At 43.0% G+C, this 57,403-nt stretch carries 63 protein-coding genes and 1 riboswitch (2 of these 64 cut by a window edge); of the genes, 47 read left to right on the plus strand and 16 right to left on the minus strand.

Features of this window, described 5'->3' with window-relative positions; all coding sequences use genetic code 11:
- The 10 genes from GDZ68_RS05040 to GDZ68_RS05085 form a co-directional block, all read left to right on the plus strand.
- Positions 1–86, plus strand: the end of a protein-coding gene (locus tag GDZ68_RS05040) for a methionine ABC transporter ATP-binding protein (RefSeq protein WP_153721250.1). The gene continues 937 nt to the left of window position 1, outside the view; the window shows 86 of its 1,023 coding nt (coding positions 938–1,023); the start codon falls outside the window, past its left edge; the stop codon is at positions 84–86.
- Positions 79–747 (plus strand): methionine ABC transporter permease, encoded by a 669-nt coding sequence (locus tag GDZ68_RS05045; protein WP_153721169.1) that lies wholly within the window; start codon positions 79–81, stop codon positions 745–747. Before GDZ68_RS05040 ends, GDZ68_RS05045 begins: the two co-directional genes overlap by 8 nt.
- Positions 748–812: 65 nt before the next feature.
- Positions 813–1,673 carry a MetQ/NlpA family ABC transporter substrate-binding protein gene (locus GDZ68_RS05050; RefSeq protein ID WP_153721170.1) on the plus strand — a complete coding sequence of 287 codons (861 nt, stop codon included), beginning with the start codon at positions 813–815 and terminating at the stop codon, positions 1,671–1,673.
- Positions 1,674–1,829: 156 nt separating this feature from the next.
- Positions 1,830–3,011 carry a dicarboxylate/amino acid:cation symporter gene (locus GDZ68_RS05055; protein WP_153721171.1) on the plus strand — a complete coding sequence of 394 codons (1,182 nt, stop codon included), beginning with the start codon at positions 1,830–1,832 and terminating at the stop codon, positions 3,009–3,011.
- Positions 3,012–3,276: 265 nt separating this feature from the next.
- Positions 3,277–4,056, plus strand: coding sequence for a Fe-S cluster assembly ATPase SufC (sufC, locus tag GDZ68_RS05060; protein WP_153721172.1), 780 nt, complete (start codon positions 3,277–3,279; stop codon positions 4,054–4,056).
- A gap of 18 nt (positions 4,057–4,074) precedes the next feature.
- The gene (gene sufD / locus GDZ68_RS05065; protein ID WP_153721173.1) at positions 4,075–5,382 is read left to right on the plus strand and encodes a Fe-S cluster assembly protein SufD; all 1,308 of its coding nucleotides are present in this window, start codon (positions 4,075–4,077) and stop codon (positions 5,380–5,382) included.
- Positions 5,382–6,611, plus strand: coding sequence for a cysteine desulfurase (locus tag GDZ68_RS05070; protein WP_153721174.1), 1,230 nt, complete (start codon positions 5,382–5,384; stop codon positions 6,609–6,611). The genes sufD and GDZ68_RS05070 overlap by 1 nt, the downstream gene beginning before the upstream one ends.
- On the plus strand, positions 6,601–7,038 hold the full coding sequence (gene sufU / locus GDZ68_RS05075; protein WP_153721175.1) for a Fe-S cluster assembly sulfur transfer protein SufU: 438 nt from the start codon (positions 6,601–6,603) through the stop codon (positions 7,036–7,038). Before GDZ68_RS05070 ends, sufU begins: the two co-directional genes overlap by 11 nt.
- A gap of 43 nt (positions 7,039–7,081) precedes the next feature.
- Entirely contained in the window at positions 7,082–8,479 is a 1,398-nt protein-coding gene (sufB, locus tag GDZ68_RS05080; protein WP_153721176.1) for a Fe-S cluster assembly protein SufB, read from the plus strand.
- A gap of 552 nt (positions 8,480–9,031) precedes the next feature.
- Positions 9,032–10,984 carry an FRG domain-containing protein gene (locus GDZ68_RS05085; protein ID WP_153721177.1) on the plus strand — a complete coding sequence of 651 codons (1,953 nt, stop codon included), beginning with the start codon at positions 9,032–9,034 and terminating at the stop codon, positions 10,982–10,984.
- 321 nt (positions 10,985–11,305) lie between these two features.
- Here the strand turns inward: GDZ68_RS05085 and GDZ68_RS05090 are convergent, their stop codons facing one another.
- On the minus strand, positions 11,306–11,728 hold the full coding sequence (locus GDZ68_RS05090) for a hotdog fold thioesterase (protein ID WP_194841062.1): 423 nt from the start codon (positions 11,726–11,728) through the stop codon (positions 11,306–11,308).
- Positions 11,729–11,896: 168 nt separating this feature from the next.
- Between GDZ68_RS05090 and GDZ68_RS05095 the strand changes: the two genes are divergently transcribed.
- The 3 genes from GDZ68_RS05095 to GDZ68_RS05105 all read left to right on the plus strand — a co-directional run bounded on the left by GDZ68_RS05095 (position 11,897) and on the right by GDZ68_RS05105 (position 15,103).
- Complete coding sequence (locus GDZ68_RS05095) at positions 11,897–12,361, plus strand: MarR family winged helix-turn-helix transcriptional regulator (protein WP_153721178.1); 465 nt, start codon at positions 11,897–11,899, stop codon at positions 12,359–12,361.
- A gap of 213 nt (positions 12,362–12,574) precedes the next feature.
- Entirely contained in the window at positions 12,575–13,555 is a 981-nt protein-coding gene (locus GDZ68_RS05100; RefSeq protein ID WP_153721179.1) for an NAD(P)H-dependent flavin oxidoreductase, read from the plus strand.
- A 15-nt stretch (positions 13,556–13,570) separates the two neighbouring features.
- Positions 13,571–15,103, plus strand: coding sequence for an AMP-binding protein (locus GDZ68_RS05105; RefSeq protein ID WP_153721180.1), 1,533 nt, complete (start codon positions 13,571–13,573; stop codon positions 15,101–15,103).
- A gap of 47 nt (positions 15,104–15,150) precedes the next feature.
- Here the strand turns inward: GDZ68_RS05105 and GDZ68_RS05110 are convergent, their stop codons facing one another.
- Both GDZ68_RS05110 and GDZ68_RS05115 read right to left on the minus strand, forming a co-directional pair.
- Positions 15,151–16,710: a flotillin family protein gene (locus GDZ68_RS05110; protein ID WP_153721181.1), complete on the minus strand. Its 1,560-nt coding sequence runs from the start codon at positions 16,708–16,710 to the stop codon at positions 15,151–15,153.
- A gap of 19 nt (positions 16,711–16,729) precedes the next feature.
- Entirely contained in the window at positions 16,730–17,263 is a 534-nt protein-coding gene (locus GDZ68_RS05115; protein ID WP_153721182.1) for a hypothetical protein, read from the minus strand.
- A 1,230-nt stretch (positions 17,264–18,493) separates the two neighbouring features.
- Here GDZ68_RS05115 and ureA point away from each other — a divergent pair.
- From ureA to GDZ68_RS05245, 26 genes are all read left to right on the plus strand, one after another.
- Positions 18,494–18,796, plus strand: coding sequence for an urease subunit gamma (ureA, locus tag GDZ68_RS05120; RefSeq protein WP_153721183.1), 303 nt, complete (start codon positions 18,494–18,496; stop codon positions 18,794–18,796).
- Positions 18,797–18,811: 15 nt separating this feature from the next.
- Positions 18,812–19,192: an urease subunit beta gene (ureB, locus tag GDZ68_RS05125; protein WP_153721184.1), complete on the plus strand. Its 381-nt coding sequence runs from the start codon at positions 18,812–18,814 to the stop codon at positions 19,190–19,192.
- Positions 19,176–20,891 (plus strand): urease subunit alpha, encoded by a 1,716-nt coding sequence (gene ureC, locus GDZ68_RS05130; protein WP_153721185.1) that lies wholly within the window; start codon positions 19,176–19,178, stop codon positions 20,889–20,891. The genes ureB and ureC overlap by 17 nt, the downstream gene beginning before the upstream one ends.
- Positions 20,892–20,933: 42 nt before the next feature.
- Positions 20,934–21,380 (plus strand): urease accessory protein UreE, encoded by a 447-nt coding sequence (locus tag GDZ68_RS05135; RefSeq protein WP_153721186.1) that lies wholly within the window; start codon positions 20,934–20,936, stop codon positions 21,378–21,380.
- Positions 21,322–22,062 (plus strand): urease accessory protein UreF, encoded by a 741-nt coding sequence (locus GDZ68_RS05140; protein ID WP_228551014.1) that lies wholly within the window; start codon positions 21,322–21,324, stop codon positions 22,060–22,062. Before GDZ68_RS05135 ends, GDZ68_RS05140 begins: the two co-directional genes overlap by 59 nt.
- 18 nt (positions 22,063–22,080) lie before the next feature.
- Positions 22,081–22,704: an urease accessory protein UreG gene (ureG, locus tag GDZ68_RS05145; protein WP_153721187.1), complete on the plus strand. Its 624-nt coding sequence runs from the start codon at positions 22,081–22,083 to the stop codon at positions 22,702–22,704.
- 49 nt (positions 22,705–22,753) lie between these two features.
- The gene (locus GDZ68_RS05150; RefSeq protein ID WP_228551015.1) at positions 22,754–23,506 is read left to right on the plus strand and encodes an urease accessory protein UreD; all 753 of its coding nucleotides are present in this window, start codon (positions 22,754–22,756) and stop codon (positions 23,504–23,506) included.
- 37 nt (positions 23,507–23,543) lie between these two features.
- Complete coding sequence (locus tag GDZ68_RS05155; protein WP_153721188.1) at positions 23,544–25,124, plus strand: ABC transporter substrate-binding protein; 1,581 nt, start codon at positions 23,544–23,546, stop codon at positions 25,122–25,124.
- Positions 25,114–26,079, plus strand: a complete 966-nt coding sequence (locus GDZ68_RS05160) for an ABC transporter permease (protein ID WP_153721189.1) — start codon at positions 25,114–25,116, stop codon at positions 26,077–26,079. Before GDZ68_RS05155 ends, GDZ68_RS05160 begins: the two co-directional genes overlap by 11 nt.
- A gap of 173 nt (positions 26,080–26,252) precedes the next feature.
- On the plus strand, positions 26,253–26,876 hold the full coding sequence (locus GDZ68_RS05165; RefSeq protein ID WP_228551016.1) for an ABC transporter permease: 624 nt from the start codon (positions 26,253–26,255) through the stop codon (positions 26,874–26,876).
- Positions 26,877–26,881: 5 nt separating this feature from the next.
- Entirely contained in the window at positions 26,882–27,643 is a 762-nt protein-coding gene (locus GDZ68_RS05170) for an ATP-binding cassette domain-containing protein (RefSeq protein ID WP_153721190.1), read from the plus strand.
- 3 nt (positions 27,644–27,646) lie between these two features.
- Positions 27,647–28,315, plus strand: coding sequence for an ABC transporter ATP-binding protein (locus GDZ68_RS05175; RefSeq protein WP_153721191.1), 669 nt, complete (start codon positions 27,647–27,649; stop codon positions 28,313–28,315).
- 126 nt (positions 28,316–28,441) lie between these two features.
- Entirely contained in the window at positions 28,442–28,678 is a 237-nt protein-coding gene (locus tag GDZ68_RS05180) for a glutaredoxin family protein (RefSeq protein WP_153721192.1), read from the plus strand.
- Positions 28,675–28,827 carry a hypothetical protein gene (locus tag GDZ68_RS05185; RefSeq protein ID WP_153721193.1) on the plus strand — a complete coding sequence of 51 codons (153 nt, stop codon included), beginning with the start codon at positions 28,675–28,677 and terminating at the stop codon, positions 28,825–28,827. The genes GDZ68_RS05180 and GDZ68_RS05185 overlap by 4 nt, the downstream gene beginning before the upstream one ends.
- Before the next feature lie 17 nt (positions 28,828–28,844).
- Complete coding sequence (locus GDZ68_RS05190) at positions 28,845–29,198, plus strand: rhodanese-like domain-containing protein (protein ID WP_153721194.1); 354 nt, start codon at positions 28,845–28,847, stop codon at positions 29,196–29,198.
- Positions 29,199–29,384: 186 nt separating this feature from the next.
- Positions 29,385–30,245 carry a DUF72 domain-containing protein gene (locus GDZ68_RS05195; protein ID WP_153721195.1) on the plus strand — a complete coding sequence of 287 codons (861 nt, stop codon included), beginning with the start codon at positions 29,385–29,387 and terminating at the stop codon, positions 30,243–30,245.
- Between the two features lie 3 nt (positions 30,246–30,248).
- Complete coding sequence (locus GDZ68_RS05200; protein ID WP_153721196.1) at positions 30,249–31,073, plus strand: sulfite exporter TauE/SafE family protein; 825 nt, start codon at positions 30,249–30,251, stop codon at positions 31,071–31,073.
- A gap of 5 nt (positions 31,074–31,078) precedes the next feature.
- Positions 31,079–32,455, plus strand: coding sequence for a bifunctional metallophosphatase/5'-nucleotidase (locus tag GDZ68_RS05205; protein WP_194841068.1), 1,377 nt, complete (start codon positions 31,079–31,081; stop codon positions 32,453–32,455).
- A 50-nt stretch (positions 32,456–32,505) separates the two neighbouring features.
- On the plus strand, positions 32,506–33,273 hold the full coding sequence (yunB, locus tag GDZ68_RS05210; RefSeq protein WP_153721198.1) for a sporulation protein YunB: 768 nt from the start codon (positions 32,506–32,508) through the stop codon (positions 33,271–33,273).
- A gap of 55 nt (positions 33,274–33,328) precedes the next feature.
- A riboswitch (Lysine riboswitch) is annotated at positions 33,329–33,502 on the plus strand.
- A gap of 156 nt (positions 33,503–33,658) precedes the next feature.
- On the plus strand, positions 33,659–35,227 hold the full coding sequence (locus tag GDZ68_RS05215; protein ID WP_153721199.1) for a Na+/H+ antiporter NhaC family protein: 1,569 nt from the start codon (positions 33,659–33,661) through the stop codon (positions 35,225–35,227).
- A gap of 167 nt (positions 35,228–35,394) precedes the next feature.
- A complete protein-coding gene (locus GDZ68_RS05220; RefSeq protein ID WP_153721200.1) occupies positions 35,395–36,915 on the plus strand; it encodes a sodium-dependent transporter in 1,521 nt (506 codons plus the stop codon).
- A complete protein-coding gene (locus tag GDZ68_RS05225; protein ID WP_228551017.1) occupies positions 36,916–37,053 on the plus strand; it encodes a MetS family NSS transporter small subunit in 138 nt (45 codons plus the stop codon).
- Positions 37,054–37,206: 153 nt separating this feature from the next.
- Positions 37,207–38,157: a lipoyl synthase gene (gene lipA / locus GDZ68_RS05230; protein WP_194841063.1), complete on the plus strand. Its 951-nt coding sequence runs from the start codon at positions 37,207–37,209 to the stop codon at positions 38,155–38,157.
- Between the two features lie 19 nt (positions 38,158–38,176).
- On the plus strand, positions 38,177–38,494 hold the full coding sequence (locus GDZ68_RS05235; RefSeq protein WP_153721257.1) for a YutD family protein: 318 nt from the start codon (positions 38,177–38,179) through the stop codon (positions 38,492–38,494).
- A gap of 98 nt (positions 38,495–38,592) precedes the next feature.
- Complete coding sequence (locus GDZ68_RS05240) at positions 38,593–39,039, plus strand: DUF86 domain-containing protein (RefSeq protein WP_153721201.1); 447 nt, start codon at positions 38,593–38,595, stop codon at positions 39,037–39,039.
- A 5-nt stretch (positions 39,040–39,044) separates the two neighbouring features.
- Positions 39,045–39,812, plus strand: coding sequence for a TIGR01457 family HAD-type hydrolase (locus GDZ68_RS05245; RefSeq protein ID WP_330583158.1), 768 nt, complete (start codon positions 39,045–39,047; stop codon positions 39,810–39,812).
- A gap of 33 nt (positions 39,813–39,845) precedes the next feature.
- Here GDZ68_RS05245 and GDZ68_RS05250 read toward each other — a convergent pair whose 3' ends face one another.
- Positions 39,846–40,082, minus strand: coding sequence for a YuzB family protein (locus GDZ68_RS05250; RefSeq protein WP_153721203.1), 237 nt, complete (start codon positions 40,080–40,082; stop codon positions 39,846–39,848).
- A gap of 140 nt (positions 40,083–40,222) precedes the next feature.
- Between GDZ68_RS05250 and GDZ68_RS05255 the strand changes: the two genes are divergently transcribed.
- A complete protein-coding gene (locus tag GDZ68_RS05255; RefSeq protein ID WP_153721204.1) occupies positions 40,223–41,290 on the plus strand; it encodes an NAD(P)/FAD-dependent oxidoreductase in 1,068 nt (355 codons plus the stop codon).
- 159 nt (positions 41,291–41,449) lie between these two features.
- On the opposite strand, the gene GDZ68_RS05260 is transcribed toward GDZ68_RS05255, so the two are convergent.
- Complete coding sequence (locus GDZ68_RS05260) at positions 41,450–41,776, minus strand: YuzD family protein (RefSeq protein ID WP_153721205.1); 327 nt, start codon at positions 41,774–41,776, stop codon at positions 41,450–41,452.
- An 83-nt stretch (positions 41,777–41,859) separates the two neighbouring features.
- Between GDZ68_RS05260 and GDZ68_RS05265 the strand changes: the two genes are divergently transcribed.
- Positions 41,860–42,099 carry a NifU family protein gene (locus GDZ68_RS05265; RefSeq protein ID WP_009498020.1) on the plus strand — a complete coding sequence of 80 codons (240 nt, stop codon included), beginning with the start codon at positions 41,860–41,862 and terminating at the stop codon, positions 42,097–42,099.
- A gap of 50 nt (positions 42,100–42,149) precedes the next feature.
- Here the strand turns inward: GDZ68_RS05265 and GDZ68_RS05270 are convergent, their stop codons facing one another.
- Complete coding sequence (locus GDZ68_RS05270; protein WP_228551018.1) at positions 42,150–42,851, minus strand: DUF2225 domain-containing protein; 702 nt, start codon at positions 42,849–42,851, stop codon at positions 42,150–42,152.
- A 128-nt stretch (positions 42,852–42,979) separates the two neighbouring features.
- Between GDZ68_RS05270 and GDZ68_RS05275 the strand changes: the two genes are divergently transcribed.
- The 3 genes from GDZ68_RS05275 to GDZ68_RS05285 all read left to right on the plus strand — a co-directional run bounded on the left by GDZ68_RS05275 (position 42,980) and on the right by GDZ68_RS05285 (position 45,396).
- A complete protein-coding gene (locus tag GDZ68_RS05275; protein WP_153721207.1) occupies positions 42,980–43,345 on the plus strand; it encodes a HesB/IscA family protein in 366 nt (121 codons plus the stop codon).
- Positions 43,346–43,575: 230 nt separating this feature from the next.
- On the plus strand, positions 43,576–44,790 hold the full coding sequence (locus GDZ68_RS05280) for an NAD(P)/FAD-dependent oxidoreductase (protein ID WP_153721208.1): 1,215 nt from the start codon (positions 43,576–43,578) through the stop codon (positions 44,788–44,790).
- Positions 44,791–45,069: 279 nt separating this feature from the next.
- The gene (locus GDZ68_RS05285) at positions 45,070–45,396 is read left to right on the plus strand and encodes a YuiB family protein (protein ID WP_153721209.1); all 327 of its coding nucleotides are present in this window, start codon (positions 45,070–45,072) and stop codon (positions 45,394–45,396) included.
- A 65-nt stretch (positions 45,397–45,461) separates the two neighbouring features.
- Here GDZ68_RS05285 and GDZ68_RS05290 read toward each other — a convergent pair whose 3' ends face one another.
- Positions 45,462–45,938 carry a divergent PAP2 family protein gene (locus tag GDZ68_RS05290; RefSeq protein ID WP_153721210.1) on the minus strand — a complete coding sequence of 159 codons (477 nt, stop codon included), beginning with the start codon at positions 45,936–45,938 and terminating at the stop codon, positions 45,462–45,464.
- A 154-nt stretch (positions 45,939–46,092) separates the two neighbouring features.
- Here GDZ68_RS05290 and GDZ68_RS05295 point away from each other — a divergent pair, with 154 nt between their 5' ends.
- Both GDZ68_RS05295 and GDZ68_RS05300 read left to right on the plus strand, forming a co-directional pair.
- On the plus strand, positions 46,093–47,601 hold the full coding sequence (locus GDZ68_RS05295; RefSeq protein WP_194841064.1) for a leucyl aminopeptidase: 1,509 nt from the start codon (positions 46,093–46,095) through the stop codon (positions 47,599–47,601).
- A gap of 71 nt (positions 47,602–47,672) precedes the next feature.
- Positions 47,673–47,915 carry a hypothetical protein gene (locus GDZ68_RS05300; protein WP_153721211.1) on the plus strand — a complete coding sequence of 81 codons (243 nt, stop codon included), beginning with the start codon at positions 47,673–47,675 and terminating at the stop codon, positions 47,913–47,915.
- Between the two features lie 20 nt (positions 47,916–47,935).
- Here the strand turns inward: GDZ68_RS05300 and mnhG are convergent, their stop codons facing one another.
- From mnhG to GDZ68_RS05335, 7 genes are read right to left on the minus strand one after another with little or no spacing between them, the layout of a single operon-like run.
- Positions 47,936–48,316 carry a monovalent cation/H(+) antiporter subunit G gene (mnhG, locus tag GDZ68_RS05305; protein ID WP_153721212.1) on the minus strand — a complete coding sequence of 127 codons (381 nt, stop codon included), beginning with the start codon at positions 48,314–48,316 and terminating at the stop codon, positions 47,936–47,938.
- Positions 48,300–48,581, minus strand: coding sequence for a Na(+)/H(+) antiporter subunit F1 (locus GDZ68_RS05310; protein ID WP_153721213.1), 282 nt, complete (start codon positions 48,579–48,581; stop codon positions 48,300–48,302). The genes mnhG and GDZ68_RS05310 overlap by 17 nt, the downstream gene beginning before the upstream one ends.
- Positions 48,578–49,060: a Na+/H+ antiporter subunit E gene (locus tag GDZ68_RS05315; protein WP_153721214.1), complete on the minus strand. Its 483-nt coding sequence runs from the start codon at positions 49,058–49,060 to the stop codon at positions 48,578–48,580. Before GDZ68_RS05315 ends, GDZ68_RS05310 begins: the two co-directional genes overlap by 4 nt.
- Before the next feature lie 6 nt (positions 49,061–49,066).
- The gene (locus GDZ68_RS05320) at positions 49,067–50,557 is read right to left on the minus strand and encodes a Na+/H+ antiporter subunit D (RefSeq protein ID WP_153721215.1); all 1,491 of its coding nucleotides are present in this window, start codon (positions 50,555–50,557) and stop codon (positions 49,067–49,069) included.
- Complete coding sequence (locus tag GDZ68_RS05325) at positions 50,550–50,891, minus strand: Na(+)/H(+) antiporter subunit C (RefSeq protein WP_153721216.1); 342 nt, start codon at positions 50,889–50,891, stop codon at positions 50,550–50,552. Before GDZ68_RS05325 ends, GDZ68_RS05320 begins: the two co-directional genes overlap by 8 nt.
- Positions 50,891–51,313 carry a Na(+)/H(+) antiporter subunit B gene (locus tag GDZ68_RS05330; protein WP_153721217.1) on the minus strand — a complete coding sequence of 141 codons (423 nt, stop codon included), beginning with the start codon at positions 51,311–51,313 and terminating at the stop codon, positions 50,891–50,893. The genes GDZ68_RS05325 and GDZ68_RS05330 overlap by 1 nt, the downstream gene beginning before the upstream one ends.
- Complete coding sequence (locus GDZ68_RS05335; RefSeq protein WP_153721218.1) at positions 51,300–53,708, minus strand: Na+/H+ antiporter subunit A; 2,409 nt, start codon at positions 53,706–53,708, stop codon at positions 51,300–51,302. The genes GDZ68_RS05330 and GDZ68_RS05335 overlap by 14 nt, the downstream gene beginning before the upstream one ends.
- A 190-nt stretch (positions 53,709–53,898) precedes the next feature.
- Here GDZ68_RS05335 and GDZ68_RS05340 point away from each other — a divergent pair, with 190 nt between their 5' ends.
- Positions 53,899–54,471, plus strand: a complete 573-nt coding sequence (locus tag GDZ68_RS05340; RefSeq protein WP_153721219.1) for a YufK family protein — start codon at positions 53,899–53,901, stop codon at positions 54,469–54,471.
- Between the two features lie 40 nt (positions 54,472–54,511).
- On the opposite strand, the gene GDZ68_RS05345 is transcribed toward GDZ68_RS05340, so the two are convergent.
- Both GDZ68_RS05345 and GDZ68_RS05350 read right to left on the minus strand, forming a co-directional pair.
- On the minus strand, positions 54,512–56,365 hold the full coding sequence (locus GDZ68_RS05345) for a transglycosylase domain-containing protein (RefSeq protein ID WP_153721220.1): 1,854 nt from the start codon (positions 56,363–56,365) through the stop codon (positions 54,512–54,514).
- 150 nt (positions 56,366–56,515) lie between these two features.
- On the minus strand, positions 56,516–57,403 hold the 3' portion of the coding sequence (locus tag GDZ68_RS05350) for an MFS transporter (protein ID WP_153721221.1). Its footprint extends 354 nt past the window's final position; 888 of the gene's 1,242 nt are visible here — the last part of the coding sequence; the start codon falls outside the window, past its right edge; it ends in the stop codon at positions 56,516–56,518.

The raw sequence follows: 57,403 nt of genomic DNA on the forward strand, positions 1-57,403 counted from the left end.
TGATCGGCAATCCGGCAATCATTGATGAAGCAATTTCTTACCTGCACGCCAATGAAGTAAAGACGGAGGTGCTGACAAATGATTGAACAGTGGTTTCCTAACGTGAATTGGGACAAAATGTGGGAGGCAACAGGCGAAACGCTGTACATGACAGCATTCTCGACTGTTCTGACATTTATTTTCGGCATCGCTTTGGGTCTTTTGTTATTCCTGACCAGCCGCGGACAATTATGGTCCAACAGGTTTACAAATGTGATTACCGCTGCATTTGTTAATATTTTCCGTTCGATTCCATTCATCATTTTGATTATTTTATTGTTCCCGGTCACAAAATTTTTAATTGGGACACTTCGAGGCCCGAATGCCGCATTGCCTGCATTGATCATCGGTGCCGCACCGTTTTATGCACGTATGGTATTGATCGCTTTGCAAGAAATTGACAGAGGCGTCATAGAGGCAGCCCGTTCAATGGGTGCAAAAACTACGACAATCATTTTCAAAGTACTGCTGCCTGAATCAATGCCTGCATTGGTGTCGGGTATTACGGTCACATCCATTGCGCTCGTCGGCTATACGGCGATGGCAGGGGCAATTGGAGCGGGAGGTCTTGGTACCCTCGCCTATTTGGAAGGGTTTCAGCGTTCGCGCGGAGATGTCACAATGATGGCTACCATTCTGGTTCTTGTGATCGTATTTATTATTCAGTTCATTGGAGATTTAATCGTTAAACGTTTGGATAAGCGATAAAGGGATTTTCAGGAAGACCTGTTAACCATATAAAAAAACCATTTTGGAAAAGGGGAAATGTGAAAATGAAGAAGTTTTTATTCGGTCTATTCGCAGCTGTGCTTGTATTGGCTTTAGCAGCTTGTGGAACAAAAGACGATGGCAAGAATAGCGGGGATGCAGTAGATGTTGATGCAGATAAGCCGGCAGAGGAAAAAACGACGTTAACGGTAGGTGCATCTAATACACCTCACGCGGAGATTTTGGAAGAAGCAAAACCATTATTAGCTGAAAAAGGATACGATCTAGTAATTGAAAGCTATACAGATTATGTACTTCCTAATAAAGATTTGGATGAGGGTGAGTTGGATGCAAACTACTTCCAACACATTCCGTACCTAGAAAGTCAGATTGCGGATTTTGGCTATGACTTTGTAAATGCAGGATCTATTCACATTGAACCAATCGGTGTGTATTCGAAAAAATATAAGACGCTTGAAGAACTTCCTGAAGGTGCAACAATCCTGATCAGTAACTCGGTAGCGGATCACGGACGCGTGCTTGCGATGTTAGAAGAAAAAGGATTAATCAAGTTGAAAGACGGCGTGGAGAAAGTAAAAGCAGAGCTGGATGATATCGTAGAAAATCCGAAAAACTTGGAATTCGATCCGAATTATGAGCCGGCTCTTATGCCTCAGCTTTATAACAACGACGAAGGTGATGCATTGTTGATCAACTCGAACTTTGCAATCGATGCAGGATTGAATCCAATGGAAGATTCAATCGCATTGGAAGATAAAGAATCACCATACGTAAATATCGTCGCTACGAAAAAAGGCGATGAAGACAGCGATGCAATCAAAGCATTGGTAGAAGTTCTGACATCCCAAGAAATTCAAGATTTCATTGTAGAACAATGGGGCGGCGCGGTCGTTCCTGTAAAATAATGTAGAGTAGGCCGGCAGTGCATTTAGCTGCCGGCTTTTTTACGTCTATAACATTTTGACAATTACAAATTTAGTTCAAATCTATATTCTTACAGTGGTTTGTGGTAAAGTTATTTTGTTTCAGTCATACAGATGTCTATTTGAGGAGGACGTATTGTGAAGTTTAAATTAGGGCTCATTTGGCGAATTTTAATTGCCATTGTGCTGGCGATCGGGCTGGGTATGCTGCTGCCCGCTATACATGAAGGGTTTGCGAATTGGTTCGTTCGTTTGGCGGCCACGTTTAATATGCTGTTTGGAGGATTTTTAAACTTTATTGTTCCATTAATCATTATTGCGTTTATCGCACCAAGTATTGCAAAGCTTGGGAAAGGTTCGGGGAAACTATTAGGATTGTCTGCGGCATTTGCGTATGGTTCCACAATTATCGCAGGTTTGCTCGCGTTTTTTGCAGCATCGACGATTTTGCCGAACTTCATTCATCAAGCAACAGATACTTCGATTGCTGACGGTGCACGTGAAGCAGGAACTGCATTCTTCGAAATGGAAATGGATCCGATCATGGGCATCATGTCCGCTCTTTTGCTGGCTTTCGTATTGGGGATCGGAATGGCGGCTATCAAAGGGAAGTCGATGCTGTCGTTTTTCGATGAGTTCAATCTTATTATCGAAAAAGTGATTTCAGTCGCAATCATTCCACTCCTACCAATCCATATTTTCGGGATCTTTCTGAATATGACGTATTCTGGAGAGGTTGCCAACGTACTTTCTGTTTTCCTATTAGTATTCGTGATGATTATTGCGCTTCACCTGATCATGCTGACGATCCAGTATACGACGGCGGGCGCATTGAATGGACGTAATCCGTTTGGTCTAATGAAAACGATGTTGCCTGCTTATTTAACGGCGATCGGCACCCAGTCTTCAGCTGCAACCATTCCAGTCACGCTTCGTCAGGCGAAAAAGACAGGTGCTTCCGAACGAGTGACGGATTTTGCCATTCCTTTATTCGCCACGATCCATCTATCGGGTAGTACGATTACAATTGTTTCCTGTTCAATCGGTGTCATGCTGATGAATGGATTTGATATTAGTTTTGGCAGTTATCTGCAGTTCATCTTCATGCTGGGGGTTACGATGATTGCAGCACCGGGGGTTCCGGGAGGCGCAGTGATGGCGGCAACTGGATTGCTCACTACGATGCTTGGCTTTACAGACGGAATGGTGGCTTTGATGATAGCGTTGTATTTGGCGCAAGACAGTTTCGGCACAGCAACGAACGTGACAGGCGACGGTGCACTTGCAATGATCGTTGACCGTTTCACAAAAAAAGTATAGAAATGGATAAAAAGCCGGCAGTTTTTGTCGGCTTTTTTTGTTTAATTCTTATGTACTATTCTTTTACTGATTCTCATTAGACGGTATTCAATTGAAAAATAGACAGTAGGGAAAACCCTTATCAACAGCGGGGGATCAAGGAATTCTGTCACAATTTATAATGTTTCTCAAAGATTTGCAACCGGTTCGAATATGGGGTAAGATTAGAATGATACTAAATAGAGAATGGCTAACCATTCAACGCGACTATACTGGAGGTATTGGAATGGCAACTTTGGAAATTAAAGATCTTCATGTCGAAATTGAAGGCAAGGAAATCTTAAAAGGTGTTACATTAACAATAAATACAAATGAGATTCATGCAATCATGGGTCCCAATGGTACGGGGAAATCCACACTTGCTTCTGCAATCATGGGTCACCCTAAATATGAAGTGACATCCGGTTCTGTCACAATCGACGGAGAAGACGTCCTGGAAATGGAAGTGGACGAGCGTGCTTTGGCCGGTCTGTTTCTGGCAATGCAGTACCCTAGTGAAATTACTGGTGTAACAAACGCAGACTTCCTTCGTTCAGGTATGAATGCACGCCGCGATGAAGGCGATGAAATCGGTCTGATGAAATTCATCCGTGAACTCGACAGCAAGATGGAGTTTTTGGAAATGGAAGAAGATATGGCTACCCGTTACTTGAACGAAGGCTTCTCAGGCGGAGAGAAAAAACGTAATGAAATCCTTCAGCTTATGATGTTAAAGCCGAAATTCGCGATTCTTGATGAGATTGACTCCGGTTTGGATATCGACGCATTGAAAGTTGTTTCCAACGGGATTAACGAAATGCGCGGCGAAGGTTTCGGCTGCCTGATCATCACACACTATCAGCGTCTGCTTAACTACATTACACCTGATCAGGTACACGTAATGATGCAAGGCAGAGTAGTGAAATCCGGAGGTCCTGAACTGGCAGCTAAGCTTGAAAGCCAAGGATATGACTGGATTAAAGAAGAGTTGGGCATTGAAGACGAAACAGTTCATTCAGAAGCATAAGAAAGGGGACGACTAAAAATGACGGTTGAAACAAAATTGGCATTGACCGAACAGGACGTCCGCTCTTATTCCGCAAACGTGGAGGAAGCTGCTTGGATGGCAGATTTTCGTGCAAATGCTCTTGCGAAAGCAGAAGTACTTGCAATGCCGAAACCAGATAAAACAAAGATTACTAATTGGAATTTCACAGAATTCCCTTCACATACAGTAGAAAGCTCGATTTTTGCGACGCTTGAAGAATTACCGACAGAAGCAAAAGCATTGATTGACCACGAACAGCAAGAAAATATTTACGTGCAGCACAATAATACTCCTGCTTTCACTTCATTATCAGATGATTTGAAGTCACAGGGTGTAATCTTAACGGACATCTTCACTGCTTCACGTGAGCACAGTGACCTGGTGCAGAAGTATTTAATGACGGACGGCGTCAAAGTCGATGAACATAAATTGACTGCTTTGCATGCAGCATTGATCAACGGCGGAGCATTTGTATATGTACCGAAAAATGTAGTGATTGAAGAGCCGCTTCAAGTGCTGTTCATACACGATAATGAAAAAGCTTCATTATTCAACCACGTTTTATTGGTAGCGGAGGCAAACAGCTCTGTGACATATGTAGAGAACTATCTTTCTACAATGGAGCACGGTGAAGGTCAGGCGAACATTGTATCGGAAGTATTTGCTCAGGATAATGCGAAAGTAGTTTATGGTGCAGTGGACGTGTTAGCAGAGGGTTTGACAACATACGTGAACCGCCGTGGCGTTACTGGACCGCATGCACGGATTGAGTGGGCGCTCGGTTTGATGAACGACAGCAACACCATTTCTGAAAATATCACGCACTTAGTCGGAAACGGCTCATCAAGTGATATGAAATCAGTAGTTGTCGGACGTGGAAACCAGAAGCAGAATTTCACATCTGAAATTGTGCACTGGGGACTTGATACAGACGGTTTCATTCTGAAGCACGGTGTGATGAAAGAATCTTCATCTGCAATCTTTAACGGAATCGGCCGTATTGCGAAAGGGGCAACCCGCTCCAACGCAGTCCAAGAGTCAAGAATCCTCATGCTGAGTGAAAGAGGACGCGGAGATGCGAATCCGATTTTGCTTATTGATGAAGATGATGTGACAGCAGGCCACGCAGCATCAGTCGGCCGTGTAGATCCGCTGCAAATGTTCTATCTAATGAGCCGCGGTATTTCAAAAGAACAAGCAGAACGCCTCATCATACATGGCTTTTTAGCGCCGGTGGTCAGCAAATTGCCGATTGAAGGAGTTAGAAAACAATTGACGGAGGTAATCGAAAGGAAAGTGCGCTAATGCTCAATAAAGAGATCCGCAATCATTTCCCGATACTTGATCAAGAAATCAATGGACATCCTCTTGTGTACCTGGACAGCGCAGCTACTTCACAGAAGCCTGTTCAAGTCATTGAGGCACTCGACAACTATTACCGCTGGAATAATTCCAATGTGCATCGCGGAGTGCACACGCTTGGAAATAAAGCAACAGACGGTTATGAAGGTGCTCGGGAAAAAGTCCGTAAATTTATAAATGCAAAGTCAACAGAAGAAATTATTTTCATGCGCGGTACGACGACTGCATTGAATACAGTAGCAGAAAGCTATGGGCATGCAAATGTTTCTGAAGGCGATGAAATTGTTATTACTCATATGGAACATCACTCCAATATCATTCCGTGGCAGCAGCTCGCTAAAGAAACCGGCGCAGTTCTGAAGTATATTGACCTGGAAGAGGATGGCACGCTGTCACTGGATAAAGTGCGAGAGACCATTACAGATCGTACAAAAATTGTGTCGATTATGTATGTCTCAAACGTCCTTGGAACGATGAACCCGATTGAAGAAATTACGGAAATTGCTCATCAGCATGGAGCAATCATGTGTGTGGATGCTGCGCAGGCTGCTCCTCATATGCGAATCGATGTACAGAAGCTAAATTGTGATTTCCTTGCGTTTTCCGGACATAAAATGTGCGGACCTACAGGAATCGGTGTACTGTACGGCAAGAAAGAATTGCTCAATAATATGGAACCGATTGAATTCGGCGGAGAAATGATCGATTTCGTCGGTCTTTACGAATCAACTTGGAAAGAGCTCCCTTGGAAATTTGAAGGAGGCACGCCTATTATTGCAGGTGCCATCGGTTTAGGCGCAGCCATCGATTATTTAGAAGAAATCGGTCTGGATGCAATCGAACGTCATGAACACGATCTGGCGGGCTATGCAATGGATAAGATGTCTGAAATTAACGGGCTGACGATCTATGGTCCAAGAGATCCCGAAAAACGTGCAGGTTTAGTGACATTTAATTTGGATGATGTACATCCGCACGATGTTGCCACTGTGCTGGACATGAACGGAATTGCTGTCCGTGCCGGCCATCACTGTGCACAGCCATTAATGAAATGGCTTGCGTGTTCAGCGACAGCCCGTGCCAGTTTCTATCTGTATAACACAACAGAAGACGTAGACCGTCTTGTGGAAGGACTTCGCTCAGCAAAGGAGTATTTCAAAGATGTCAACTAATAAACTGGATCAGCTATACCGGTCTGTAATCATGGATCATTATAAAAATCCGAAAAACAAAGGCGTTCTGGAAGGCGGAAATGTCACGATCGATATGAACAATCCGACTTGCGGTGACGTGATTCATCTGACTATGAATGTGGAAGATGATATCGTCAAAGAAGCGAAGTTTGAAGGGGAAGGCTGCTCCATTTCAATGGCGTCAGCCTCCATGATGACTCAGATGATCAAAGGCAAAACGACAGAACAGGCAACGAAACTCGCTCATGCATTTTCAGACATGATGTTAGGCAAAGACTTGGATGATTCTATTGAATTAGATGATTTAGAAGCTCTTTCGGGTGTCGCGCAATTCCCTGCCCGTATTAAGTGTGCAACATTGAGCTGGAAAGCGATGGAAAAGGGAGTCTCCGGCGAGCCGCAGTGACCTTGGCCAAAGTATGAGCAATTATGGGACGGAGGAATAAAAAATGGCGAAACAAATGCCAGAAATCGGCGATTACAAATATGGTTTCCATGACAAAGACGTTTCTGTATTCCGTTCAGAACGCGGTCTGACACGTGAGATAGTAGAAGAGATTTCTAATATGAAGGAAGAACCGCAGTGGATGCTGGATTACCGTTTAAAATCTTTGGAGATTTTCTACAGCAAACCAATGCCGCAGTGGGGCGGAGACTTGAATTCATTGAATTTCGATGAAATCACGTACTACGTAAAACCTTCTGAAGCAACAGAAACTTCTTGGGATGAAGTGCCTGAAGAAATCAAGCGTACGTTTGATAAACTGGGCATTCCGGAAGCAGAACAAAAGTACTTGGCAGGTGTATCTGCACAGTATGAATCAGAAGTGGTTTACCACAATATGAAACAAGAACTTACGGATCTGGGAATTGTCTTTAAAGACACGGATTCTGCACTTCTTGAAAACGAAGAGTTGTTCAAGAAATATTGGGGTACGGTTATTCCGAACTCTGACAATAAATTCTCAGCGCTAAACTCTGCAGTATGGTCGGGTGGATCGTTTATCTATGTGCCGCCCGGCGTGAAAGTAGAAACCCCGCTGCAGGCGTATTTCCGTATCAACTCGGAAAACATGGGACAGTTTGAACGTACACTGATCATTGTGGATGAAGGCGCAAGCGTTCATTACGTAGAAGGCTGTACAGCACCTGTCTATACAACAAACTCCCTGCACAGTGCGGTAGTTGAAATCATTATCAAAAAAGATGCATATTGCCGTTACACGACTATCCAGAACTGGGCGAACAACGTCTACAATCTGGTAACAAAGCGTGCAGTGTGTGAAGAAAACGCCACAATGGAATGGATTGACGGCAACATCGGCTCTAAATTGACGATGAAGTATCCGGCTGTTATCTTAAAAGGCGAAGGCGCACGCGGTATGACATTATCGATCGCTCTTGCAGGTAAAGGTCAGCACCAGGATGCCGGTGCGAAAATGATGCACTTGGCTCCAAATACTTCTTCAACAATTGTATCCAAGTCGATTTCTCAGCACGGCGGGAAAGTAACATACCGCGGCATTGTCCACTTCGGACGTAAAGCGGACGGTGCCCGTGCAAATATTGAATGTGATACATTGATCATGGATAAGCAATCCACTTCCGATACAATTCCATACAATGAAATCCTGAACGACAATATTTCATTGGAACACGAAGCAAAAGTATCGAAAGTTTCCGAAGAGCAGCTCTTCTACTTGATGAGCCGCGGTATTCCTGAACTGGAAGCAACGGAAATGATCGTCATGGGTTTCATCGAGCCATTCACAAAAGAACTGCCGATGGAATATGCGGTAGAGATGAATAGATTGATCAAGTTCGAGATGGAAGGCAGTATAGGATAACACCTACACCCCTTGTCACAACAACGTTTGTGGCAAGGGTGTTTTTTGTCTGTGCCTAATTTATGCCTAAAAATAAATAAATCTGTGCCTAAAAAAGTAAAAAGTTCATCGTTCTATATACTTTTGGCTTTTAAATTTAGTTATTCAATTGCTTTTAGTAAATTTTTTTAAAATCCCTCAAATCCTAATGAAATCTCTTTTCTATATTCTTTGTTGGACTAAAATTTAATAAGTTCAAATTTGTTCTTTTCCCTTTCAACTAGAGTTTCTATGCAATTCATTGAAAATTGATTTTATAGAAATTCAATAATACTATTGTTTTAAGTTGTATTTTAATTCTATTGATTTATAGAGATAATCCTTACGATATAGAAAGAAGCCGAATACACCTATAGTTCTTTGTACAAAAGAGTAATTAAATATTCTTAATACTATGTCCTTTTATTCCTTTAAATAAAGTATTATGCTAAGTAAAGGAAGAATTAACAGTAGGATTTATGGAAAGTATTTAGCTGAAACAAGATATTTTGTGAAAGGATTGTGTTTAAGTAAATGAATTATGAAATTAATAACTTAAATGACTATAGTAATAGTATTAAAAAATATGTAGAGATTTATGCTGAAAGTATTTTTTTGCGTGGAGAGAGTTCAAAATACATTTATCCTACGTCAAGTATCGCTCGTCAAATTAAATATGTAGAAAATGAAGGTCATATCAACCAAGAAGTTCTAAGTATTACGCCAGAAGATTTTAAAAGAGATCAATCAGAATTTGAGAAATTAGTTAGAATGCAACATTATGGTATACCTACACGTTTGATTGATGTTACTTTTAATCCGCTTGTCGCATTATTTTTTGCTGTTCAATCAGATGATAATGAAAAAGACGGTTATGTTTATTTATATATTGAAGAAAATTCCGTATCATACAAAGATAAAGAGGTAGACATATTATCAAAAATCGCATTTTCAAATGTTCAATCGATAAATTCATTTAAAATCGAGAATAATTTAGAGGAAAGCGAAGAACAACTCGCGAGAATAATAAATCAAAATTACTTTATAAATGATACACCTATAGATAATAATGATCGTATTAGTAGACAAAAAGGAACGTTTGTAATTTGTGGAAATGAAATTAATAACTCTGAGCTTACTGATAAAATAATACCTCTGGATTGTGTCCCAACGAGAACATTTAGAATTCCTTATGAGTACAAAGAAAGTATCAAGAATGAATTAGATTCATTAGGGTATAACATCTATAATTTATATGTAGACTTACCATCAGTTGCAAATTATATAAAAAGCAAATATAAAGAAACTAGCAGTATTGAAGGTGCCTATGAAATAATTGAGCATACTTCACAACAAGAATTTAAACATGTGTGGCATGATATTACTATATTATTGAAAAAGAAGTTGAAGGAATCTCAAATTAGAAAAATAATTAAGAAGGAAATAAATAATATATCGTTAACAAAACATATTATCTATGTTTACGTTGCTGAAGATCAAACTGCTCTAGCTCAATCAAATTGGATTTGTCAATGTAGATGGGGAAATGAAAAATTAGAGCATAATAATGTGCCTAGTTGGATATCTGACGTTGATAGTCATGGGTATTTATGGGGATTTTCAAAAACAAAAATTTCTAATGATTATTATAAATCATTAGAAGCGCCTAAAAGAATTGTTATTGCACAATTGCAAGAAGTATTTATAAAAATTGAAAGAGTTTTAAAATCTTTTAATTTTACCGAACTGATTGTGCAAGAGGATAAATCAGCATCTGAAGCTAGACAGCAATTAGAAGCAATTCGAGAGTTATTTCATGATAGAGTATCTTTAACTCATGACTTAGAAGTGTCTGAAGTTAAACAGGAATTGAGTGAAGTAGAAGGTTTATGTACAAACTATTTCTTACTTTATGATAGAGGAAAATGGTCAATTGGAGAAATGAAATTAGCATCAAGATATGGGGAAGAAGCACATGACAAAATGTTGAAGTTAGAATCTGTTTTAGATAAACTTGCTAGAGAGTGTCCAATAGAAGACGAAGATCTAATTTGGTCTGAAGAACAATCTGAAATATTCAGTTCAGTTCAAACTTTACCAATTTCAACAGACGCACATAAAATTCATATGAGTGTTGAAGTAGAATTCAGTACGGAAAAAATTTATTTCGAAGGAGTAACAACATTATTTGATGGATTTAAAATACTAATAACATGCGTATGTAGTGATAAGAATTATAAAGCAGCTGACAATGTTATAGTGCAAAATGGAAAAATTACTACGAGATTTTATCCAGGAAAACAGAAACAGTTCGAAAAAGGATTATACAAATTTGAAGTAATAGGTGGAATACCAGCTGTTCAAAGTTTAGAAGTGCAAAAAAAGACTGGGATTGAATACGAAAAAATTAGAGGGGAAATTGTAGAGCATCAGGGTTCTTCTTCAATGATTAAATACGAAGTTGAACTGGAATTAGGACTTTACTAATTGGAGAAATCAAAAGACTAAATATTTTGTTTGTTTTTGGCGGAAAATTCATTCGAGAAATAATGTAAGCAATTATATTAAAGAAAATTATGTTTATGATTAGTGTACCTAATTTGTGCCTAAATAAAATGACTTTCTATGATTCTCAATGATAGGTAGAATTTCCAAAAAACTTATTTTATACGTATCATAAGCGTTAATTAAACTCTATGATTCATGAAAATTATCAAATTCGAATTGGAAGATCCCATCGGTTAATATAAAAATACCCTGCAGCATCCGTTAATTGGATACTGCAGGGATTTTTTGTTTACGGAAATTTCATTGTTCGTTTTTATTTATTGCCACAACCGCAATGGTGCATCGAGAAATACAGATTAATTTTCCTTCTTCGTCGGTAATCTGGATATCCCAAACCATAGATGTACGGCCGCGGTGCAATGGCGTAGCAGTGGCAGTTACCACGCCGTCTTTTTTACCCCGTATATGATTTGCGTTGATTTCTAAACCTACCGGGTAATGTGTTTTAGGATTCAGGTTCAAGGCCGCAGCAAAACTTGCGGCAGTTTCTGCAAGAGCGACAGAAGCCCCTCCATGGAGCAAACCCATTGGCTGATGAGTTTTAGGTCCGACCGGCATCTCGCAAACTACTTTGTCAGGCGTCGCCTCTTTAAATGTGATGTCCAATGCACCAATAAGAGTTTTCTCTAAATTAATTCCATCCACTAAATTAAGTTCATTCATTCGTATCTCTCCCATCTGTATGCTGGGCAACACCCGCATAAAGTTTTTACAGGAATCATAAACTTTGTTATAATCCATGTATATACATATAATAATATATGGTGTGTATAATATGTCAAGAATAACAGAAAATTTCAATAAGTGGATTTTTATAAAGGAGCGGACTTAATGAAACCAGAATTAGACCAGAAACAAGCTGAACATATCATCCAAGTCTGCGCATGCGCCAATATGCGAACTGTATCTGGATCACTGACACAGCTGTACAATAGACTGCTGAAACCCACGGGATTGAAAATTACTCAATACTATATGCTGGGCAATATTTATACTTCACCAAATATTTCAATCAGCAGGCTTGGAGAGATCATGCTGCTGGATCAGACAACGGTTACGCGTAACCTGAATATTTTAAAGGATTCCGGCCTGGTTGAGATTCATAGATCTGAGCATGATTCGCGGACGAAGGTAGTATCCATAACAGAATTAGGCTATGAAAAATTAAATAACGCTACACCTGTCTGGAATGAGGTTCAAGAGCGGATTGAAAGTTCTATTGGCAAAGATGAATATATAGATTTATTAAACAAACTGGGTGAACTGCATGAGGTCATTGATAACTATGACAGCTAGAAGCAGCACAAGATAAATTCTCCTCTTGCTGTTAATCACTCAGTGAAGTCTGACAGGTAAAAGATATAGTGATAAATTGATTGACAAGTCGAATAAATCCAGTAGAATACATGTATATACATGTAATGTGAGTTTGCTTATACTTCTCTATTTGCTTTTGAGGTTATTTTTTTGTAAATAGATTGAAAGCGCTTACGGAAAAGGGGAGAGTTTATGATGAATTTAGTAGATTTGAAAAAGAGTATGAGTCTTCCGGTGATTGCTTCACCCATGTTCATTATCAGTAATCCGAAGACGGTGATCGAGCAGTGTAAAGCTGGAATTATCGGAGCTATGCCGTCTTTGAATGCAAGACCGATTGCACAATTTGAAGAGTGGCTTATCGAAATCACAGAGGAACTGGCAGATTATAATGCGAAAAATCCTGATAAACCAGCAGCGCCATTTGCAATTAACCAAATTGTCCACCGTTCCAATGAAAGACTGCAGGAAGATATGGAGCTTTGTGTGAAATACAAAGTTCCGATCATTATTACCTCACTTGGTGCAAGAGAAGATGTTTATGAAGCAGCGCACAGTTATGGCGGAATCGTACTTCATGATGTCATCAATAATTTTTTCGCAAAGAAAGCAATTGAAAAAGGAGCAGACGGCCTGATTGCGGTAGCGGCGGGAGCAGGAGGGCACGCAGGTCCGAAGAGTCCTTTTGCTCTCATTCAGGAAATCCGTGAATGGTTTGACGGGCCGCTTGCGCTTGGCGGTTCTATTGCAACAGGAGGAAGCGTGCTGGCTGCTGAAGCGATGGGAGCTGATTTTGCATACATCGGGTCTCCCTTTATTGCGACGAAAGAGGCGAGAGCTGTAGAGGAATATAAACAGGCGATTGTAGACGGAAATTCTGATGATATCGTGTACAGTAACTATTTCACCGGAGTACATGGGAATTATTTAGCTCCGTCGATTCGTGCTTCAGGCTTAGATCCTGATAACTTGCCGGAAAGTGATCCGACGAAAATGAACTTTGGCGGGGATGCCGGTCAAAAAGCGTGGAAGGATATTTGGGGATGCGGACAGGGCATTGGCGTAATTGACAAGGTGCAGCCGACAAAGGACTATGTAGCACAGTTAGCAGAGCAGTATAACCAGGCAAAAGACAAACTGGTTGGTGATAGAGTAAACGCAGCAAGCAGGTAATGGAGGAGGATATTTATGCAGCACATGTTATTCAGTGATCCAATTACATTAAATGCAGTACGCTATAAAGACAGAGAAGCACTTTCTTATAACGGCTTGCGATTTACTTATCAGGGTTTTAACGACAGAATTAATCAACTGGCCCATGCACTGCAAAGTATCGGGGTGAATAAAGGCGACAAAGTGGCAATCATGCTGATGAATTGCCATCAATTATTCGAACTTATTTTTGCTTGTGCAAAGATCGGTGCTGTTGCTGTACCGGTCAACTCACGGTTTATCAGTCGTGAAATTCAACATGTTGTGGATGATTCAGAAGCTCTTTTGCTGGTTGTGGACTCTCGCTTTTTGGATGAAGTCTTGCCTTCCAGTGAGCAGTATAAAACTGTTAATCACTTTATTACGGTTGGATCGAGCGACAAGGTGCAATATCCTGAGTATGAGGAATTGATTGCAAATTTCTCTAAAGAAGAACCAGTTCCTTCGTCGCCTCTTACTGAATTAGATACATTAACAATTATGTATACAGGCGGGACGACAGGTTTTCCGAAAGGAGCGGTTCGTTCTCATCGCAGTATGTATTTAGTTACGTTATTATTCAGTATCGAATTTCAGATTGGAAGGCTTGGAAGAGGACTGGCTGCAGGGCCTTTATATGGCGCAGCCGCGTTAAGTATTTCTCTGCCGAATTTATATGTAGGGAATAGTCTTCACATTTTGGAGAAGTTTCATCCTGTGGAAGTGTTACAAGCGATTGATGAAGAAAAGACGACAACTACGTTTTTAGCCCCGCCTATGTTGGAAGCCATCTTTTCATTACCTGAGGAAATATTGCGGCAATATGATGTCTCTTCGTTAAAGTCTATCATTTCCGTAGGGGCACCTTTGCATACGAGTACAAAAGAAAAAGTATTTGCGTATTTCCCGACAGCTGACCTGAATGAGTTCTACGGAGCTACAGAATTGGGCGGCGCGGCAAATTTGTTTCCTGAAATGCAGAAAGACAAGGACCGTTCTGTTGGCGTACCAATGCTGGGAATGGATATCGAATTGCGCAATGATAAGAGAGAACCTGTGCAGGAGAATGAAGCGGGAGAGTTCTTCGTTAAAGGGATTACACTCTGCGATGAATATTATAAAAGACCTGAGGCCAATAAAGAGTCTTTCGATGGTGAGTGGCTAAGCTTAGGTGATGTAGGAGTGCAGGACGAGGATGGCTACTATTATATCGTTGATCGGAAGCAAGATATGATCTTATCCGGTGCCATTAATGTTTACCCGGCAGAAATTGAAGGTGTTCTGCATGAACATCCTGCTATAGCAGATGTAGCTGTAATCGGCATACCTGATGAGAAGTGGGGAGAAGTGTCTTTGGCTGCGGTAGTATTGCGTCCAGGGGAAAAAGTGTCAAAAGAAGATCTGATTGAATTCTGTCAGGGCAAATTGGCAAAGTATAAGATTCCGCAGCATATTGATTTTGTAGAAGAACTGCCGCGGAGTCTTCAAGGAAAACTGCTGAAATTCAAAATACGTAAAAATTACGAGTGAAAATAACATCAAAAAAACGAAGTGCGAATTGCACTTCGATTTTTTGGTTACTCTTCAGAATCCTGAACGGACGCTGCTGATTCAGTTTGAGGTGTTGTATGATCAGATTTAGAACGGATCACTTCATTCGTCAGCTGTTCAATGCTCGGACGGATATTGCTTTTGCCCGAGAAGTTCTCCAGCATTTCCTTCATATCAATACCTGAGGAAGCTTTCAAAGTTTCCTGCAGCGTTGACATCAGGTCGGTCGCATAGGAAGTGACTTTATTGGCACCTCCGCCTTCACCGCCGCCAGTATCGACTACAGTAATCTTATCGATATTGCCAAGCGGGCTGGCGATTTCTTTCGCATATTCAGGAAGCATGTTCACAATCATATCAAGCATAGCTGCCTGACCATAGTGTTCGAAAGCTTCTGCGATTTTGCGTTTTGCTTCGGCTTCTGCAAGACCTTTTAGACGAATAATATCGGCTTCAGATTCACCTTGCGCACGCTGTGACTGTGCTTTGGCTGTACCGTCGAGACGGACTTTCTCAGCATCTGCCTGTGCACGGGCTTCAATACGGTACTTTTCTGCATCTGCTTCTGCCAGCTGTCTTGATTTCTCAGCTTCAGCGTTTTGTTCAATTGCGTAGCGGTCCGCATCCGCTTTTTTCTTCACTTCAGAATCATATTGTTTCTCTCGGCGCAGAATTTCTTTTTCTTCCAATTCGATTTGTTTTTGACGCTCGATAATTCGGACCTGCATTTCCTGTTCCGTTACTTCTTGTTTGGAACGTGCAGTCTGTAATTCATACGCCTGGTCGGCGCGTGCTCTCGCTACATCTTGTTCGCGTCGGTATTCCGCTACTTTCAGCTGGTTTTCCTTTTCCGCTTCGGCAATTTCAGTTGCCCGTTCCAGCTCTGCCTTCTGTGCCTCTTTTGATGCTTCGGCATTTTTTATCCGTGTTTCTTTTTCTGCTTCAGCCATCGCTATGTCTGCATCGCGTCTGACCTGTGCAATCCGCGGCTTTCCTAATGAATCAAGATAGCCATTTTTATCTCGCACGTCTTTTATCGTGAATGAAACGATGATCAATCCCATTTTTGCGAGATCCTGTGAAGCGACCCGCTGAACTTCCTGTGAAAACTTATCACGGTTTTTATAAATTTCTTCTACTGTCATGGAGCCCAGGATAGACCGTAAATGGCCTTCAAGCACTTCTTTCGCTTCATTTTCACGATCAGCTTTCGATTTTCCTAAAAATTGTTCGGCAGCCGTTGCGATTTCAGAAATAGAACCGCCTATTTTAATGATGGCCGTGCCGTCTGCCATGACCGGGACTCCCTGCTCTGTATAGACTTCAGGAGTGGAAACTTCCAGTTTGCTTGATAATAAACTAAGCGGTTCTGCCTGTTGGAAAACAGGGAATACAAATGTACCGCCGCCCCGGATAATTTTAATCCGATTTCCAGACTCATCCGTATGTACATTTTTCGAACCCAGATAACTGCCGGTTACGATCAATGCTTCATCGGGCCCCACCGTTTTGTATTTTGTAACATAAACACCAATAACAGAAATTAATACAATTGCAACAATACCTAATACAATCCATAAACTCATGCTGTTTCCCCCTTATTTATTATTTGAAGCGGAACGGTTCATACTCTTTAACAAAGAATGTGCCGTTTTTTACTTCGATCAGCAATACTTCTTTTCCATACTCGATTGCTTCATTCTCATATCCAGCCGCTCGTTTTGCCAGATTACCATTGACAGTTTCGAGCAAGATTTCACCAAAACCGTCCACAGGAATAGGTACGATAACTTTTCCAACCAGACCTGTCAGTGATTCATCTGTATAGGCAAGCGAAACTTCTGCAGACCTGAGCGGAACTAACACAAAGAAATAAAGTAAGAAGTCCAAAGCAACAGCAATTCCTGCTGCGATAGCTAATATACCCCAGCTGTTTAAAGATGAGAGCAATTCTAAAACATATGCGGCAGCTGAAGTAAAGGTGATGAACGCGAGAATGACAGCAGGGTCAAGGAATGGACTCATTTCGCCGATACCTTCAGCCAGGTCACTGAGCAGTACATACAGTACACTTGCGATCCCTGCAATAATTAATACAGTCAAATAGATATTTTGTACAGCAAATCCAAACAGCTCCATGTTCAATCCCTCTCTTCTACTTTATCCCGTTACTAATTATACGGATATACAAATGAAAGGTTTCATTAATTATCTAAGTAATGTAAAATTTATAAAATTATTAGGTTTAAAAGAAATATTTCTTGTTGATTAGGGAAAAAGAGTCTGCACCAAAATGTGTGCTTGACAGGCTATTTCATGAGCAGTTTAAGATTGGACTGTGATTGCGCAATATAGGATGAGAGTGGAAGGATACCGTTTCCCTGCGTTCCAGGCGGACGGGAGGGCCCTCGGTGAGCCAAGCGAACAGCGAAGGGTTCGCTTTGCCTTAATTTCTGTGTTCTCTACAGAAATTAAGGCAATACAGGGTTCCTTCTGCCGTCTTCTTTCGCTTCTTTCGCTCCCTTTAGTTGTCTCATCCTATCGGGCTGATCCTCCCGGAGTGTTTTAGCCGCGGGCTCACACGAAGTGAGTCATGCAACCGTTGCCGCAGGACGCGGCGTACTTAGGCTGCCTGGAACGAAGGTACACTGGCTGGTGTTTCAAGACTTTTTGTATGAGCAGGCAGTATGAGCACACGATTTGGGACTATTACAATGGGTAAGGTTTTTCATGCAATACTTATCATTCTGCAAAGGCTTAGATTCTTGTGATCGATGCATTTGCAAACTCGAGATACGAAACAAGACAAGCTAATTCATACTCTGCAAAAAAATCAGTACATCGTACTTTCTCCAACACTAGCGAAGGCGCAACTGCGGGGTAGGCCGTGGCTGTGAGACTGCTGGCACGTTCTTCGCCAGTAGGCTCATAGCGTAAGGCAATCCCCCAGCGCCGAAGCGGGTTTAAACTGCAAACTCACACTTCAATTAAAATCCCTTCAAAGTCGAGAAACGAAACCCGTACATATCAAATCCACACACTGCCAACATGCACGTGACAGGTTGTCAAGCACATGTTTTGGTGAAGAGCCAGAAAAAATTACGAAAGAAATACTAGGTTGGTTCCTTGAGAACTTAGAATAATGATAGAATCTTGTTTTTTATAATTCTATAATCTATAATAGTAATGTTATTGCTATAACCTTCATAAGCCCTGCTTTCCCCTGGGCGCACATACCATTGGACACTCGTTCAAACTACTTTATAACTCAAAAAAGAACCACCGAAACAACTGAATATTTTAAAAACAGCCTATATAGCTGCTTATTTGTTGAGCCTTTTTTTAATCTTTTTAAGGAGGTGAATCCCATTGAAGTTATCTCCAGTCGAACAGGAAAAATTATTACTGCATATGGCAGGTGAATTAGCCATTAAACGAAAAGCGCGTGGAGTTCTGTTAAATTATCCTGAATCTGTAGCGTTCATCTGTCATTACATTATGGAAGGCGCGCGGGACGGAAAAACCGTAGCGCAGCTGATGAGTGAAGGAAAACAATTGTTGACGGTAGAAGACGTCATGGAAGGTGTAGCGGACATGATTACAGATGTACAAATCGAGTGCACATTTCCAGATGGCACGAAGCTAGTCACCGTTCATGAGCCCATTCAATAAAAGGAGGTTACCACTTTGATTCCAGGAGAGATTAGACCTGCAAATAAAACAATCGAAATTAACGTAGGGCGGGCGGTACAATCTGTTCAAATTGCGAATACAGGAGATCGTCCGATTCAAGTAGGCTCACATTTTCATTTCATTGAGGTGAATAAGCATTTACAATTTGATCGGGAAAAAGCAGTGGGTATGCATTTGAATATTCCAGCTGGTACTGCAGTACGATTTGAACCAGGTGAGGAAAAGATAGTGGAATTAGTGGAGTTTGGCGGTAAGCAGCATGTCTTTGGCTTAAATGAACTGACAGAAGGTTCCACACATAAAAAAGAAGAAATAATTGAGAAAGCAAAAGTTGGTCGATTTAAAGGAGCAGATCCTAATGAAAATAACTCATGAACAGTATGGGAAAATGTTCGGTCCAACCGTTGGAGACCAGATTCGGCTGGCGGATACAGACTTATGGATTGAAATAGAGAAAGATTATACCACTTACGGCGATGAGGGCATTTTCGGCGGAGGAAAATCATTGCGTGTGTCGATGGGGCAAAATGGACAAAAAACGGCAGATGAAGGTGTATTGGATACGGTGATTACAAATGCCATGATCATTGATTACACAGGCATTGTAAAAGCTGATATCGGCATGAAAGATGGACGAATTGTAGGGATCGGAAAAGCTGGAAATCCAAACACGATGGATGGGGTAGACCAGGGAATGATCATTGGTGTGGGTACGGAAGTGTATGCAGGAGAAGGTTTAATTGCAACAGCCGGAGCAATCGATACGCATATTCATTTTATCAGTCCAGATCAAGTGGAAGTCGCATTAAATGCGGGAACTACAACATTTATTGGCGGGGGTACTGGCCCGGCGGCAGGATCAACCGCGACGACTGTAACCCCAGGGAGATGGCATTTACATCGTATGCTTCAAGCAATAGAAGACATCCCTATGAATATTGGGTTATTTGGAAAAGGCAGTGCATCATTTCCTGAACCATTAATTGAACAGATCCATGCGGGGGCAGTTGGTTTGAAGATTCACGAAGACTGGGGTGCTACTCCTTCAGCATTACACCAAAGTTTACTTGTCGCAGATGAGTACGATATTCAAATCGCACTTCATTCAGATACTTTGAATGAAGCTGGCTTTGTGGAAGAAACAATTGAAGCAATTGATGGACGGGTTATTCACGTATTCCATACAGAAGGAGCGGGCGGAGGACATGCCCCGGATCAATTAAAAATGGCGAGTTATCCCAATGTCTTACCTGCATCAACAAACCCAACAAAGCCTTTTACAACGAACACCATTGATGAACATTTAGATATGTTAATGGTGTGCCATCATCTGAAACATGATGTTGCGGAAGATGTAGCATTTGCGGATTCAAGAATTCGTCCTGAAACGATTGCTGCAGAAGATATTATGCAGGATTTAGGTGTGTTAAGTATTATGTCATCTGACTCACAAGCAATGGGGCGTGTTGGTGAAGTTGCCATGAGGACATGGCAAACTGCCCACAAAATGAAATTACAAAGGGGATCATTGCCGCAAGATGAAGGAAAAGATCATGATAATTTCCGTGTGAAGCGATATGTCGCTAAATACACTATTAACCCGGCTATCGCACAAGGGATTTCACATGAAGTCGGTTCGCTCGAAGAAGGAAAGTTAGCGGATATTATTTTATGGAAACCAGCATTTTTTGGCGTCAAAGCAGAAGTTGTCATTAAAGCGGGGATTGCCGTATATGCACAAACAGGAGATCCAAACGCTTCCATTCCAACTCCTCAGCCAATGAAGGGAAGAAGAACTTATGGATTTCATGGACAAGGTCCACAAAATGTAGCCATGACATTTTTACCGAAAATCGCAGTCGAAGAAGAACTTCCTGAAAAATTGGGATTAAAGCGAATGATTGGCACCGTCACTAATTGTCGGAATATATCGAAAGAAGATATGAAATTAAATAGTGAGATGCCAGAAATTGATGTGAATCCTGAAACGTATGAAGTGAAATTAGACGGAGAGCTTGCAATATGTGAACCGTTAAGTGAGTTGCCGATGGCGCAACGTTACTTCTTATTTTAATGATAACTACAATATTAAATGGATTAAGGGAGTGTTGGTTAGATGCTAGTGGAAAAAATTATAGGCAATATTTCCGGCAAAGAAGAAGAAACTCGAAAAACAATTGAATGGATCGAACTGGACTGGGAGCATTTAAGTAAACGAATTTTACGTGCAGAAACAACTGGCAACACGGATATCGCCTTGCGTATCGATCAAGAAGAACCATTGCAATATGGCGATATATTGTTTGAGGATGAAAACCGGATCATTGCCATTCGTACGAAAATGGAACCCGTTATTGTCATCAAACCAAAGGACATGACGGAGATGGGGAAGGCGGCATTTGAACTGGGTAACCGGCATACGCCTTCATTAATTGAAAAAAATGAGATTATTGTCCGGGCCGATCATACATTGATACCGTTATTAGAAGAAGTAGGTGTAGCTTTTGAAACAACAGAAAAGCGATTCAAACAACCGTTTAAATACCGCGGACATTCACATTAATTCAACCTTTCTCCATTTGATGCAGATTCATGACTCTGCATTTCCAATAGGGAACTATACTCACTCTTATGGTATGGAAACGTTTATACAAGAAAACCGTCTGCAAACAAAAGAAGAATTGCTGGAGTTTTGTAAAACTTTCCTCATGCACAATCTACTTTACGGAGATGTGATTCTAATTCAGGAAGCATATAGGGCAACCAATATTCGAGACTTGAATAAACTTCAGTCGCTGGATGAACTATGCGGAGCAATAAAACTAGCGAAAGAATCACGTGAAGCGAGTGTCAATGTCGGCAAGCAATTCATGCGTACCGTCTTACCACTGTGTGCCGATCCTTTTTTAACTAAATGGCATACCTGTGTTAAAAGTAGAAAAGCAAAAGGCCATTATGCCGTTGTGCTTGGAATATACTGTGCATTGAACGAGTTTGACATGGAAATGACTGTGATGATGTACATGTATTCCACAGTCAATGGATTGATCCAAAATGCAGTTCGGTCTGTGCCTTTTGGCCAAAATACAGGAGTGCAGTCACTGTATGAATTACTGGATTGGGTTACAGAGGCTGCGAAAATGGCGCAAAAATTAACAGTAGATGACGTTTCAAATAATGCGCTGAGCATTGAGCTTTCTTCTATGAAGCACGAATATTTACATTCACGATTATTTATTTCATAAAATAAGAGGAGGATTACTATGAAACCAGTACGTTTAGGAATTGGTGGTCCAGTTGGATCTGGTAAAACATCTTTGGTGGATCAACTGACACGAAAAATGCATGAAGATTATAAAGTGGCGGTTATAACCAATGATATCTATACGCGTGAAGATGCACAGTTTTTAATGCAAAATGGTGTATTGAATGAGGATCAAATTATCGGAGTGGAGACAGGCGGCTGCCCGCATACGGCCATCAGGGAAGATGCATCAATGAACTTTTCGGCAATTGATGAATTGAATGAACGTTTTGACGATTTGGATATCATCTTTGTGGAAAGTGGCGGGGATAATTTATCCGCGACGTTCAGTCCTGAATTAGTGGATGCCTACATCTATGTGATCGATGTGGCAGAAGGACAAGATATTCCACGCAAAGGCGGACCCGCATTGACGCGCTCTGATTTATTGCTTATTAATAAAACAGATTTGGCGCCGCATGTTGGTGTTGATCTTGACATTATGCACCATGATGTAGAAAAAATGCGTGAAGGCAGACCGTATATTTTCGCTGATGTCAGGACTCAGAAGAATGTCGATAAAATTGTGGAGTGGATCCAGAGCCACTTATTGCTTGAAGGCATGACGAAAAGTGGCAATTAATTCGCAAGGACGATACGTGCATCACGGCGTGTTGCAGATGGGATTCGAAATGAGGAGAGGTATAACGAAAATGCCTTTCGTCTTTCAACAGCCTCCTCTAAAAGCGAGCCGTGCTTTATACGATGGACCGAAAGATCGTGCCATTGTGTATATCATGGAATCCTCTGGAGGTATGGTGGCGGGCGATCGAAATGATATGACGATTTCTGTTGGCCATGAAGCGAAGGTGACGATGATTCAGCAATCTGCATTGAAGATTTATCCATCTCAAAACGATAAGCAGTGTGTGCAAGAGATTACAGTGGATATTGAGGATAATGCACGTTTGGAATGGATGCCGGAAGTCGTCATTCCTTTTAGTGATGCCCGTTTTAACATGTCGACAGCGATTGATATGCGCTCAACCTCTACGTTGATCTGGGGTGAAATTATTGCACCAGGACGCGAAAAAAGAGGGGAAATATTTGATTTTGAAAGTTTGCGTTCTACATTTTCCATTCGCATAGACGATCAATTGATTGCACAAGACTCTATTTCCATACAGCCGGCTGAAATGAATTTACAGGCACTTGGGATGTTAGAGAACGCGCAATACATTGGTTCTATTTGGGTGGTATCTCCGAACGCCCATAAGTTAGATGTACGTGGAATTCAGGAAAACTTGTTAAATAATTCGACTGTAAGAATTGCGATCACCCGTCTGGAGAGCAATGCCATCCACTGCCGTTTTTTAGGTGCTGAGCAGTGGGACATGCAAGAGGAGTTAAAAAGAGTATTTACAATGTTTTCCGAGCAGCTGTAAGTCGAGTTCGTATTTTGTGGAAAAGGAAATGAATAGTATGTGGAATAGTAAGTATCTTAGTATTTTATTCGCTGCACTGCTTGTGTTAAGTGCGTGCAGCAAAACATCTTCAGACACAGCGGCAGAAGTGGCAGACAGCGATCGGGATCGGTTAGTCTATGCTTCGGAATCAGAGTTTGCGGGTTTAAATCCATTACTCGAGGAAACAAACGTAGATGCCTTGCTTTTCAGAGGGTTACTGCGATTTGATGAAAACAATACACCGCAAAATGATATCGCACAGCAAGTAGAAGTTTCAGAGGATTTATTGACTTATACTTTTACGTTGAAAGAGGACGTCCATTTTCACGATGGAACAATTCTTTCTGCAGATGATGTAATCTTTACAATCGAAAGTATACTGGACGATCAAAATGCATCCTTTTTGAAGTCAGACTTTATAGCGGTTGATACCCTCACGAAAAATACGCAGAACCAAGTCGTGATTACATTAAAATATCCTTTCACACCGTTTTTGGATAAGATGACAGTTCCGATCTTACCGAAACATGCATTTAAGGGAGAAACGATGCGGAACTCTGAATTTAACCGATCCCCGATTGGAGCCGGCCCATATCAAATGGATGAATGGAACAGCGGAGATCATATCGTGCTGAAAGCCTTTCCAGAATTTTTCGGCACCGCGCCATCTATTGACCAAGTCGTATTTAAATTTATTGAAGATAGCACAATGCGTGCTTTGAAATTAAAAACAGGTGAAGTGGATGTTGCATTGCTTGATCCTTCGCAAGTGAAATCCGTTTCAGGAGAAGAATCCATTAAAATTTATGATATGGATTCTGCAGATTATCGAGGTATGCTCTTCAATATGAAACAGGAGCTATTCCAAGATGTGAATGTACGGAAAGCATTTAGTTATGCGACAGACCGGGATAGTATTTTAAAAGGAATTTTATTTGGATTCGGACAGATAGCCTATTCTCCTCTGCAAAAGAATAGTTTTAAAAGCTCTGACGCAGAACCGTATACATACGACGTGAAGAAAGCGAACAAGCTATTGGAGAAGGCAGGATGGAAGAAAGAATCCGATGGCTTCCGGTACAAAGGCAAGGAAAAACTTGCCTTTACGATCACCACTCCCATAACGGATAACGTGCGCGTGGATATGGCGAATTATTTATCCGAAAGCTTTAAAGAAGTAGGAGCGGATGTGAAAGTGGCTGCATTGGACTGGAGTGCCATTGTAATCGAGGAAACGGATGCATTTATGGTCGGGTGGGGAAGTCCGTATGACGCCGATCACCATACGTATGCTTTGTTTCATTCAGATGAAGCCAGTGTGAATAGTTCCGGCTATAACTATGGAAGTTATTCCAATGAAACTGTCGATTCGCTTTTAACAGAGGGAAGGAAAACAGTAGATGAAGAGAAACGTAAGGAAATATACGGACTACTTCAAGCCGAATTATCAGAAGATCCTCCTTTTATTTATATTGCCTACTTACATGCAGTATATGGGATGAATAAAGATATCAAAGGAGTAAAGGAACGAACGCTTGGCCACCATGGATCTGGATTCTTATGGAATGTAGAGGAGTGGGAGTGGAATGACAGGTAAGTGGATTGTAAAGCGAATGATGATGGGCATGATTGTGCTCATCATTGTAAGCTTTTTTTCTTTTTGGATGTTAGATCGAGCGCCTGGTAACTTGGCCGCAGCTTATTATGGCGGCAATGCCCAGACATTGAATGCATCAGAAATCGAAAGAATCAATGAAACGTTCGGATTAGACCGTTCGATAAAGGAAAGATATGGTGCATGGCTGTATGAGCTGGCCAATGGAAATATGGGATATTCATTGAAAGAGGGCAGACCCGTACTGGAAGTACTTGGAGAAAAGGTACCGAACACATTGGTGCTTGTACTGACTTCATTGATGTTAATTATTGCACTATCACTCCCGTTAGGATTGATTGCAGGATTAAATAAAGATTCCCTAATTTCTAAATTGGTATCTTATGCAGGTGTTCTCATGTCCTCTATCCCTGCATTTTGGCTGGGACTCGTGTTGATTTGGATATTTTCATTGCAACTCGGGTTATTGCCTTCGTCAGGTATCAAAAGGATAGGGGGCACGGGTTATGGAGATCGTTTTGTGCATTTAGTGATGCCTGTTACTGTGCTTGTGATTTCACATGTCGGCCTGTATGCGAGGTTTTTGCAAGAAAGTATCATTGCGGAAAGTGAAAAGTATTATGTGTTGGTCGCATTAGCAAATGGCGTGGGTCGCAAAATTATCAAAAGGGGCATGTTGAAAAATGCTCTGTCTCCCTATATAAGTTACTTTGCGACAACGATTCCTTCCTTTTTTGGCGGCACAGTCATCATTGAATCCTTATTTTCTTATGGAGGACTAGGCCAGCTGCTCGTCAATGCGGTAAGCAGCAAAGACTTTCCCTTGCTGATGGGAGGTGTTATGACAATGGGAATTTTCGTTGTTGTGACACTATTTATTGCGGATTGCATCCTATATGCCGTAAATCCCCGGCTCAGAAGAGAGGGAGCTAGGTGAGACCATATAAAACCAAACTGATATGTTGGATCTTCTTATTGGTAATTGTTCTGCTAACGCTTTTTTCCGCCTATATAACGCCTTATGAATCAAATACGATGAACATGGATGCAGTGTATGAAGCGCCGAGTCAAAGTCATTGGTTCGGGACGGATCATTTAGGAAGAGACGTTTTGACAAGACTGCTGGCGGGTGGAAAGGTCACGCTGATTGTAGCTGCATTATCAACGATTCTTTCTCTCTTTCTTGGCTTGATCTATGGCGGGATTAGCGGATATTTTGGTGGAAGAATAGATTCTCTTTTGATGCGTTTGCTGGAAGTTTTTTTAACGATACCTTCCTTATTAATCATTTTAGTATTTCAGGCGTTCATGCAGGGAAGTGTTTGGAGTATTTTACTCATCATTGGTTTGACGAGTTGGTATACGACGGCACGTATTGTCCGAACGGAGTTTTTAAAACTTAGCCAACTGGAATTTGTCCAAGTGGCAAAAATGATTGGGACGCCGGTTTGGAAAATTCTTGTGAGTCACTTATTGCGTAACAGTATGGAAGCCGTTTTTGTGGTCACCTTATTTAATTTTGCAGGCGCAATATTCATAGAAGTATCTCTAAGTTTTCTTGGGATCGGAGTTTCGCCAGCAGTGCCTTCATGGGGAAATATGCTCTTCCATGCGCAAAGCGATTTCATTACAGGTGCTTGGTGGGTTGGAATATTTCCGGGACTGCTGATTATGTTCACAGTTCTTTCAATAAATATCATTGGAAGTTCTACTTTTAGAACAAAGAGAGGTTGAATGAGGTGCTGCAAATAAAAGATCTGTCTATTCAGGTGGATGACCAAGTAATTGTGAGACATTCGAGCTTTGTGATTAAACAGGGGAAGATTACGGCGATGATCGGGGAGAGCGGCAGCGGAAAAAGCCTTACCCTCTTGGCAATTCTCGGAATCCTTCCTAAAGAAGTGGACGTATCTGGAAATATTTTATTTAAAGATAAAAGTTTGTTTGAAATGTCGGCTAAAGAAATTCAATCTTTTCGCAAGGACGAAGTTTTTGTCATATTTCAGGATGCCTTCAACAGTTTCAATCCTTCGATGCGAATAGGAAAACAATTATTCACTTTGGCTGAAAGAGGCCGCGATTCTGGATATTTAGCATTTTTGGAGAACATGTCTTTGATATTCAAACGTTTGGATTTATCGAATGAAGTATTTCAGAAGTATCCATTTGAACTTTCGGGCGGGATGTTGCAGCGCTGCATGATTGCCTGTGCGATTTATAGTAAACCCTCATTAATTATTGCTGATGAACCTACTTCTGGTTTGGATGTTCAAAGTCAAACAGCTTTAATAGAAATATTACTAGATATGAATCGTGAATATGAAACTACGATTTTCTTGGTTACTCATGATATTGATGTAGTGAAAGAGATTGCAGATGAAGTGCTCGTGATGTTTCAAGGATCAGTTGTGGAGAGCGGCCTACTCGAGACTATCGTTAGCCACTCTGTACATCCTTACACAAAACGTTTGCTAACAAGCAGTTTTCGAATGGTGGAATGAAGAATGACGAGTATTGAAATATGTAATGTAACAAAATCCTACACTGCTGGAAAGATAGAGAAAATTGTTTTAGATAATTGTAATATGGTCATCCAGAGTGGGGAGATTACGGGTTTGATTGGGCGCAGCGGCAGCGGAAAAAGTACATTGTCTCGATTACTCATGAGATTGGAAAAACCGGCTAGCGGAATGATAAAATTCGATCAAACGCCAATTTCACAACTGGATAAAAAGCAATATTACAATGAAATCCACATCGTTTTTCAAAATGCAACAGCCTCGCTGAATCCATCCTGGACCATTCGTAAAGTATTTGAAGAAGTTCTGATCATGAAAAAGGAAAAGTGGGGAAGCCATCATCTTGCAATGCTAAAAAAGATGAACTTGTCATCAAATATTTTAGATGTGTATCCATCACAATTAAGTGGTGGAGAAAAGCAAAGAATCAATTTACTTCGTGCGTTATTTATGAATCCTTCTGTCTTGATTTGTGATGAAATTGTCTCGAATCTAGATCGTATTAACCAAAAGGAATTAATTTCTTTGTTACTCGAAATCCAAAAGAATACTAAAATGACTATATTATTTATTTCTCATGATATAGATATTGTAAAAGCAATATGTTCTTCGATTTTTGAGCTCGATGAAGGAAAGTTGAAGAGATTGATTTAATGTAGTCTGTTGGAAGTATGAGATTGAAGAAATCATAACTGTCATCCCTCAGAAATCAATCAGTTGATTACATACCTAGCGGGGTATATAATGAGTGTAATAGCCAATGAAAAGGGGGTTTTATGTATGACTGTAACAGCAATGGTTTATGTTTCATCGACTTGCCCGTACTGTACGATGATGACGAATTATTTAGATGAAATACACGTCCCTTATGAAACGATCAACATCTCAACGGATCCTGCAGCAGGTCAGCGTCTTGTTGAAACGACAGGTCAGATGGGTGTTCCACAGACAAAGATAGACGGCAAATGGATTGTAGGCTTTGATCCGGCGAGTGTTCACGCTGCTTTAGAGGCATGAAAAATATCAAACAACTTTTCACGTGCAGAACGTGCAGAATCGAAACGGCGGAAGAGATGGAAAAGAAGCTATTTCCGCAGTTTTGCATTGGTCATGCCGCATTTGCTGTGATGGGTCTGGTACTCGTCATCTTGGAATGGACTCATTAATTTAGGAGGCTGTAAGAATGGGATGGATTTTCATTGCACTCATCGCCGCATTTCTCGTCTGGCGGATGAAACCGGCAAAAGGCGTACAAACCATGTCGGCTGATGAGCTAAAAGATCGATTAAAAGATCAAACAATCCAGTTTATTGATGTGCGGACGCCGACGGAATTTAAGGGACGCCATATTAAGGAATTCCGAAATATTCCTTTGAATCTTCTTCCCGGCAAACTTGCTGAGTTGAATAAAGAACAGGAAGTAATTGTCATCTGTCAGAGCGGCATGCGCAGCTCTCAGGCAGCAGGAAAGCTGAAGAAGGCAGGATTCACCAGCGTGACGAACGTCCGAGGCGGGATGAGCGCGTGGCAGAGGTAAGTTAAGGAAGTGTTTCGGGTATGTTTGCCCGAGACGCTTTTTTTATAGTGTAAACTGCATGGGATAGGGTACTGGAAAGGTAACAGTTGTTACTGTTCAACAGCTAATATGATACCGGTAACGATTATTCCGAAAAATACATAAGGTATGATACACTACTAGAAAGGTAAAAGGAGGCGACTTTCCATGATTCATATTGGGCTGACAGGATGGGGAGACCACCCGAGCCTGTATAATGAAAAGACTGCGGCGAATAAAAAACTGGTGGATTACAGCAGGCATTTTCCGATTGTCGAGCTGGATTCCACATTTTACGCCATCCAGTCTGAGAAAATGATGAAGAAGTGGACAGAAGAGACACCGGCTGATTTTCAATTCATTGTGAAAGCTTATCAAGGCATCACGGGACATCAGCGGGGCAAGCTGCCGTATCAGTCTGAAGAAGAAATGTTTTCGCTGTTTAAACTGTCGATGACGTCTTTTGCAGAAGCGGGAAAGCTGGCGATGGTGCTGGTGCAGTTTCCGCCTTGGTTTGACTGCCAGAAAGAAAATGTGGATCGGATCCGCTATGTCCATGAACAGCTGCAGCCCTTACCGATTGCGGTGGAGTTCCGTCATCAGTCATGGTATACGCCAGCATACCGACAGAAGACATTGGACTTTTTACAGAGTCTGAATATTATCCATGTGGTATGTGATGAACCGCAAGTCGGTGACGGCAGTGTGCCGCTCGTGCCGGTTGCGACAGACTCCAAAGTACTGCTTCGTCTTCATGGCCGCAATGACAGCGGATGGGTCAACACACAAAGGGACAGCAAGGCCTGGCGCAAGGTTCGTTATTTATATGATTATAGTGAAAAAGAGCTGCAGGGGATGAGCGAAATCGTCAGCAGGCTAGAACAGCAGGCGGAAGAAGTATTTGTCATTTTCAATAATAACTCCGGACAGCATGCAGCAAAGAACGCCAAGCAATTTGCGGAACTTTTCAACATAGAATGCGGACAGCCGCTCACCAAGCAGATGGACTTGTTTGAGGAGGATCTATAATTAATGGAATATGTATTACTCGCAATCATTGGATTGGCGTCAGGTGTAATCGGTTCGATCGCGGGGCTCGGCGGAGGCACCATTTTAGTGCCTGTTACCTTGTTTATCGGGCTAAATCTAGGCATGATCCCGGATATCACACCGCAGAGCGTAGTCGGTCTGTCAGTCATCATGATGATTGCAAATGGACTTGGCTCGACAGTTTCTTATATGAAAGTAAAAACGATTGATTACCGCAGTGCGTTTCTATTTTTCGGTGCAAGTATTCCAGGTATCATATTCGGCGCCTATATTAATAAAGGACTTGATATTAAATCCTTTAATCTCTATTTTGGAATTCTGCTGATCGTACTTTCCATTTTATTATTGACGAGAAAGTATCTGAAACCGATCCAATGGTTTGTGGAACACGGCAAAAAGATTAACTTCACTGATCCGCAGGGAGAAACGCATATTTACGGCTACCCGATCTGGTTTGCGGTTCTGCTGTCTCTGTTCATTGGCTTTACGTCAGGATTATTCGGTATCGGAGGCGGCACAATGGTCGTGCCTGCGATGATTCTGCTGTTCCTGTTTCCGCCGCACGTGGCGGTGGCTACCTCTATGCTGATGGTTTTCCTGTCGTCTCTCGTCAACTCGGTATCACATATTTCACTCGGGCACGTCCCATGGCTTTACACCATTCCAGTAGTTCCCGGCGCCTACTTCGGCGGAATGCTAGGGGCGTATTTGAACGGCAAAATGAAATCAGATACATTGGTTTTGGTCATACGCATCATTTTACTCGTCTTTGGATTACGTTCCATTTATGAGGGGATCTGGGGTTGACATACATGGAAGAATCAGTTGCTACCATTCATATTTACCACACTAACGACATACATAGCCATTTTGAAAACTGGCCGCAGATTAAACGTTTTTTGCAGCAGCGGAAAGAGCAGGCTGCGCATGCAGGAGAAGCCTGTTTCATCTTTGATGTCGGCGACCATGTGGACCGCTCGCACCCTTTCACGGAAGGAACCGAAGGCAAGGGCAATGTGGAACTATTGAATGAAGCAGGATATGACGCGGTAACTATCGGCAATAACGAAGGGATTACGATGTCGAAGGAAGCGCTGAATACATTGTACGAAGATGCTTTATTCGATGTTCTGGTGTGTAATTTAAGAGAACTGAACGGTGAACTGCCATATTGGGCCAAGTCCTCTAAAGTTCTGGAAACATCAGACGGCGTGAGAATCGGAATTGTCGGAGCGACTGCGCCTTACTTTGCTTTTTATCGCCAGCTTGGCTGGGAAGTTATAGAGCCGCGTGAACAGCTGCAGCAGATTGCCCGTCAACTGAAAAAAGAGTCGGATGTAGTGGTCTGCCTGTCTCATTTAGGCATCAATGAAGATCGATTGCTTGCGGAAGAATGTCCGGAATTTGATATCATTTTAGGTGCCCACACTCACCATCTGCTGCCAAATGGAGAATGGTCGGATGACACACTGATCGGAGCAGCGGAGAAGTTCGGGCATTATGTGGGCCATATCCTTGTAAATGTGGACCGCATAACAAATCAAGTAGTTTCTATGGAAGCAGAAGTCTTTCCGACAAATACCATGGAACAGACAGCAGAAGATGTAGAGCAAGTAAATGCCTATCTGGCTGCAGGAGAGGATGCGCTGCACGTTCCGGTATTTTATAATCCGTCTCCCTTAACACAAAAACTGACAGGCGACAGTCCGCTTTCCTCGTTTTTCGGCCGTGCGTTAGTCGCTTATACAGGAGCAGATTGTGCTCTTTTCAACGCAGGGATATTTATGGGGAGTCTGAATGAAGGATGGGTGACGAAGGGCGATCTGCATCGTTTACTGCCGCATCCGATCAATCCTTGCATCGTAACGCTTGACGGCTCTGAGCTGCTAGAACTTTATGAACAGTCACTGGATCCGAAGTGGACGGAAATGAAGATTAAAGGGTTAGGATTTCGCGGCACATTTATGGGTGCAGTCCTTCATGAGCATCTGTTCCTCAACTCTGAAGAGCAGCTGTTTGCCGGCAATCGGGCGGTGGAAGCAGGAAAAAGCTACAGCCTCGCAACGCTTGATATGTTCACATTCGGCTTTTTCTTTCCTTCATTAAAAGAAGCGCCAAAGCAATATATCATGCCTGAAATGCTCCGAGATGTTATCGGCTGGTATGGAAAGAAGTATTTTAATGAATAATAGTTATGCACGCCTCCTGACTCGCATAAAGTGAAGCAGGAGGCGTCTTCATGCGGTTTTATACAAATCAAAAAAAAACGAGAAAAACGCGGCATGCGACAAATTGGCTGCGGTTTATCATTCCGACGATCATCGTGGCAGTCGCCTTGTTTTTTTATACAGTCAATAAACAATTGACCCCGATTTATACTAATTACGCAGAAATCCAAACGCAAAAAATTGCCAGCCATGTCATCAGCCAAGCAATTCAAGCGCGTTCTTCAAGTGTGTATGATATCAATGAAATCATTGAAAATGTGCCGGATGAAACCAGAGACACAGTGACAACGAAGTTCAATGCGGAAATTATTCAGCAAGTCATGGCGGAAATGCATCAGTTGGTAGAAGATCACTTGGAACGTGCAGAAGGCGGAGATTTAGATATGCTGCCTCCGCTTGGCGACTTGGAATATAATCCTGAAATGATGCAAAAAGAGCAGGGCATCGTGTTCTTTGTGCCGCTCGGTCAAGCGACTAATATTCCGTTGATCGGTAATCTCGGTCCGAAAATCCCCATTCGTTTTCACGTTGTGGGAGAGGTGCATGCGACAGTGGAAAACAATATAGTGGAATTCGGCATCAATAATGCTTATGTGGAATTAAACTTGGTGCTCCAAGTGAATGTACAGATCATCGTTCCGCTCGCGACGAGCAAAAGTGTTGTGGAACAGAAAATGCCTGTGGCCATCGGTTTAATCAGAGGCAAGGTACCGCAAATTTATTCGAAGGGGGATCAGATGCCGGCACAGGTTGAAGTGCCTTTGGAGGATTACGAATAAATGGGTATTGTGAACACTGTCGATTCTTGCTACACTGAGAATAGAAGAATATCGAGACTTACGTAGAGGCTGCATTGTTTATAAGTATCTTGCGAGAGAGTGACATCCATGACCGCAAGTGAAAGGAGACAGTGCCGAAGTTTGGGAAGGGTCAACTTCTCAGATTGGGGTCATTTCAAAAAGGAATGACACTGTCATACAGCGAAATGTATGGAGAGCTACAATAGCCAGATGATCCGCATCGACACTCAGTATATAATGAATGATCCGCAGATTAATTTAGCCGACTCCTACACGTTTGTATAACTTGGCGGAGCCGGTTTTTTGCTCTTTAATCCTTTTGTATGGTCGATATGATCTGGCAATTAGAAGAGGAGGAATTGATATGATTGGAACGTGGGTATCCATTTTGCCTCCTGTTATCGCTATCGTCATGGTATTGATTACGAGGAGGGTATTATTGTCGCTGGGGGCGGGAATTGTTACAGCGGCCTTGCTCATCGCGTCATTTTCTCCCGTGGAGACATTGAAAAATGTCTGGACGGCAATGACGATTTCATTTTGGGATGGCGGACTAAATACGTATAACATATTTATTATGCTATTTTTATTATTGCTTGGTGTCATCACAGCGTTTGTCAGCCTGTCCGGCGGCAGCGCAGCATTTGCAAGATGGGCGGTGACACGCATCCGGACGAAACGCGGAGCGAAATTGCTGACGATGATTCTCGGAATCGCTATTTTTGTGGATGATTATTTTAATGCACTGGCAGTTGGTCAGATTGCGAGACCGATTACGGATCAGCATAAAATATCACGTGCGAAACTCGCTTATTTTATTGATTCGACATCTGCTCCGATTTGTGTAGTCTCGCCGATTTCCAGCTGGGGCGCATTCCTGATCGGGCAATTGGCACTTATACTGGGGACAACAGCTGCAGTCAGCTATTCACCTCTGACCGCCTTCATTATGATGGCGCCGATGAATTTTTATGTGATTGCGACGCTCTCCATGGTTTTATTCTTCGCATGGACGAACTATGACTTTTTTGAAATGAAAAAGCATGAGGATCGTGCTTCCAACGAAGGTTTGCTTTACGATCCAGATAAAGAGATTCCCGGTCAGCTTAAGGAAGAGTTTCCCGAGCATACACATGGAAAAGTACGTGATCTGGTAGCCCCGATCGTGACGCTGATTGTTGTCACACTCGGTATGATGATCTACACGGGCTATAAAGAAGCGGGCATTTTCGATATATGGGCAATCTTCGAGAATACAGATGTTCCGAAATCATTAGTGGTTGGTGGTATCACGGCAACAGTTCTGGCGATGGTCTTATATATGGTGCAAATGAAAGTGAATAATACGGCTAGTTATTCTTGGATGGGCCGTGCGTTCATCAGCGGGCTGAAAGCAATGATGCCTGCGATTCTGATCTTGATTTTTGCTTGGGGTTTAACAGAATTGATCGCTACACTTGATACAGGTCTGTTTCTGTCTACTATGGTGGAGCAATTGAATATTCCGGTAGCCTTCTTGCCTGTATTGATATTTATTCTGGCAGGATTAATGGCATTTTCTACAGGAACTTCATGGGGATCATTCGGAATTCTATTACCGATTGCAGGAACTATCATGGTCAATGCAGCTCCTGAATTGCTATTGCCTGCATTAGCGGCAGTGCTTGCAGGAGCAGTGTTTGGTGATCACTGTTCACCGATTTCAGATACGACCATTCTGTCGTCTACAGGGGCAGGATGTAATCATATGGACCACGTAGCTACCCAGTTGCCTTATGCACTAGTGGCGGCAGGTGTCTCTGCTTTAGGATATTTCGTCCTTGGATTGACAGGTTCAGTTTGGATTGGTTTAGCAGCAGTTGTTATTATTTTAATAGTATTATTTACGTATTGGACGGCCAAAGGCAGACAGCGGCAGGCACGCACAGCGTAAACTCACATTAGACTAAGAGTGCCGGTACTATGGTTCTCTTAGTCTAAAAAAATGTTTTGACATGTTGAAAAGTACTGTTTATACTAAATATACAGAACTTGAATTGTCAGAAAAAAGTGAATGGTGCTAAGTTTTGTGAAATAATATTTTTGAAGGGAGAGAGCAGTATGGAAAATCGTTCGCAGTGGGGAACGAGAGCTGGTTTTATTTTGGCGGCGGTCGGTTCTGCGGTCGGGCTTGGAAACATTTGGCGCTTTCCGTATGTCGCATATGAGAATGGCGGCGGAGCATTCTTTATTCCGTATCTATTCGCATTGCTGACAGCAGGTATTCCGATTTTGATCATGGAATTCACAATCGGACATAAGTACCGTGGATCCGCACCGCTTTCCTTTTTCCGTTTAGGCGGTAAAAAGACGGAATTTCTGGGCTGGTGGGGAATATTTGTTTCATTTGTTATTTCCACCTACTATGCGGTCATCATTGCATGGGCAATGAAGTATACAATTTACTCTTTTAATTTGCAGTGGGGGAAAGATCCTGAAGGTTTCTTCTTTGGAGATGTCCTGAAATTAGCGGATAATCCGGGGGATGTCGGAGGGCTGGTAGGAGGAGTTGCATTACCGCTTCTGCTTGTCTGGGCAATTTGTTTCGTTATTTTGCTGGGCGGTGTCAAGAAAGGGATCGAGCTGGCGAATCGGATATTTATTCCTGTCCTTTTTATACTTTTCATATTCGTCGTCATCCGTGCGATCACACTTGACGGAGCAATGGTTGGATTGGATGCATTCTTTAAACCGGACTTGGAGCAGCTGACGAATCCTCGTGTGTGGGTAGCTGCATACGGGCACATCTTCTTCAGTTTATCCATTGCCTTTGCGATCATGATTACGTACGCCAGTTATTTGCCGAAGAAATCGGATATCACAAATAACGCGTTTATTACTGGCTTTGCCAACTCATCTGTTGAATTGCTCGCAGGTATTGGAGTGTTCGCGGTTCTTGGGTTCATGGCAACTCAACAAGGCGTGGATGTCAGTGAAGTCGCAGCAGCTGGAGTCGGTCTTGCCTTCGTTGTGTTCCCGGAAATTATCAATCAGATGCCCGGGATGAATGGGATATTCGGCGCATTCTTCTTCCTGTCGCTGCTCCTTGCAGGTATTACCTCACTCATATCGATCTGTGAGACGTATATTGCGGGATTATCGGATAAATTCAATATTTCAAGACGCCGTTCCGTTACGATCGGTGTTGGACTTTCTGCAGCAATTTCTATGCTGTACGCGACAAATGGCGGTCTGTATTTCCTTGATGCAGCAGATTACTTTATCAACCAATTCGGTATTGCTGTAATCGGTCTGGTGGAAGTAATCCTGCTGGCATGGGTATTCAGAAAGCTTGGCGTATTCGAACAGCATGCCAATGCAGTTTCAGATATCCGTCTTGGCTGGTGGTGGAAATTGTCATTGACAGTCATTACACCGCTTTTACTGGGGACCATGATGTTCTTCTTGATCAAAGATAATATCGCTGAAAACTATGAAGGGTACCCGACTTCTTTCTTATGGACGATTGGCTGGCCGGTTGCCATTGGCGCGTTTGTCATGTCCATCGTATTCACTGCATTCAAGTGGAAAGACAATACACGGGTATCATCAGATTATGACGAAGATAAAGGAGGGCTTTAAATGGATAACGGAATGAGCGGCTCCGCTATACTCATGATGCTGGTTGGTGTCACGATCATCTGGGGTGGTCTGTTTTTAAGCATCTTCTATGCGACTGTTTTGTCAAAGTTCAGAAAGAAATACAAAACTGAACAATGACCGCAGGGCGTCTGCAGCGTATTTCGCTGTAGACGTTTTTTTAATAAATCACCATATTATTGTTCGTTGCAGCGGCGAACTTAATTGAAGGTTTTCAGAATTTATGTTACATTGGCTTGAGTAGAATCTATCAACAGAATGGAGTAGGTAGCATTGTCGTGTAGACCTGAAACCGGAAGAAAGACAGAGCATATTAAGAAGCCCGATTGGCTGAAGATTAAGCTGAACACCAATGAGAACTATACAGGTTTAAAGAAATTGATGCGTGAGAAAAATTTACATACAGTGTGTGAAGAGGCGCGCTGCCCGAATATCCATGAATGCTGGGGGGAACGCCGTACTGCAACCTTTATGATTTTAGGTGCTGTATGTACAAGAGCCTGCCGCTTCTGTGCCGTCAAAACAGGCTTGCCGAATGAACTGGACACTGCAGAACCGGAACGCGTAGCAGAATCCGTTGAACTAATGAACTTAAAGCACGTTGTGGTGACAGCGGTTGCAAGGGATGATCTGAAAGACGGCGGCTCGGGTATTTTTGCGGAAACAATCCGCGCAATACGCCGCAGCAATCCTTTTACTACCATTGAAGTACTGCCGTCCGACATGGGCGGAGACCGTGATAATCTGCAGCGTCTAATGGATGCAAAGCCCGATATTCTAAATCATAATATCGAGACAGTCCGCCGATTGACTCCAAGAATCCGTGCACGTGCAACATACAACCGTTCATTGGAATTATTATCACGTGCAAAAGAGATGTACCCGGAGATTCCGACTAAATCTTCCTTAATGGTGGGCCTTGGGGAAACTGTGGAGGAAATAATCGAAACGATGGATGACCTTCGTGCACATGACGTCGATATCATGACAATCGGCCAATACTTGCAGCCAACAAAAAAACACGCAAAAGTGGTAAAATATTATTCACCGGATGAATTCGGTGAATTACGTAAGATTGCAATGGAAAAAGGGTTCTCGCATTGTGAGGCCGGGCCTCTGGTTCGCTCCAGCTATCATGCTGATGAGCAGGTCAATGCTGCCGCTAAGGAAAAGCAGCGCAAAGGCGACGAGCGACTTGAACTGGAACAGCAAGCGAGCAGCTAATATGGAAGTGAAGCTTACTATGGTTATTTTAGAGAATATGCAATATGAAATAGCGGAAGAGTTTCGTGAAGGGTTTGATGAGGAAGCACTGAATGAACGGTTTAGTGAAGTACTCTTGAAGTATGATTATATTCTGGGTGATTGGGGTTATGGACAGCTGCGGTTAAAGGGATTTTTCGAAGACCGCAATGCCAAGTCTACCTACGAAACGAAAATCAGCACAGTACAGGATTATATTTATGAATACTGTAACTTCGGATGTGCCTATTTCATTTTGAAGAAAATCGGTAAAGTTAAACCTGAGACGCAAGAAAAAACGGAAAAAGAACAAGATTAAAATGAAAGCTTCGGGCTAAAAATGCCTGGAGCTTTTATTTGTTCAGGCAAAAATATGATAAGATAGAGGAAGTTAAACAATAGGGAGGAAGAGGCGTTATGTATTTCGTCGATCAGAAACAAATTAGTAAAACACTTGCATATATGGAGCAGCTGCTTCGTATTTTTGAAAAAGAAAGCGGCTGGCAGCAAAATGAATTAAACAAGCTTGCTCTTGAACGTATTGCACACGGTTTAATCGAAGGGATCATTGATGTCGGAAATTCAATGATTGATGGTTTCATCATGAGAGACCCCGGCAGTTATGAGGATATAATTGATATTCTGGAAGATGAAAAAGTGATTACACCCGAGCAGGCGCGTCCATTGCGTGCGTTTATTTCACTTCGTCCGATGATTGTCCGGCAGTTTACTGAAGTGAAAACATGTGAAGTGGAACAAGCAATCCGCGAGACGTCAGAAGAGTTAAGGCAGTTTCCGAAACAAGTCCGTGATTACCTGGAAAATGAATTAGGACCTGTTTCTGCGTTTCTGCCGACGGAGTAATGGGTATGGCAAACTATAAGGCGTATTGTCTGGATTTAGACGGCACAATGTATCGCGGAAGAGAACCTATTACAGAGGCAGTGGATTTCGTCAACGGATGTCAGGCCTCAAATGCAGAGACATACTTCATAACGAATAATGCAGCGCTGACACGTGCTGCTCAGCTGAAAAAACTGGCAGGTTTCGGTGTACGGACGGATGTCGATCATATTATGAATTCTGCCATAGCACTCGCAAGGTACTGTAAACAAAACTATGCAGGCGCGAGTGTAATGATGATTGGGGAAGAAGGCCTGGAAGAGGCCTTAGACGCAGAGGGAATTACGATTACCAATCAAAATCCCGATGTTGTGATGATGGGGCTGGATCGTCAAATTACGTACAGCAAGCTGTCGGAAGCCTGCCTTGCGATTCGCAACGGCGCAAAGTTTCTCGGGACCAATGAAGATAAGAGATTCCCTACAGAACGCGGACTGGTTCCGGGCAACGGCTCCTTCCTTCAACTGATGGAAGCCGCAACGGGAACGAAGCCGGTTGTGGTCGGGAAGCCGGCTCCTCATATGCTGGAGTTCATTCAACAGCATGGCAATTATGCGAAAGAGGAAATGGTACTGATCGGCGATAATTACGATACTGATATATTGGCAGGCATCCGCTACGGCATTGATACTGCTTATGTCGCTACCGGTGTGACTCCTGCTGAAGAAGTGCTGATCAAAGAGGTTTTGCCGACTTATGTGCTTCCTTCATTGGCTGATTGGCCAAAAAAATAAGCATAGCGTCTAAGGCTATGCTGCTTTTTATAATTAAAAAAGTGGATTCTCTTCGATGAATTGATAGATTGCTGCTGTCAGTTCATCAGGCGTCTCCGCTTCAACTAGTTCACCGTTGACGATCGCATATAGTGTATCCGCGCATTTAGTGCAGTAGCTCAAACATCCGTACTCAAGTACATCAATGTTCGGGTCTCTTTCTAATGTCTCAAATACTGGATAGGAACCATTCGCCAAATTACTGATACAGAATTCCACGATGGGATTCATCTTTCTCACCTCGCCTACTAGGAATGGTACTCTTTTTTTAGTTTACCGTCAATGAACATGGCATATTGTGAAAAGAATCACATACTGCTATAATAGCAAATGAGGTTTGAGCGGAAATATAGACATAGAAGGAGAACATTATGAGGAAATTACTATTACTAGGTGCCGGCTATGGCAATATGCGCATATTGCTTCGCCTGCTGAATAAAGACTTGCCGGACGACATGGAAATCACACTTGTGGACCGGACACCGTTTCATAGTCTGAAAACAGAATTTTACGCACTGGCTGCCGGGACGGTTCCTGATTCAGATATTCGAGTGGCGATTCCGAATCATGAGCAGTTACAAGTGATTGAAGGCGAGATTCAGGAAATAAAGCCGGAGCAGAATGAAGTCGTTCTGAAAGACGGACAGGTATTGACATACGATGATCTGGTCATCGGTCTGGGAAATGTGGACAATTATCATGATGTGCCCGGTGCTGCAGAACATACACTAAGCATTCAGACAATCGGCAAGTCCAGAACTACCTACCAGACTCTTCTCGGACTGAGCGGAGGGGCAACAGTAGGGATAGTAGGGGCCGGTTTAAGTGGTATTGAGCTGGCGAGTGAGCTGCGTGAAAGCCGGCCGGATCTGAATATTAAACTGTTTGACCGCAGTCCGCGGATTTTGCGTGACTTCCCGGAGCGTTTAAGTAATTACGTGAAAGGCTGGTTTGACGAGAATAATGTAGAAGTGGTTGCCAATTCAAACATAACAAAAGTCGGTGAGAGCACTCTTCATAATCACGAAGAAACAATTGAAGTAGATGCTGTCGTATGGACGGCGGGGATCAAGCCGAGTCAGGTTATTGAGGAAATGGACATACAAAAAGATCGTTCAGGACGAGTCGTGCTGAATCAATACCACCAAATTCCAAATTACCCGAATGTCTATGCAGTAGGGGATATTGCGGCGCTTACGCATGCGCCAAGTGCGCAGCTGGCAGAAGTCCAGGCTGAGCAAATCATTCAAGTGCTGCGTCTGATCTGGAAAGACGAGCCATTGATGGAGAAAATGCCTGAACTGAAACTAAAAGGATTCATGGGTTCATTAGGAAAGAAACAAGGGTTTGCGTATCTGGCAGACCGCACAGTAACCGGGCGAATTGCAAGGCTGATGAAATCGGGTTTACTGTGGATGTATAAATGGCATAATGGGTAAAAATGGAAACCTCCGCGATCATCTGCGGTGGTTTTTCTTTAGCTGCCTTTTACAGTTAGCAAAAAAGCAGCCATCCAAATGCTGGATGACTGCGGAATAAAAGATGTTTTACGATGAAACAGGCAAAGATGTTCTCAATTATTACTTTTCATTATCAACCTATCCTGCATGGTAACCATGTGTTTCCATCGCGTTGAAAACTGGTTTTAACTGGATGTGACCTTCACCGATCATCTCGTTTTCAATCATGACAAGCGGATAAAAGTACTCATCTTCACGGATTTTTTCAATGATTTCAATTTGGCGGGAATCTGCGGTCTCCTGCTCGATATCGATATAAGTAATCGAAAAAGGCTGGCCGGGATACTTTCTGGAAACCGCCGCTTCAAGCCACTCGTACGTATCTTTTGAAGAAGGTGCATTGACACAGCTCGCACAAATAATTTCTGCTCCATAGACCTCAATTGTTACTGGTTTTTGTGACATATTGATCAAACCTCCGAATCATTATTGGATTTTTTCTGCTAGGCAGTTTATAATAAGTATAAGGAAAGGAGAGTGTGATTACAATGACAACAGATACTCAATTATACGAACCGGTAAAAGAAGTTTTAGATAAATTACGTCCATTCTTATTGCGAGACGGAGGAGACTGCGAACTGGTCGATATTGACGAGGGAATCGTCAAGCTTCGTTTGCTGGGAGCCTGCGGTACTTGCCCAAGTTCTACCATCACGTTAAAAGCTGGTATTGAACGCGCGTTATTGGAAGAAGTACCGGGTGTAGTGGAAGTTGAACAAGTCTTTTAATTTTCATAATGAAAGAAGCGGTGCAAAGAGAATGTTTCTTTGCACCGCTTTTATCCATTTTCAGGCTGATGTTCTGCTTCTGCCTCCCGTATTTCCTGCCAGCGATCTTTTGCGAGCTGGATGATAGTAGGCTCGGTAGATCTTTTTTGAGCTTCGATGACTCGCGAAAAATTACGGATGGCTTCTTCCCGGTCATTAATGCGCCAAGAAAGCTCTGCGATCATATACTGAACACGTGTTTCAGACATCTGCGTTCCCACGTAGTCACCTTCAGAAAAAGCCTGTATGTATAGATTCCTGGATGTTTCCAGATAGCGCATTTCTTCCGCCTCTTCTTCTGCTTCTCTATAAATCCAGGCAATCCTCAACATCATTCCCGCCATGGTCAAGTGTTTCTCTTTTTTGAAGCTGGCGCTCAAATAAGTCAGTTTATAAGCTTCGATTGCTTCATCCTTTGTTCGTTGGCCGCCGAATGAACGGCTGTGCCATCTGGATGTAATGTTCTGTGCAATCAATTCCTTTGTTCCGGGAGCAAAATAAGGAGAGAAATCCTCCGTAAAAGCAAAACCGCAATTCGGACAAACCGATGCATTATAGAAAAGGGGATTTATATCCTTGTTTACATATATAGGTCTAAAATCAGTATCGTGCTTGGATACCCTTACTTGACGCGAACGGATTCTTGTAGTTGGAAAATGCTCTTTGCATAGCATGCACTGCATTTTCTTTTCATAAAAAGGGCTAATTTCCATGATACTCATTCCTTTCATTTATAAGTCTTATTATACAGCAAAATAGACCTAACGGGCGGAGTATTTGTTTGCATTCCAATGAAAAACATTGATATGATAGAACAAAACGTGGAAAGTGAGTGAATTAGATGACCAATCCAGTAGAAATTACAGAAGCAGCAACATTTCACGTAAAAAAAATGATGGAACATAACGAAGAAGAAGGATCTTATCTGCGCGTTTCCGTCAATGGCGGCGGATGCAGCGGATTAACATACGGGCTCGGTTTTGCTCAAGAGCAAGAAGATGATGATATTACTTATACACAGCACGGAATCCCTGTCTTGGTAAAAAAAGAAGACGCGGCAATTCTGGAAGGCACAAAAGTAGATTACAAAGAATCCCTCATGGGCGGCGGCTTCACCATCGATAATCCGAATGCTATCGCGAATTGCGGATGCGGCACTTCATTCCGTACGGCACAAAAAGCCGGAGCGCCTGCAGATTGCGAGTAATGTGACGTTCAGACTGAAACAAATCTTCGAATTACGCCATGTTTTTGGTAGTCATAATTGATTATTTGCACAATTAGAATACGGTTGAAAAGCTTGTCGAAAAGGGCTACTATTAGTAGGTAAAGCTAGTTCAAATCAGATCTAAATGCCGGCACATTGTGTAAAACTATGTATTGATCGATTTTACACGTACTCGGCATTTAATAAACTTAAAGGTGGTTTCGATTTACGTGAAAAGACCGACAATCTTAGTATTGGGTGCAGGTTACGGTGGTTTGATGACCGTTGTGAATTTGCAAAAATCATTAGGTACGGATGAGGCGGATATTATTCTCATCAATAAAAATGACTATCATTACGAGTCCACATGGCTGCATGAAGCAGCGGCCGGCACATTAAGCCCTGAAGATGTGCGCTATGATATTTCAAGCGTAATCAACAGCAATAAAACGAAATTCATTAAAGCGGAAGTTACAGGAATCGATGTAGCCAATAAAAACGTTACGACTAATATCGGATCGCATACATATGACTACCTGGTGATAGCGCTTGGTTTTGAAGGTGAAACATTCGGTATTCCCGGGTTGGATAAATATGCACTTTCCATCGCAAACGTCAAAGCGGCACGTCAGATCCGCGACCATATGGAATATCAGTTTGCTACTTGGTCTCTTGAAGAAGAAAAGGATGACAGCCGTCTGACGATCGTAGTCGGCGGAGCAGGTTTCACAGGCATTGAATATCTGGGGGAACTGGGCAACCGCGTTCCGGAACTTTGTAAAGAATATGATGTGCCAGCTGAAAAAGTACGCATTCTGTGCGTAGAGGCAGCACCAATGGTATTGCCAGGATTTGATCCTGAATTAGTTGAATATGCAGTTCGTCAACTAGGCGCAAAAGGCATTGAATTCTCCATTGGAACTCCAGTCGTAGAAGCAACACCTGAAGGCGTCAAGATCAAAAAAGGCGAAGATGAATTCGAATTCATAAAAGCAGGCACGGTCGTGTGGGCTGCCGGTGTTCGAGGCAACCGTTTGATTGAAGAGTCCGGCATTGAAAATATGCGTGCACGTGTAAAAGTGGATAAAGACTTGCGTGCTCCCGGTTTTGAAGATGTGTTCGTTATCGGTGACTGTGCGCTCATGATCAATGAAGCAATCAACCGCCCATATCCTCCAACTGCACAAATTGCGATGCAGCAAGGTGATATGTGTGCAAATAATATCATTGCACTGATTCAAAATAAACAAACAGCTGAATTTGTACCGGATCTAAAAGGAAGCGTCTGCTCCCTGGGTGATTCTGATGCAATCGGTGTTGTTTTCGATAAGAAATTGACAGGCGCAAAAGCGTCCTTCATGAAAAAAATGATCGACAACCGTGCGCTCTACATGGTAGGCGGAGTAGGCCTGACAATTAAAAAAGGGAAATTCGACTTCCTGTAAGCAACAGAAAAAGCATGCACATTTGTGTGTGCTTTTTTGTATGCAACCTGCTAAATGCGATGTTAAAGTAAAAAGCGGGCTTATGCTTCATGCCAAGCACTGCTCACTACTTGTACTGTGAAGTCAAATTTCCAAACTCCAGCCACAACCTGCAGAGCCTTAATTTTTTAATAATCTATGACAACTGTTCACACCATATACTGTTCTCTGTCTCATCCTATTGAAAGCGGCCGCTTCATCCTGTAAAATGTTGAAGTGATGAACTGGAGGTTAGCGACAATGCAGACGATATCTATAGCACAGGTGATGCTATCGATCTTGATATTTATTGTTATGTTCTTCGGCATCGGCTTTTTGCTGAATATGCTGTTGCGTATGACGTGGCTCATGGCCATCATTTATCCGATTGTAGTCATTTTCATTATTGATGATGTACCGATGTATCAATACATTACCAAGCCGGGATATGCTTTCGGCGAGCTGGGCTCGAATATTATGTCTCTTCATGCAGTGGACATTGTCATTCTGGCAAGCGGAATGGTTGGAGCGATTATTGCAGGCTTCGTTATGAAAATCTTGCGTAAACAAGGATATCAAATGTTTTAAAACATCGGTTGCACAAATTAGAAAAAACACCAGCGGATTCATTTGACCCGCTGGTGTTTTCATGTTTATAAAATGACTGTATACGTGATAATCGAAATCGCAATGCCGGTCAGGGCGCCAAAAAATACTTCATTCGGCTTATGGCCCAGTAATGTTTTTAATTCCTGCATTTTTGTTTCGTTATCCTTCTTTGGCCAATCTTTCAGATCATCGACAAATATTTGGAAATCAGCACGCATTTGATTTATGATGATTGCTTGCTGACCCGCCTGATAGCGGATTCCTGTCGCATCAAACATTACGATAACTGCAAAAATTGCGGATACAGCAAATAATGGTGATTGCAGTCCTGCTTCAAAAGCAATGGCAGTTGTCAATGCAGTAACAGCTGCTGAGTGAGAGCTGGGCATGCCGCCTGTTGAAGTCATTAAACCAAAGTCCAGTTTACGCGTTAATAAGAAATGAATAGGGATTTTTACAAATTGAGCAAATAAAATGGCAAACAGCGCTGCGAGGAGCGGTATGTTTTCAAAAATAGCCAAATGAGTCCACACCCTTCGTTCCGTTTATTGAGAACAAGTATACCATAATCGTAACATAACGAAATGAATATCCCCAATCCTTGCCATTGGAACCAATAAACTCAGTAGTCTATACTGGTAGAGTGAAACTTATGGAAAAGGGAGGACAATAACTGTGATTACAATTGAAACTGCAACAAGCTTTGATCAACAAGAGGTGGACGTACTCATTATCGGAGTACCCGATCATCCGGAGAATATAGAAGGCTGGGACGCATTCGTGAAAGCGTTTCATCCGTCGGTGCCTGAATGGATCAAATCACATGATATACAGCAGAATTTCAAAAAGCTGACGAAGATGCCTGCACTTTCTGAGCAGATGTATAAAAGAGTCTACTTTATCGGAGCAGGCAAGCAGAAGGAACTTACTGAACAGCAGGTGCGCGAATTATTTGCGGCCGTAGGAAAGCAGCTTCATCAGGACCGTGTGAAAACAGCTGCAATCTGGACAGCCCCTTTTGTCAATGAAGAGCTGGACTGCGAAGATATTGCCTTTTTGGCTTCAGAAGGAATCAGTATGGGTGCATATGAATATGAAGGCTTTAAAACTACTTCCAATGAAGCTGATGTGCCGCTGGGTTCTATCACATTCATTTCGAATGCTGACGACAAAAGCGTCAAAGCTGCAGCAGAAGTCGGCATGGTCAATGCACACGCAGTCAATGAAGCGCGGACGCTTGTTAATATCCCGCCTAACGTTCTGACTCCGTCTAAAATGGCTGATTATGCGCGTGAATTGGCTGAAAGCTATGACCTGGAGATTGACGTGCTGGGCAAAGCAGAAATGGAAGAGCTGGGCATGGGTGCGATTCTTGCAGTCAATCAGGGTTCTGTGGAAGAACCGCAGCTGATTGTACTGAAATACCAGGCAACCGAGGAGTGGACTGACGTCGTCGGTCTGGTCGGCAAGGGCATCACGTATGACAGCGGTGGCTACTCTCTGAAGCCGCGTGAAGGAATGGTGGGTATGAAAGGTGACATGGGCGGTGCAGCGGCTGTATTGGGTGCTATGTGCATTATAGGAGAGTCCCGTCCGAAGAAGAATGTCATTGCAGTGATTGCTTCGACGGATAATATGGTATCAGGCGCTGCGTTTAAGCCGGATGATGTCATCACTTCATTGAGCGGCAAGACCATCGAAGTCCTGAACACGGATGCGGAAGGCCGTTTGGTGCTGGCAGACGCTGTGACTTATGCCAAGCAGGCAGGAGCGGAATATCTGATAGATGTCGCGACGCTGACCGGCGGTGTCATTGTGGCGCTCGGAAATGACAAGACCGGTACACTGACGAACAATGAGGAATTTTATCAGCAGTTTGAAGAAGCGGCGGAAGAAACGGGAGAATTCATCTGGCGTCTGCCTCTGACGGAAAGTGATAAGAAGCGAATCCGCAAAAGCGTTGTAGCAGACTTGAATAATTCACCGGGACGTGACGGCCATATGATTTTCGGCGGCGGATTTGTAGGAGAGTTTGCAGAAGATACACCATGGATCCATCTGGACATAGCAGGTACTTCCGATGCGGCAAGTCCGCATGTTCTCGGTCCAAAAGGAGCTACAGGGGTCATGGTGCGGACGCTGGCTGCTTTCATTGAGCGTCTGGGAGCAGAAAAAGAGGAATAATGGCAGTAGGCGTTTTCCCCAGTCCCTTTTTTATGCTGGGCATAGGATAAAGGGAAAGGGGGAGCAAATATATGTCAAGAAACAATTACCGAGGCGGTCACGGTGGAGGATATGGCGGAGGATACGGCGGCGGAGGGAACTTCGGTTTTGGCTTCGGCGGCCCGTTCCTTGGAGGGCTCGTCGGCGGATTTTTAGGAAATGCAATCTTCCCGAGTTACGGTTATGGCGGCGGAGGATATGGCGGAGGATATTATCAGCAGCCATACCCGTACTATCCGCCGTACTATAACCCTTATTATCCTTATTATTATTAATAGAAAAACACGCAGAGGATTTACTCCTCATGCGTGTTTTTTGCTAATTCTGCACGTTGCTTGTCAATTGCTATTTTCAGATCATCACCAACCGTTAATTCAGTCGGTTTCACACCGGACATATAAGCCGCGCGACTCATCAAGTGGCCGCCTATCGGGGAAGTGATGAACAGAAAGGCGATTCCGAGAACAAGCGATATACTGAAGTGTCCTTCATTCCACCAGAAGTGGAAGAAGACACCGAGCAATAGACTCATAACTCCGAGCGTAGCACTCTTGGAAGCTGCGTGTGCGCGCATATAAACGTCCGGGAGCCGTATGATGCCGACAACCGTGATGATCGTAAAAATGATCCCCACTACGACGAGAGCGATGATAATACTATCAGCTATCAGATCCACGATCGATAATCTCTCCTCTCTCAATAAATTTCGAGAAGGACACTGTGCCGATGAATGACATAATCGCAATCAGTAAGATTACATCGATAAAGAAAGGTGTGTCAAACAGAATGGACAGCAGCGCAATCGCAGAAATCAGCATAACGCCGATAGCGTCGAGTGCAATAAGTCTGTCCGGCACAGAAGGTCCTTTCCATACGCGGTACAGCAGGCCGAGCATCGACAGGATGACCAGTACTAAACAAACAGTATAAAATATGTTCATCCCCGGCGCACCTCCATGATCGCTTTCTCGAATGTGTTTTTAATAGAGTCAATTGCTTCATCGACATCGTTTACGTCAATCGCGTGAATATACAGTGTCCGCTGATCATCTGAAACGTGAAGGACAATCGTTCCCGGTGTCAAAGTAATCAAACTGGACAGCAGTGTAATTTCCCAGTCATGCTCCAGATCAGTCGGCATAGCGAAAATCATTGGCTGAACTGTTGACAGATCAGGTTTTATAACGAGCATCAGCACAGAAATGTTCGACAGGATCAGTTCTTTCAGAAAGATCAGTGTCAGTTTAATGGCTGACCAGATACGCCAGATGTAGAGGCGGTCCCTGAAGTAACGGCGTGTCATGATGATCATGAGAAGCCCGATAATATATCCAATAACAAACGTAGAAGGTGTCAATGAACTATTCATGAACATCCAAACGACTGCAATGAAGAAATTTAAAAGTATCTGAAAAGCCATTGACCTCTACTCCTTTAACACCGCATTAATATAGATGGAAGGGTCGCGCAATACATCGGCTGCATCCGACATATAAGGCATGAGCCATTCCGCTCCCACTCCGTAAGCAACTGTAACAACTGTCAGCAGCACAGCCGGCACCATCATATGACGGTACTTGGCTGCATCAATGGAAGGCAGCACATTGGCTTTCTCGGGAGCACCCCAGAAAGCGTAAATGAAAATCCGCATGACAGACAGCAGCACAATCAAACTGGAAGCCAGAATGACAATGCTTCCAAAAGCGTTCTCTGCCTGGAAACCGCCCTGGACAATCAAAAGCTTGCCGATAAATCCGCTGAGAGGCGGAATCCCGGCCAGACCGAATGCTGCAACTAAATAGGTCCATCCGAGCGCTGGGTAGGTCTTAATTAAGCCGCCCATTTTGCGTAAATTTGAAGTTCCTGTGACATAGATGATGATTCCGATCAGGACGAACAGCGCACCCTTGATCAGCATGTCGTGTATCAAATAGTAAACAGCGCCTTCTAATCCAGGCGTATTCATCTGTGATACACCGAATAAAATCACGCCGACTGCAATGATGATATTGTAAATGATAATCTGCTTCAGATCAAAGTAGGCAAGTGCCCCGATACAGCCTGCGACAATCGTCAATACTGACAGGATCATCAGGAATTCATGGGTAAAGCCGATATCGTGAACGAAGAACAGCGTATATGTACGTGTGATGGCATAAACGCCGACTTTTGTCAGCAGTGCCCCGAACAGCGCAAGAACTGGAATCGGCGGCGCTGCATAAGATCCCGGCAACCAGAAGTACAATGGAAATATGGCTCCTTTGATTCCAAATACAATCAGGAAAAGAATTGCGATAACGGAAATGATGCCGGGCTGATTAATTTCTGCAATTTTCACCGAAATATCCGCCATATTCAATGTACCGATGATGGAGTACAGATAAGCGACAGTAATGACAAACAGTGCAGAAGATATTACGTTCACCAAAATATACTTGATGGATTCGCGCAGCTGTCTCTTTTCCCCGCCCAAGACGATGAGCAGATACGAAGCGATCAGCAAAACTTCGAAAAATACGAACATGTTGAATATATCGCCTGTTGTAAATGCGCCGTTAATCCCGGTAATCATGAATAGAATTGCCGGATAGTAGAAAAAACGTTCACGCTCGCTTCCAATGGATTGGAAGCTGTACAGGACGACAAAGAACGTAATTAAAATCGTTGTTGTGACGAGCAGTGCGGAAAGCATGTCTGACACCATGGTGATACCAAACGGTGCAGGCCAGTTTCCGAGGGTCACCGTCTGAATCCCGTCGGCTTTCACCGTGGCAATCAGCCAGAATGAAGCCAGCAGACTAAGAACCAATCCGATCAATGTCAAAACTCTCTGGATGACTACCTGCTCTTTAAAAAACAATAAAATCATCGCGAAAAAGAAAGGAATAATGATCGGAAATAGAAGAAGATTAATCATGTTCATCATTTCCTCTCAATTCATTCATATTATCGGTCTTGTGAACCGCATACATCCTGTACGCCATGACGAGAATTACTGCAGTCACACCGAAACTGATGACAATTGCTGTTAAAATCAGCGCCTGCGGCAGGGGATCTGCGAAATCAGTTACCCCGTCTATCAGGACAGGAGGTTTGGAACCGCTGAGACCGCCCATCGTTAAGATCAGTAAATGTGCACCGTGACTCAGCAGGCCGGTACCTAAGATGACTTTCAGAAGACTTCTGGAAAGTATCAAATAGACGGCTGCGGTAAATAACACACCTATAAGTATAGAAAGCATCAGTTCCATCAGCTATCGCCTCCAATCGATTGAATAATCGTGATGGCGGAACCGACGACTACCAAGTAGACACCGCTGTCGAACAGCATGGCCGTATGAAGCGACGTCTTTCCAAACAGCGGCAAATAAAAGTCATCAAATGCATGCGTGAAAAATGGAACATTAAAGACAATTGAACCGGCTGCAGTAGCCAATGCTAGCACTAAACCGATTGCCGTAACAATTGTAAAGTTAAACGGCAGGATCTGCTGGATGGTCTTCAAGTCGAATGCCAGCAGCAAAAGTATGATCGCGCCGGTAGTCAGCAAACCGCCGACGAATCCTCCGCCCGGTGCATAATGTCCAGCGAAGAATATATGAATCGAGAACAGGAAGATGATGAAAAACACTACCTTGGCTGTAGTTTGCAAAATCACGTCATTCGTTTTCATCGGTCGACTCCTTTCTCGATACACGCAGGCGGATCATGCCGAGCACCGCAATACCTGCAATCGCCAGAACGGCAATTTCAAATAATGTATCAAATCCACGGTAATCCACGAGAATGACGTTGACAATATTACCGCCGCCCGCTTCGGTTGCCACCGTATCTTTATAGTACTGCGAAATAGAAGGGATCAGTTTCTGTGAGTGGCTGGACAGGGCTACAAGCGTTACCATGACACCGACACTCAGCGAAATGATTAAATTCACCAATTTGTTTTTTGTTGTTTCGCCATGATTATTCAGTGCCGGCAAGTGTTTGAATGCCAGCAGGAATAATGCGACGGAAACGGTCTCAATTACGAGTTGTGTTAAAGCCAGATCAGGTGCTTTAAAGATGACGAAGAACAGTGCGACGGAATAACCGACACCGCCGAGTGCGATTATCGCAGCCAGACGGGACTTCGCAAACACCACGAACCCAACAGATAACAAAAGAATTAAGCCGTTCAATACAGCGTATACAGAAATTTCCGCAAAGCTGTTCATGTCTACAACAAATGCATCTTTTATAAATAGCAGTGCAATAACTGTTACTGACAGGAACGCAAACATATACAGCAGATATGTACGGATGATGCCTGTCATGAATAGGCGTGACAGACGGTTCATTCCTTTTTCACTGCCGCGCATCAATGCGTCATAACCTTCATTGAGTGACAGTTTTGCCGGCTGAATTTTATACAGCGGCTGCCATTTTGGAATCGTTAGATACAGCAGGGTACCGAGGATCACGATGGCCACTGTCAGCCAAAGCTCTGCAGAATCAAAACCGTGCCAGGCTGTAACGTTGATGTCCACTGCTGAAGGGCTGTCGTATAATGTCGGCTGGACCGCCATGACAGCCGGTTTGATCAGCCACTTGCCAACCAAGTTGGGAATGAAGAAAATAATGATCACCAGGCCAGCTAAAATAACAGGCGCGGCGAGCATGCCGGCCGGCGCTTCATGCGGTTTCTTCGGCAGCTGGTCAGTTTTAATCTGTCCGGTAAATGTCTTCAGTACAAAGTACAGGCTGTAAGTAAAGGTGAATACGCTTGCAACCCAGGCAATGACAGGGAACAGAATGCCCCATGTATCAAAGTTGAACAGTTCAAAATGCCGGACTGCGAGCATGGATTGTAAAAACATTTCTTTACTCAGGAAACCGTTAAACGGCGGCAAACCGGCCATCGAAAGCGAGCCGATCAGTGCTACCGTAAAGCTTACAGGCATCAGACTCATCAAGCCGCCTAGCTTGCGGATATCCCGGGTGCCTGTTTCATGATCGATGATACCCGCAATCATAAAGAGACCGCCTTTAAACGTGGCATGGTTGATCAGGTGGAAGATTGCCGCATACGTTGCGAATGTAAAGATGTCCTGCGTCGTATGGTAAGTAATCGCACCGGCTCCGAGAAGGGACATGATCAATCCTAGCTGACTGACTGTGGAAAACGCTAAAATGGCTTTCAAGTCTGTCTGTTTTACTGCAAAAAATGAACCCCAGAAAAGTGTCAGTAAACCGATGCCGGTAACGAGCCAGATCCATGCGGATGAAGCGCCGAAAATCGGTGTAAAACGTGCTACTAAGTAAATCCCTGCTTTCACCATTGTGGCGGAGTGCAAATATGCGCTGACTGGAGTAGGCGCTTCCATTGCATCAGGCAGCCAGATGTAAAACGGGAATTGAGCCGATTTAGTAAACGCGCCGAGCAGGATTAATACAAGAGCTAAAGTGAAATAAGGCTGACTTACTAACTCCGGAGCCTGCACAATTAATTCGCGTATGGAGAACGTATCCCCCATTATGCTGAGCAGGATAAAGCCTCCGAGCATCATCAATCCGCCGAACACGGTAATCATCATCGACTTCAGTGCGCCAAAACGCGATTGATCGCGGGTGTACCAAAAACCGATCAATAGAAACGAAGATATGGATGTTAGCTCCCAAAACAAATAAAGCGTCATCGTATTGTCCGACTGCACGACTCCCAGCATAGCGGTCATAAAGATCAGTAAATAGACGTAAAAGCTGCCTAAGTCTTCTTTATGCCTGTCCATGTAAAAAACAGAGTAAAGTACGACTAACGAACCGATGCCGGTAATTAATAGCGTAAATAATAAACTAAGTCCATCTATGTATGAAGTAAACGTTATCCCAAGCGATGGAATCCATTTTAATTCAGAAATAGCATGACCGCCATCCATCGTCAGTGGAATGAAACTCAGGTAGTAGGCGAACAGTACAAGCGGAACCAGGATCACGAACCAACCTGTATGAATCCCTTTTACATATTTATAAGCAAAAGGAATAAGTAATGCGAAGATCACAGGTAAAAAAATCAATAACACGAATTCCAAGTGAATCCTCCTTCCGTCCATATTCAGTATTCATCGTATTTATAAAAGTCCGACAGCCTATGTGTGGACGTAATTGTTAGTATAGCGCAAAACATTTCAAATTGCATAGACAACAATTGACCATTTATTGCTTTATTCGACTTCCTTCTTATATTATTAGGAGGGTGAAAAAATATTTTTGGGGTGTCTTATGAAAAATCCATATTTGTTCGGTTATTTACCTTTCGTTACCGTTGTACTCTTCAGCTTAACGTTCGGAGTCTACAGCGTTGGCGAATCCATTATCTTTTTTAAAGAAATCGGTCTGTATCAGGGGATGCGCGAGTTTCTTTCAGATTTCCAGCTGCGGATATTTTTGCTGACGATGTACACGTTGTTGTTTTTCATGTTGTTTGCTGCGTTAAAGCTGATTGCGACGACCATTCATGAAACGGCCTTATTATTTTTCTTAAGAGAAGAGGCAGATGCTTCTTACAGTGCTTCCAGATCTGGCGCAGTTATTTATTTTGCTGGAGCATTGATTTCAGTCTTTGGAATTCAGTCATGGAAAGCGCTTGTCCTGATTTTTATCATTACCACATTTGTCTATTTTATATATGTGGTATATAAACTAAGCCCCTTTATGACATTAACGAATACGGTCGGACTGATTTTCTTTCAGATCGTCGTTTGGAGTGTGTTGCTCACTGTCTTAATTTTTATTATCATCAGGCTGTATAATGGCTTGCTAGCGAGTATCCCTTTATCTAATCCAATCAAATAAAAACCCTGTTGATCCAGTTGTTGCCTGGATCAACAGGGTTTTATTCCTGCAGTGTAGCGGAGAATGCACGCAGATGAATTTTTTGATCACGCAGACCGGGAATAGATGCCGGCTTATCATAACCGATCCAAACTGCTGAAGTATACCGGTCATTCATACCGAGCACCCATAAGTCTTTAAATGCATCAGTTGTTCCGGTCTTTGCGCCGGTATATCCGGTAGAATACGAAATCCCCCGGCCTGTGCCGTGCAGCACGACATCTTCCATAAGTGAGCGTATACTTTTTACAGTAGAGGGAGACCAAATAGGTTTTTGCGTTTCTTTCCATTTATATAGTGTATTCCCTTGAATGTCCTTTACGGCACGAATCGCATGGGGAGTTTGATAGCTCCCGTCGACAAAGCTTGTGGTGGCGCTGGCCAATTCCAGCGGCGTCACTCCTTTAGAAAATCCGCCAAGTGCAGCAGGATAGCTGCGGTCTGCTTTGGATACATACTGAAAATCAAAAGATTCCAGATAAGAGAAAGCATTGTCAATACCGACACGCTGCATCAGACGGACGGCTGTCGTATTATAACTATTGCGAAACGCTTCGCGCACGGAGGTCGTTCCGAATGAATAGCCGCCGAAGTTGCCAGGACAATAACTATATATGCAAATATTGCTGCTGTTGACAGGTGTATCTGCATGATACGGTCCGCTTTCGAAAAATGGTGCGTAAACGAGCAGGGGCTTAATAGCCGAACCGGGCTGCCGCACTGCTTGATAAGAACGGTTGAAATCGGTTTTTCTATAACCTGAGCCCGCATAAAGACTGACGATTTCCCGTGTTTCATTGTCAATTACCGCAGCTCCGGCCTGCACACCGCCTGTTCCGATTAAGGCTGAGAGCCGGTTTTCGTCATGTTGCTGCTTTGAAGGGTTTAACGCCGTTTCAATGACCAGGCCCTGCCGTATCACTTCGCCTGCACGCCTGTTGATTTCATTCTGCCAGCGTTCCTGTTCTTCCGGTGTCTTGGCTTTCTTGAGAGAATCATTCAAGCCTTCAGAACGTGCAATCAGCTGTTTTAATTCTTCCAGGACGTATGAGCTGTACATCGGAAAATCCTGTTCTTTTTTCTTCACATTCAGCGTAATCGGCAATTGTATATATTCAGCTGACTGCTCAGGCGTAATCACTTGCTCATTTACCAGGACAGCAAGCAGACGTTCCTGACGTTTTTTCGTCCGGTCAAAATGTTTTAACGGGTCGTAATAAGAAGGGTTGTTTGGTATAGCTGCCAAAAAAGCGATTTCCGCCTCATTCAGTTTATCCAGAGGCCGGCTGAAGTAATAGGTAGCCGCACCGCCAATCCCATACACCCGATTGCCGAAGTACATTTCATTTAGATACATCTCTAAAATATCATCTTTAGAGGACTGCTTTTCCAATTCAGCCGCAAGGAATAGCTCCTTGAATTTCCGTTCATATGTTTTTTCAGTCGACAGATAGCGCATGCGGACAACTTGCTGGGTGATCGTGGAAGCCCCTTGGCGGACGTCGTCTGTAGCAGTATTAATGGTGAAAGCCCGAATAATTGCCGCTACGTCATAGCCACGGTGTTCATAAAATGTCCGGTCTTCACTCTTCAGGAAAACCTGCCGTGTGAAATAAGTCATGTCTTTCAAATTAACAGGACGCCGCCACTCGACATATTCTTCAGCAAACATGGCGCCGTTTCGATCTTTCATTTGCACCGGCACCTCAATCACCGGCGCCTCCAGCTGAACAGCTTCGCGGATGGAATTGTGCAAAACCTCTGTCTGTACAGTTTCTGCCTGAATTTGATTTTGAATAAACAACAGCAGTGGAATGCAGGCTAATGTAATGATTAAGCCGAATAACTGTCTCAAACCTCCACCAGCCCTTCCTAATAAAATCCGAATAGTACTTTAGAAAAATATAACATATATTACGCAGGAGTGAATGAGTACAGAATAGTGCAAACTTAGAAGTCATCAGAAAAAAACCCCGTATATCCTGTGCGGTATACGGGGCGGAATCTATACTTTTCCGTTGGCCTCATTTTGCCGGTCTTCCAGGTAATGCTCAAAATCCTGTGTCGGTTTTCTGATGGCCATAGTCAAAAATCCATAACCGATGATGAACAGTACGCCCGTCACGATAAAGACTGCCGGGATGCCGATATAACCGCTGACGATTCCACCGAACATCGGGCCGATAATATTACCGAGGAAACGGAAACTGGTGTTATATCCCATGACTTCTCCCTGTACTTCGACAGGTGCTTCACGCCGGACGAGCGCTGTTGTAATGGGTATCATGCCGCCGGTCGAGATGCCGAATAAGAAACGCAGCAAGACCAGCTGCCAGAGGGAAGTGACGAAAGCCTGCGGAATAATGAAGACAAATGACAGGATCAGTAAAATGCCGAGTATCTTCTCGTAACCGAGATCATCCCCGAGTTTCCCCCAGACTCTTGCGAACAATAAGTTGCCGAGCCCCGTCGCACTGAATGTCAAACCTGCGAGAAACGCTACATTCGTCGCGGCATGGGTCAGATCAGCCACATAAAGTGAAAGCAGCGGCTGGATACTGAAGTTACCTACTTGAATCAAAGTGGTCACAACCATTATGTTGAACATTAAACGATGTTTGAACAGACCGCCTAAAATAACTTTGCGCGAGTACACAACAACTCTGCGTGCTTTCACACGGTGTTCTTCCTTAATTCCGACTAATACGAGAAGTGTCGCGATCACAACAGAAACAGATGTGATAATGAACGTATAACTGAATCCGAAACTGTCGGCCATGATACCGCCTAAAATCGGACCGAACAGCATACCCGCCACGCCGCCCATCTGCAGCGTACCGAGCATTTTACCTGCTTGTTCACGCGGCGTCTGAGAAGAAATGAATGCCAGCGA

This window comes from Sporosarcina cascadiensis (assembly GCF_009650995.1).
Classification (GTDB): Bacteria; Bacillota; Bacilli; order Bacillales_A; family Planococcaceae; genus Sporosarcina; species Sporosarcina cascadiensis.

Excerpts from the sequence above, each read along its gene's own strand:
- GDZ68_RS05045 (WP_153721169.1), top strand. The coding sequence starts at position 79 with ATGATTGAACAGTGGTTTCCTAACGTGAATTGGGACAAAATGTGGGAG.
- GDZ68_RS05050 (WP_153721170.1), top strand. The coding sequence starts at position 813 with ATGAAGAAGTTTTTATTCGGTCTATTCGCAGCTGTGCTTGTATTGGCT.
- sufC (WP_153721172.1), top strand. The coding sequence starts at position 3,277 with ATGGCAACTTTGGAAATTAAAGATCTTCATGTCGAAATTGAAGGCAAG.
- sufD (WP_153721173.1), top strand. The coding sequence starts at position 4,075 with ATGACGGTTGAAACAAAATTGGCATTGACCGAACAGGACGTCCGCTCT.
- GDZ68_RS05070 (WP_153721174.1), top strand. The coding sequence starts at position 5,382 with ATGCTCAATAAAGAGATCCGCAATCATTTCCCGATACTTGATCAAGAA.
- sufU (WP_153721175.1), top strand. The coding sequence starts at position 6,601 with ATGTCAACTAATAAACTGGATCAGCTATACCGGTCTGTAATCATGGAT.
- sufB (WP_153721176.1), top strand. The coding sequence starts at position 7,082 with ATGGCGAAACAAATGCCAGAAATCGGCGATTACAAATATGGTTTCCAT.
- GDZ68_RS05085 (WP_153721177.1), top strand. The coding sequence starts at position 9,032 with ATGAATTATGAAATTAATAACTTAAATGACTATAGTAATAGTATTAAA.
- GDZ68_RS05090 (WP_194841062.1), bottom strand. The coding sequence starts at position 11,728 with ATGAATGAACTTAATTTAGTGGATGGAATTAATTTAGAGAAAACTCTT.
- GDZ68_RS05095 (WP_153721178.1), top strand. The coding sequence starts at position 11,897 with ATGAAACCAGAATTAGACCAGAAACAAGCTGAACATATCATCCAAGTC.
- GDZ68_RS05100 (WP_153721179.1), top strand. The coding sequence starts at position 12,575 with ATGATGAATTTAGTAGATTTGAAAAAGAGTATGAGTCTTCCGGTGATT.
- GDZ68_RS05105 (WP_153721180.1), top strand. The coding sequence starts at position 13,571 with ATGCAGCACATGTTATTCAGTGATCCAATTACATTAAATGCAGTACGC.
- GDZ68_RS05110 (WP_153721181.1), bottom strand. The coding sequence starts at position 16,710 with ATGAGTTTATGGATTGTATTAGGTATTGTTGCAATTGTATTAATTTCT.
- GDZ68_RS05115 (WP_153721182.1), bottom strand. The coding sequence starts at position 17,263 with ATGGAGCTGTTTGGATTTGCTGTACAAAATATCTATTTGACTGTATTA.
- ureC (WP_153721185.1), top strand. The coding sequence starts at position 19,176 with ATGAAAATAACTCATGAACAGTATGGGAAAATGTTCGGTCCAACCGTT.
- GDZ68_RS05135 (WP_153721186.1), top strand. The coding sequence starts at position 20,934 with ATGCTAGTGGAAAAAATTATAGGCAATATTTCCGGCAAAGAAGAAGAA.
- ureG (WP_153721187.1), top strand. The coding sequence starts at position 22,081 with ATGAAACCAGTACGTTTAGGAATTGGTGGTCCAGTTGGATCTGGTAAA.
- GDZ68_RS05150 (WP_228551015.1), top strand. The coding sequence starts at position 22,754 with ATGAGGAGAGGTATAACGAAAATGCCTTTCGTCTTTCAACAGCCTCCT.
- GDZ68_RS05155 (WP_153721188.1), top strand. The coding sequence starts at position 23,544 with ATGTGGAATAGTAAGTATCTTAGTATTTTATTCGCTGCACTGCTTGTG.
- GDZ68_RS05160 (WP_153721189.1), top strand. The coding sequence starts at position 25,114 with ATGACAGGTAAGTGGATTGTAAAGCGAATGATGATGGGCATGATTGTG.
- GDZ68_RS05175 (WP_153721191.1), top strand. The coding sequence starts at position 27,647 with ATGACGAGTATTGAAATATGTAATGTAACAAAATCCTACACTGCTGGA.
- GDZ68_RS05180 (WP_153721192.1), top strand. The coding sequence starts at position 28,442 with ATGACTGTAACAGCAATGGTTTATGTTTCATCGACTTGCCCGTACTGT.
- GDZ68_RS05185 (WP_153721193.1), top strand. The coding sequence starts at position 28,675 with ATGAAAAATATCAAACAACTTTTCACGTGCAGAACGTGCAGAATCGAA.
- GDZ68_RS05190 (WP_153721194.1), top strand. The coding sequence starts at position 28,845 with ATGGGATGGATTTTCATTGCACTCATCGCCGCATTTCTCGTCTGGCGG.
- GDZ68_RS05195 (WP_153721195.1), top strand. The coding sequence starts at position 29,385 with ATGATTCATATTGGGCTGACAGGATGGGGAGACCACCCGAGCCTGTAT.
- GDZ68_RS05200 (WP_153721196.1), top strand. The coding sequence starts at position 30,249 with ATGGAATATGTATTACTCGCAATCATTGGATTGGCGTCAGGTGTAATC.
- GDZ68_RS05205 (WP_194841068.1), top strand. The coding sequence starts at position 31,079 with ATGGAAGAATCAGTTGCTACCATTCATATTTACCACACTAACGACATA.
- yunB (WP_153721198.1), top strand. The coding sequence starts at position 32,506 with ATGCGGTTTTATACAAATCAAAAAAAAACGAGAAAAACGCGGCATGCG.
- GDZ68_RS05215 (WP_153721199.1), top strand. The coding sequence starts at position 33,659 with ATGATTGGAACGTGGGTATCCATTTTGCCTCCTGTTATCGCTATCGTC.
- GDZ68_RS05220 (WP_153721200.1), top strand. The coding sequence starts at position 35,395 with ATGGAAAATCGTTCGCAGTGGGGAACGAGAGCTGGTTTTATTTTGGCG.
- GDZ68_RS05225 (WP_228551017.1), top strand. The coding sequence starts at position 36,916 with ATGGATAACGGAATGAGCGGCTCCGCTATACTCATGATGCTGGTTGGT.
- GDZ68_RS05235 (WP_153721257.1), top strand. The coding sequence starts at position 38,177 with ATGGTTATTTTAGAGAATATGCAATATGAAATAGCGGAAGAGTTTCGT.
- GDZ68_RS05240 (WP_153721201.1), top strand. The coding sequence starts at position 38,593 with ATGTATTTCGTCGATCAGAAACAAATTAGTAAAACACTTGCATATATG.
- GDZ68_RS05245 (WP_330583158.1), top strand. The coding sequence starts at position 39,045 with ATGGCAAACTATAAGGCGTATTGTCTGGATTTAGACGGCACAATGTAT.
- GDZ68_RS05250 (WP_153721203.1), bottom strand. The coding sequence starts at position 40,082 with ATGAATCCCATCGTGGAATTCTGTATCAGTAATTTGGCGAATGGTTCC.
- GDZ68_RS05255 (WP_153721204.1), top strand. The coding sequence starts at position 40,223 with ATGAGGAAATTACTATTACTAGGTGCCGGCTATGGCAATATGCGCATA.
- GDZ68_RS05260 (WP_153721205.1), bottom strand. The coding sequence starts at position 41,776 with ATGTCACAAAAACCAGTAACAATTGAGGTCTATGGAGCAGAAATTATT.
- GDZ68_RS05265 (WP_009498020.1), top strand. The coding sequence starts at position 41,860 with ATGACAACAGATACTCAATTATACGAACCGGTAAAAGAAGTTTTAGAT.
- GDZ68_RS05270 (WP_228551018.1), bottom strand. The coding sequence starts at position 42,851 with ATGGAAATTAGCCCTTTTTATGAAAAGAAAATGCAGTGCATGCTATGC.
- GDZ68_RS05275 (WP_153721207.1), top strand. The coding sequence starts at position 42,980 with ATGACCAATCCAGTAGAAATTACAGAAGCAGCAACATTTCACGTAAAA.
- GDZ68_RS05285 (WP_153721209.1), top strand. The coding sequence starts at position 45,070 with ATGCAGACGATATCTATAGCACAGGTGATGCTATCGATCTTGATATTT.
- GDZ68_RS05300 (WP_153721211.1), top strand. The coding sequence starts at position 47,673 with ATGTCAAGAAACAATTACCGAGGCGGTCACGGTGGAGGATATGGCGGA.
- GDZ68_RS05310 (WP_153721213.1), bottom strand. The coding sequence starts at position 48,581 with ATGAACATATTTTATACTGTTTGTTTAGTACTGGTCATCCTGTCGATG.
- GDZ68_RS05315 (WP_153721214.1), bottom strand. The coding sequence starts at position 49,060 with ATGGCTTTTCAGATACTTTTAAATTTCTTCATTGCAGTCGTTTGGATG.
- GDZ68_RS05320 (WP_153721215.1), bottom strand. The coding sequence starts at position 50,557 with ATGATTAATCTTCTTCTATTTCCGATCATTATTCCTTTCTTTTTCGCG.
- GDZ68_RS05325 (WP_153721216.1), bottom strand. The coding sequence starts at position 50,891 with ATGGAACTGATGCTTTCTATACTTATAGGTGTGTTATTTACCGCAGCC.
- GDZ68_RS05330 (WP_153721217.1), bottom strand. The coding sequence starts at position 51,313 with ATGAAAACGAATGACGTGATTTTGCAAACTACAGCCAAGGTAGTGTTT.
- GDZ68_RS05340 (WP_153721219.1), top strand. The coding sequence starts at position 53,899 with ATGAAAAATCCATATTTGTTCGGTTATTTACCTTTCGTTACCGTTGTA.